This is a genomic window from Paucibacter sp. B51, assembly GCF_027863535.1.
GTDB classification, from domain to species: Bacteria; Pseudomonadota; Gammaproteobacteria; order Burkholderiales; family Burkholderiaceae_C; genus Paucibacter_A; species Paucibacter_A aquatilis.
The window spans coordinates 3,118,117-3,174,283 of sequence record NZ_JAPIVN010000001.1; the positions used below are offsets into that span (position 1 = coordinate 3,118,117).

52 protein-coding genes and 1 tRNA gene (1 of these 53 cut by a window edge) are annotated in these 56,167 nt (G+C 64.5%); 37 read left to right on the top strand and 16 right to left on the bottom strand.

Translation table 11 applies throughout. The annotated features are described in order from the left end of the window. The 3 genes from serS to OOB33_RS13410 all read left to right on the top strand — a co-directional run. Positions 1-468 carry the end of a serine--tRNA ligase gene (serS, locus tag OOB33_RS13400; RefSeq protein WP_271009042.1) on the top strand. The gene continues 828 nt to the left of window position 1, outside the view, so only the last 468 of its 1,296 coding nucleotides appear in the window; its start codon lies off the left edge, out of view; it ends in the stop codon at positions 466-468. An 81-nt stretch (positions 469-549) separates the two neighbouring features. Beyond that, a tRNA-Ser gene (locus tag OOB33_RS13405) sits at positions 550-637 on the top strand. 466 nt (positions 638-1,103) lie between these two features. After that, positions 1,104-1,418, top strand: a complete 315-nt coding sequence (locus OOB33_RS13410; protein ID WP_271009043.1) for a hypothetical protein — start codon at positions 1,104-1,106, stop codon at positions 1,416-1,418. 220 nt (positions 1,419-1,638) lie between these two features. Here the strand turns inward: OOB33_RS13410 and OOB33_RS13415 are convergent, their stop codons facing one another. The 7 genes from OOB33_RS13415 to OOB33_RS13445 all read right to left on the bottom strand — a co-directional run bounded on the left by OOB33_RS13415 (position 1,639) and on the right by OOB33_RS13445 (position 9,502). Continuing rightward, entirely contained in the window at positions 1,639-1,908 is a 270-nt protein-coding gene (locus OOB33_RS13415) for a hypothetical protein (RefSeq protein WP_271009044.1), read from the bottom strand. 469 nt (positions 1,909-2,377) lie between these two features. Then, positions 2,378-3,331 (bottom strand): CysB family HTH-type transcriptional regulator, encoded by a 954-nt coding sequence (locus OOB33_RS13420; RefSeq protein ID WP_271009045.1) that lies wholly within the window; start codon positions 3,329-3,331, stop codon positions 2,378-2,380. A gap of 3 nt (positions 3,332-3,334) precedes the next feature. Continuing rightward, positions 3,335-4,432, bottom strand: a complete 1,098-nt coding sequence (locus OOB33_RS13425; RefSeq protein WP_271009046.1) for a sulfate/molybdate ABC transporter ATP-binding protein — start codon at positions 4,430-4,432, stop codon at positions 3,335-3,337. Next, complete coding sequence (gene cysW, locus OOB33_RS13430; protein ID WP_171828275.1) at positions 4,429-5,325, bottom strand: sulfate ABC transporter permease subunit CysW; 897 nt, start codon at positions 5,323-5,325, stop codon at positions 4,429-4,431. The genes OOB33_RS13425 and cysW overlap by 4 nt, the downstream gene beginning before the upstream one ends. After that, a complete protein-coding gene (cysT, locus tag OOB33_RS13435) occupies positions 5,325-6,230 on the bottom strand; it encodes a sulfate ABC transporter permease subunit CysT (protein ID WP_271009047.1) in 906 nt (301 codons plus the stop codon). Before cysT ends, cysW begins: the two co-directional genes overlap by 1 nt. 69 nt (positions 6,231-6,299) lie before the next feature. Further along, positions 6,300-7,328, bottom strand: a complete 1,029-nt coding sequence (locus tag OOB33_RS13440; protein ID WP_442953011.1) for a sulfate ABC transporter substrate-binding protein — start codon at positions 7,326-7,328, stop codon at positions 6,300-6,302. Between the two features lie 590 nt (positions 7,329-7,918). Then, a complete protein-coding gene (locus OOB33_RS13445) occupies positions 7,919-9,502 on the bottom strand; it encodes an ABC transporter substrate-binding protein (protein ID WP_271009048.1) in 1,584 nt (527 codons plus the stop codon). 298 nt (positions 9,503-9,800) lie between these two features. On the opposite strand from OOB33_RS13445, the gene OOB33_RS13450 reads away from it, so the two are divergent. The 5 genes from OOB33_RS13450 to OOB33_RS13470 all read left to right on the top strand — a co-directional run bounded on the left by OOB33_RS13450 (position 9,801) and on the right by OOB33_RS13470 (position 14,118). After that, positions 9,801-10,688 carry a dienelactone hydrolase family protein gene (locus OOB33_RS13450; RefSeq protein WP_271009049.1) on the top strand — a complete coding sequence of 296 codons (888 nt, stop codon included), beginning with the start codon at positions 9,801-9,803 and terminating at the stop codon, positions 10,686-10,688. 110 nt (positions 10,689-10,798) lie between these two features. Further along, entirely contained in the window at positions 10,799-11,515 is a 717-nt protein-coding gene (locus tag OOB33_RS13455) for a glutathione S-transferase N-terminal domain-containing protein (protein ID WP_102769980.1), read from the top strand. 112 nt (positions 11,516-11,627) lie between these two features. Next, complete coding sequence (locus OOB33_RS13460) at positions 11,628-11,876, top strand: hypothetical protein (RefSeq protein WP_102770411.1); 249 nt, start codon at positions 11,628-11,630, stop codon at positions 11,874-11,876. A gap of 146 nt (positions 11,877-12,022) precedes the next feature. After that, a complete protein-coding gene (locus OOB33_RS13465) occupies positions 12,023-13,168 on the top strand; it encodes a sensor histidine kinase (protein WP_271009050.1) in 1,146 nt (381 codons plus the stop codon). Continuing rightward, entirely contained in the window at positions 13,165-14,118 is a 954-nt protein-coding gene (locus tag OOB33_RS13470) for a LytR/AlgR family response regulator transcription factor (protein WP_271009051.1), read from the top strand. Before OOB33_RS13465 ends, OOB33_RS13470 begins: the two co-directional genes overlap by 4 nt. 26 nt (positions 14,119-14,144) lie before the next feature. Here OOB33_RS13470 and OOB33_RS13475 read toward each other — a convergent pair whose 3' ends face one another. The 7 genes from OOB33_RS13475 to kynB form a co-directional block, all read right to left on the bottom strand. Continuing rightward, positions 14,145-14,327 (bottom strand): hypothetical protein, encoded by a 183-nt coding sequence (locus tag OOB33_RS13475; protein ID WP_102769982.1) that lies wholly within the window; start codon positions 14,325-14,327, stop codon positions 14,145-14,147. A gap of 183 nt (positions 14,328-14,510) precedes the next feature. Beyond that, on the bottom strand, positions 14,511-16,319 hold the full coding sequence (locus OOB33_RS13480) for an aminopeptidase P family protein (RefSeq protein ID WP_102769983.1): 1,809 nt from the start codon (positions 16,317-16,319) through the stop codon (positions 14,511-14,513). A gap of 170 nt (positions 16,320-16,489) precedes the next feature. Beyond that, positions 16,490-19,015: a sensor histidine kinase gene (locus OOB33_RS13485; protein ID WP_271009052.1), complete on the bottom strand. Its 2,526-nt coding sequence runs from the start codon at positions 19,013-19,015 to the stop codon at positions 16,490-16,492. Between the two features lie 27 nt (positions 19,016-19,042). Beyond that, positions 19,043-19,786, bottom strand: a complete 744-nt coding sequence (locus OOB33_RS13490) for an ABC transporter substrate-binding protein (protein ID WP_271009053.1) — start codon at positions 19,784-19,786, stop codon at positions 19,043-19,045. Positions 19,787-20,048: 262 nt separating this feature from the next. Beyond that, the gene (gene kynA / locus OOB33_RS13495; RefSeq protein WP_271009054.1) at positions 20,049-20,993 is read right to left on the bottom strand and encodes a tryptophan 2,3-dioxygenase; all 945 of its coding nucleotides are present in this window, start codon (positions 20,991-20,993) and stop codon (positions 20,049-20,051) included. Further along, positions 20,990-22,288: a kynureninase gene (gene kynU, locus OOB33_RS13500; protein WP_271009055.1), complete on the bottom strand. Its 1,299-nt coding sequence runs from the start codon at positions 22,286-22,288 to the stop codon at positions 20,990-20,992. The genes kynA and kynU overlap by 4 nt, the downstream gene beginning before the upstream one ends. Positions 22,289-22,324: 36 nt before the next feature. After that, complete coding sequence (gene kynB, locus OOB33_RS13505; RefSeq protein ID WP_271009056.1) at positions 22,325-22,954, bottom strand: arylformamidase; 630 nt, start codon at positions 22,952-22,954, stop codon at positions 22,325-22,327. Between the two features lie 286 nt (positions 22,955-23,240). Here kynB and OOB33_RS13510 point away from each other — a divergent pair, with 286 nt between their 5' ends. From OOB33_RS13510 to OOB33_RS13575, 14 genes are all read left to right on the top strand, one after another. After that, positions 23,241-25,592 carry a bifunctional salicylyl-CoA 5-hydroxylase/oxidoreductase gene (locus OOB33_RS13510; protein WP_271009057.1) on the top strand — a complete coding sequence of 784 codons (2,352 nt, stop codon included), beginning with the start codon at positions 23,241-23,243 and terminating at the stop codon, positions 25,590-25,592. 3 nt (positions 25,593-25,595) lie between these two features. Further along, positions 25,596-26,393, top strand: a complete 798-nt coding sequence (locus tag OOB33_RS13515) for an SDR family NAD(P)-dependent oxidoreductase (RefSeq protein WP_102769990.1) — start codon at positions 25,596-25,598, stop codon at positions 26,391-26,393. A gap of 5 nt (positions 26,394-26,398) precedes the next feature. Further along, on the top strand, positions 26,399-26,968 hold the full coding sequence (locus OOB33_RS13520; protein ID WP_271010055.1) for a MarR family winged helix-turn-helix transcriptional regulator: 570 nt from the start codon (positions 26,399-26,401) through the stop codon (positions 26,966-26,968). Beyond that, positions 26,965-27,819 carry an enoyl-CoA hydratase family protein gene (locus tag OOB33_RS13525; protein WP_271009058.1) on the top strand — a complete coding sequence of 285 codons (855 nt, stop codon included), beginning with the start codon at positions 26,965-26,967 and terminating at the stop codon, positions 27,817-27,819. The genes OOB33_RS13520 and OOB33_RS13525 overlap by 4 nt, the downstream gene beginning before the upstream one ends. Before the next feature lie 15 nt (positions 27,820-27,834). Continuing rightward, the gene (locus tag OOB33_RS13530) at positions 27,835-28,995 is read left to right on the top strand and encodes an acyl-CoA dehydrogenase family protein (RefSeq protein WP_271009059.1); all 1,161 of its coding nucleotides are present in this window, start codon (positions 27,835-27,837) and stop codon (positions 28,993-28,995) included. A gap of 23 nt (positions 28,996-29,018) precedes the next feature. Then, the gene (locus OOB33_RS13535; protein WP_271010056.1) at positions 29,019-30,674 is read left to right on the top strand and encodes an AMP-binding protein; all 1,656 of its coding nucleotides are present in this window, start codon (positions 29,019-29,021) and stop codon (positions 30,672-30,674) included. A 61-nt stretch (positions 30,675-30,735) separates the two neighbouring features. Beyond that, on the top strand, positions 30,736-31,938 hold the full coding sequence (locus tag OOB33_RS13540) for an ABC transporter substrate-binding protein (protein ID WP_271009060.1): 1,203 nt from the start codon (positions 30,736-30,738) through the stop codon (positions 31,936-31,938). A 14-nt stretch (positions 31,939-31,952) separates the two neighbouring features. Beyond that, complete coding sequence (locus tag OOB33_RS13545; protein WP_271009061.1) at positions 31,953-32,873, top strand: branched-chain amino acid ABC transporter permease; 921 nt, start codon at positions 31,953-31,955, stop codon at positions 32,871-32,873. 30 nt (positions 32,874-32,903) lie between these two features. Continuing rightward, on the top strand, positions 32,904-33,893 hold the full coding sequence (locus tag OOB33_RS13550; RefSeq protein WP_271009062.1) for a branched-chain amino acid ABC transporter permease: 990 nt from the start codon (positions 32,904-32,906) through the stop codon (positions 33,891-33,893). Continuing rightward, positions 33,890-34,687 (top strand): ABC transporter ATP-binding protein, encoded by a 798-nt coding sequence (locus OOB33_RS13555; RefSeq protein WP_271009063.1) that lies wholly within the window; start codon positions 33,890-33,892, stop codon positions 34,685-34,687. The genes OOB33_RS13550 and OOB33_RS13555 overlap by 4 nt, the downstream gene beginning before the upstream one ends. A 41-nt stretch (positions 34,688-34,728) precedes the next feature. Then, on the top strand, positions 34,729-35,427 hold the full coding sequence (locus OOB33_RS13560) for an ABC transporter ATP-binding protein (RefSeq protein ID WP_409994045.1): 699 nt from the start codon (positions 34,729-34,731) through the stop codon (positions 35,425-35,427). Positions 35,428-35,442: 15 nt separating this feature from the next. Beyond that, positions 35,443-35,973, top strand: coding sequence for an acyl-CoA thioesterase (locus tag OOB33_RS13565; protein ID WP_271009064.1), 531 nt, complete (start codon positions 35,443-35,445; stop codon positions 35,971-35,973). After that, a complete protein-coding gene (locus tag OOB33_RS13570; protein ID WP_271009065.1) occupies positions 35,970-36,398 on the top strand; it encodes a RidA family protein in 429 nt (142 codons plus the stop codon). Before OOB33_RS13565 ends, OOB33_RS13570 begins: the two co-directional genes overlap by 4 nt. A 174-nt stretch (positions 36,399-36,572) precedes the next feature. After that, positions 36,573-37,766: an acyl-CoA dehydrogenase gene (locus OOB33_RS13575; RefSeq protein ID WP_271009066.1), complete on the top strand. Its 1,194-nt coding sequence runs from the start codon at positions 36,573-36,575 to the stop codon at positions 37,764-37,766. A gap of 86 nt (positions 37,767-37,852) precedes the next feature. Here the strand turns inward: OOB33_RS13575 and OOB33_RS13580 are convergent, their stop codons facing one another. Then, on the bottom strand, positions 37,853-38,914 hold the full coding sequence (locus tag OOB33_RS13580) for an integron integrase (RefSeq protein ID WP_442953012.1): 1,062 nt from the start codon (positions 38,912-38,914) through the stop codon (positions 37,853-37,855). A 711-nt stretch (positions 38,915-39,625) separates the two neighbouring features. On the opposite strand from OOB33_RS13580, the gene OOB33_RS13585 reads away from it, so the two are divergent. The 11 genes from OOB33_RS13585 (at position 39,626) to OOB33_RS13635 (ending at position 50,125) form a co-directional block, all read left to right on the top strand. After that, positions 39,626-39,898, top strand: coding sequence for a hypothetical protein (locus OOB33_RS13585; RefSeq protein ID WP_271009067.1), 273 nt, complete (start codon positions 39,626-39,628; stop codon positions 39,896-39,898). A gap of 33 nt (positions 39,899-39,931) precedes the next feature. Continuing rightward, positions 39,932-40,342 carry a hypothetical protein gene (locus OOB33_RS13590; protein WP_271009068.1) on the top strand — a complete coding sequence of 137 codons (411 nt, stop codon included), beginning with the start codon at positions 39,932-39,934 and terminating at the stop codon, positions 40,340-40,342. Positions 40,343-40,790: 448 nt separating this feature from the next. After that, complete coding sequence (locus tag OOB33_RS13595; RefSeq protein ID WP_271009069.1) at positions 40,791-41,144, top strand: hypothetical protein; 354 nt, start codon at positions 40,791-40,793, stop codon at positions 41,142-41,144. A gap of 69 nt (positions 41,145-41,213) precedes the next feature. Next, positions 41,214-41,597 (top strand): pentapeptide repeat-containing protein, encoded by a 384-nt coding sequence (locus OOB33_RS13600; RefSeq protein WP_271009070.1) that lies wholly within the window; start codon positions 41,214-41,216, stop codon positions 41,595-41,597. A 403-nt stretch (positions 41,598-42,000) separates the two neighbouring features. Beyond that, positions 42,001-42,369, top strand: coding sequence for a DUF6984 family protein (locus tag OOB33_RS24560; RefSeq protein WP_442953013.1), 369 nt, complete (start codon positions 42,001-42,003; stop codon positions 42,367-42,369). A gap of 156 nt (positions 42,370-42,525) precedes the next feature. Beyond that, positions 42,526-42,879: a hypothetical protein gene (locus tag OOB33_RS13610; protein ID WP_271009072.1), complete on the top strand. Its 354-nt coding sequence runs from the start codon at positions 42,526-42,528 to the stop codon at positions 42,877-42,879. A 783-nt stretch (positions 42,880-43,662) separates the two neighbouring features. Then, positions 43,663-45,225, top strand: coding sequence for an IS1182 family transposase (locus OOB33_RS13615; protein WP_271009073.1), 1,563 nt, complete (start codon positions 43,663-43,665; stop codon positions 45,223-45,225). Between the two features lie 173 nt (positions 45,226-45,398). Next, positions 45,399-46,043: a hypothetical protein gene (locus OOB33_RS13620; RefSeq protein WP_271009074.1), complete on the top strand. Its 645-nt coding sequence runs from the start codon at positions 45,399-45,401 to the stop codon at positions 46,041-46,043. An 837-nt stretch (positions 46,044-46,880) separates the two neighbouring features. Next, complete coding sequence (locus OOB33_RS13625; protein WP_271009075.1) at positions 46,881-47,348, top strand: hypothetical protein; 468 nt, start codon at positions 46,881-46,883, stop codon at positions 47,346-47,348. Positions 47,349-47,803: 455 nt separating this feature from the next. Beyond that, complete coding sequence (locus OOB33_RS13630) at positions 47,804-48,058, top strand: hypothetical protein (protein ID WP_271009076.1); 255 nt, start codon at positions 47,804-47,806, stop codon at positions 48,056-48,058. 504 nt (positions 48,059-48,562) lie between these two features. Continuing rightward, a complete protein-coding gene (locus tag OOB33_RS13635; protein ID WP_271009073.1) occupies positions 48,563-50,125 on the top strand; it encodes an IS1182 family transposase in 1,563 nt (520 codons plus the stop codon). Between the two features lie 378 nt (positions 50,126-50,503). Here OOB33_RS13635 and OOB33_RS13640 read toward each other — a convergent pair whose 3' ends face one another. Then, positions 50,504-51,058, bottom strand: a complete 555-nt coding sequence (locus OOB33_RS13640) for a hypothetical protein (protein ID WP_271009077.1) — start codon at positions 51,056-51,058, stop codon at positions 50,504-50,506. 861 nt (positions 51,059-51,919) lie between these two features. On the opposite strand from OOB33_RS13640, the gene OOB33_RS13645 reads away from it, so the two are divergent. From OOB33_RS13645 to OOB33_RS13660, 4 genes are all read left to right on the top strand, one after another. Further along, positions 51,920-52,285, top strand: coding sequence for a hypothetical protein (locus OOB33_RS13645; protein ID WP_271009078.1), 366 nt, complete (start codon positions 51,920-51,922; stop codon positions 52,283-52,285). 66 nt (positions 52,286-52,351) lie between these two features. Next, on the top strand, positions 52,352-52,708 hold the full coding sequence (locus OOB33_RS13650; RefSeq protein ID WP_271009079.1) for a hypothetical protein: 357 nt from the start codon (positions 52,352-52,354) through the stop codon (positions 52,706-52,708). Positions 52,709-53,748: 1,040 nt separating this feature from the next. Beyond that, positions 53,749-54,108, top strand: a complete 360-nt coding sequence (locus tag OOB33_RS13655) for a hypothetical protein (RefSeq protein WP_271009080.1) — start codon at positions 53,749-53,751, stop codon at positions 54,106-54,108. A 1,438-nt stretch (positions 54,109-55,546) separates the two neighbouring features. Continuing rightward, entirely contained in the window at positions 55,547-56,074 is a 528-nt protein-coding gene (locus OOB33_RS13660; RefSeq protein WP_271009081.1) for a hypothetical protein, read from the top strand. Positions 56,075-56,167 lie beyond the last annotated feature (93 nt).

The window sequence follows — 56,167 nt, forward strand, 5'->3', positions numbered from 1 at the left end:
CGTGACACGCGCGGCCTGATCCGCCAGCATCAATTCGACAAGGTCGAGATGGTGCGCATCGAGCACCCCGAGCGCAGCATGGCCGCGCTGGAAGAGATGACGCTGCACGCTGAGGCCATCCTGCAGAAGCTGGGCCTGCCCTACCGCACGGTGCTGCTGTGCACCGGCGATATGGGCTTTGGTGCAATCAAGACCTATGACCTGGAAGTGTGGGTGCCGGCGCAGAACACTTACCGCGAGATCAGCTCCTGCTCGAATATGGGTGCCTTCCAGGCCCGCCGCATGCAAGCGCGTTTCAAGAACGAGCAGGGCAAGAACGATCTCGTTCACACCCTGAACGGCTCCGGCCTGGCCGTGGGCCGCACCCTGGTCGCGGTTCTGGAGAACTACCAGAACGCCGACGGCAGCATCACCGTGCCCGAAGCCCTGCGCCCCTACCTGCGTGGCGCAGAAATTTTGCGGGCCTGAGCGAAAAGTGCTGGCAAACTGAGAAAAGCTCGCTATACTAGCGGGCTTACTCGCAGCAACCAACGCGAGCACCAGAATACCGGAGAGGTGGCAGAGTGGTTGAATGTACCTGACTCGAAATCAGGCGGACGGAAACGTCTCGGGGGTTCGAATCCCCCCCTCTCCTCCAAACAGCTTGCTCGGCAAGCACTGCAAAACGGGCCCTTGAGGCCCGTTTTGTTTTTTCGGCTTGTCCTTCGACATTTTCTCTGGCACAGATTTCTTGTGTAGGCGCCGACCAGCGTTTTTGCGCGATCGCTCATCGGTGGCCCTAATTTTCGATTGAAAGTACATGGGCGCCTGAGCTGTCACTTTCGGTTGAGCCGTTTGGCATGTTTGGCTTGCTTGGGTGTTTTTGCCAGCGGTGAACAAGTTCAGTCAAATTCGAACGGGGCGACAAGGGTGTGCGCTATGCGGGAGCATGGCATCGGCAAGCCCCCCGAAAGGCTGAGATGGCAATTTGAGACATATTGCGTCTGATGCTTGTTTTTCGTTTCGAAAGACGTACTTCTTGCGATTTGAGAGGAAAGCTGCAACTTGTGCTCCATATACTCGCGAACCCGGCGTAGACCGGAGTAGTAACGAGGGAGTGATAAATGAAAGCAGTTGCAACTGCTCTGGCCGTGTGCATTGCACCGGGTTTTCTGCTGGGTTGCGCGAGCGGTCCGCGTTCGCATTCGCCGTCGGTCAGTGGCCAAGTCAGGCAAGGGTCTCAATACGAAAGTGACTGGCTTGAGTGCCGCCGCTACGCAATGATCGATAGCTTGCTCTTACCAGATCCAAAAAGTAAGGGCGGCTCTTCGGGCAGTGCAGCAAACACGCCTGGACATCCGAGTGGCGCGGTTTCCGAATCTTCGGATGAAGTTGCCAAACGCTGCATGGAGACCCGCGGCTATCCGATGCAGCAGTGAGCTCTCATCTCAATCGATCTGTCCAGAAGTCAATCGATCATTCAAGCAAGCTTCATGCTTGAGGCTTCAATTGGCGGAATGGGCCACAGGCATGAACTTGATCTGAGCCACCCAAACTTGCATGCGGTTCATCGCCGGGCATAGGCGCGATCTCTTCGGGCTCATTGGTTTGACCTGCGGGTACCGGTGCTGCCTTCTTCTGAGGACCTGAGGTGCCCGCTCAGTCCGGCAAGCCCATCAGCAAGTCGCCACCGGCGTACAGCCAGCTTTCCCAGTCGCAAGATTCATCGTCCTGAAGGGGCACCGCGGTCGCAGCCCGCAACGGTGCCGGCGGCAGCGTGCGGGCTTGCGGGCTTTGACGAAGGGCTTGCAGGCTGCGGCGACGTGCAGGGCGGGTAGCTTGAGCGGCAGGCTTGCGGTTCGCCGCGCGCAGCGAAGCCGGGGTGTCGAGACGCAAGACGTGGCTGTGAGGGCGGTGTGTGGACTGCATGGCTGAAGGGCTCCTGTCGATGGATGCAACTGTCCTCCGATGCAGATTGGCCAGATACCCCCGCCAAGGGGTGCCCTCCAATGGGGGGTGAGGGGTGGCTTGACTGCTGCTCCCGGTTTGGATTGTCGGAGCTGTGGGCGCGGGATGCGCAGGCGGCGTGAATCTCACCGGAAAGAGTGGGCACCTGAGCGGCACTGCTCCGGTGAGCGGGCAAAAAAATGCCCCGGCAGGCATGAAAGCCTGCAGGGGCCGGTTCAATCGCCGAGGGCGGTAAACCAATCGATCGGGCATCCGATCGAGGAGACAAAACTGATTTGAGGGGCCGATTCAGCGCCTTTGGGGCGTCAGATCTGCCGGAGGGCACTCAAACTCCATGAATGCCACTATAAGACCAGTTTGGGTTCTTGGCTTCGAAGGATTCCGGCTTTCTATTGCCGTTTTTCGCAAGAATGAACGAAAGCCTGGGGTTTCAGAGTCCTGCCTGGCTGGCCGATTCATGGGCGGCGGCTTCAACGGCTTCTCGCGTCAGCGGTGCGGCAAAGGTCGACATGAAGGCGTAGACGTAGTCGCGCAGGTAAGCGCCGCGGCGCACGGCGAGCCGGGTCATGTTGTCGGCGAACAGGTGTCGGGCGTCGATGGCGGCCAGGTGCTGGTCGCGATCTTCGTCATAGGCGATGGAGGCCACGATGCCCACGCCCAAGCCCAGTTCCACATAGGTCTTGATCACGTCGGCGTCCATGGCGGCCAGCACGACGTTGAGATCCAGGCCGGCCGTGCGGAAGGCATCGTCGATGTGCGAGCGGCCGGTGTAGCCGAGCTCGTAGGTGATGATGGGGAACTGGGACAGGCGCTCCAGGGTCAAGACCTGACCCTCGGCGGCTTCTTTCGCCAGCGCATGGTCGGGCGGAACGACCACCGAGTGGGTCCAGCGGTAGCAGGGCAGTGCGATCAGCTCATCGAACTGGGCCAGGGCCTCGGTGGCAATGCCGACATCGGCCTCGCCATCGAGCAGCAGGCGTGCCACCTGCTGCGGCGAGCCCTGATGCAGGTGCAGGCTGACATCGGGGTGGGCGGCCCGGAAGTCGCGCACCACCGGCGGCAGGGCATAGCGCGCCTGGCTGTGGGTCGCCGCAATGCGCAGCGTGCCGGTGCCGGCGCGGGCGAAGTCATCGCCGGCGCGGCGCAGATTGTCGGCCTCGTGCAGCATGCGCTCGATGATGGGCAGCACGTGGCGGCCCGGCTCGGTCAGGCCGGTCAGGCGCTTGCCGGCGCGCATGAAGATCTCGATACCGAGCTCATCCTCCAGCTCGCGGATCTGCCGGCTCACGCCGGGCTGCGAGGTGTGCAGGGCATGGGCCACTTCGGTCAGGTTGAAGCCGCGGCGCTGGGCCTCGCGGATGGAGCGCAGTTGCTGGAAGTTCATGCCTCAGGCTGCCTTGGCGGTGCTGGCTGCACGCGGGGTTTCGGTGTTCTGGCCCGCTTCGAACAGGCTCAGGCGGCTGGCGGCCAGGTGCACACGCTGACCGCTGTACAGGCTCAGGGCCTCGGCGCGTTCGCGGCTCAGCTCGGCCTCGAGGTGCTGGCCCTTGGGACCGAGCAGCTCGACGCGGGCACTGGCGCCGAAGCTCAGCACGCGCTCCACCGTGGCGGCCAGGCCTTGTGCGTCGGCCGCGGTCAGGATTTGCAGCTCATGCGGGCGGGCATAGGCCTGCACCGGGCCCGTGGTGTTGAAGGTGGCACCATGCTGCAGCTGGTGCTCGCCGATGTGGACCACGCCGTTCTCGGCATGGCCTTCGAAGCGGTTGACTGCGCCGAGGAAGCCGTAGACAAAGGGCGTGGCCGGCTTCTCGTAGACCTCTTGCGGCGTGCCGATCTGCTCGACGCGGCCGTGGTCCATCAGCACCACACGGTCGGCCACTTCCAGGGCTTCTTCCTGGTCGTGGGTGACGAAGACGCTGGTGATGTGCAGTTCGTCGTGCAGGCGGCGCAGCCAGCGGCGCAGTTCCTTGCGCACCTTGGCGTCGAGGGCGCCGAAAGGCTCGTCCAGCAGCAGCACGCGCGGCTCCACGGCCAGGGCGCGGGCCAGGGCGATGCGCTGGCGCTGGCCGCCGCTGAGTTGGGGCGGGAAGCGATCGGCCAGCCAGTCCAGCTGCACGAGATTGAGCAGCTCATGCACTTTCTTCTTGATGACGGCCTCGCTGGGGCGCTCCTTGCGCGGCTTGACGCGCAGGCCGAAGGCCACGTTCTCGAACACCGTCATGTGGCGGAACAGGGCGTAGTGCTGGAACACAAAACCGACCTGGCGCTCGCGCACATGGGTGTCGGAGGCGTCTTCGCCGTCCAGCAAGACCTGACCCCGATCGGCCGTTTCCAGGCCGGCGATGATGCGCAGCAGCGTGGTCTTGCCGCAGCCCGAGGGGCCCAGCAGGGCCACCAGCTCGCCGGTGGGGAAGTCGAGGCTGACGTCACCCAGGGCGGTGAAGGCGCCGAAGGACTTGTGGATGTTGCGGACTTGGATGCTCATGTCGATGCTTCCTTGAGGGATCGGTGGGCATTCCACTCGACGAATTGCTTGAGAACCAGAGTGACCAGGGCCAGCAGGGCCAGCAGGGAGGCCACAGCAAAGGCGGCCGCGAACTGGTACTCGTTGTAGAGAATTTCCACGTGTAGGGGCAGGGTGTTGGTGTAGCCGCGGATGTGGCCCGAGACCACCGAGACCGCGCCGAACTCACCCATGGCCCGCGCATTGCACAGGATCACGCCGTAAAGCAGGCCCCACTTCACATTGGGCAGGGTGACGCGCCAGAAGGTCTGCCAGCCCGAGGCGCCCAGCACCGTGGCCGCTTCTTCCTCATCGCGGCCTTGGGCCTGCATCAGCGGGATCAGCTCGCGTGCCACAAAGGGGAAGGTCACGAAGATGGTGGCCAGCACGATGCCGGGCACGGCAAAGATGATCTTCAAATCATGCGCTTGCAGCCAGGGGCCGAACCAGCCCTGGGCACCGAAGAGCAGCACATAGACCAGGCCCGCCACCACAGGCGAGACCGAGAAGGGCAGGTCGATGAAGGTGATCAGGAGCTGCTTGCCGCGGAAATCATGCTTGGCGATGGCCCAGGCCGCGCTGACCCCGAAGACCAGGTTCAGCGGCACCGAAATGGCAGCGGCGATCAGGGTCAGCTTGACTGCCGAGACCGCATCGGCCTCGACCAGGGAGGCGATGTAGACCTCCCAGCCCTTGCGCAGCGCTTCGTGGAAGACCGCCACCAGGGGCATGATCAGGAACAGGCCGAAGAAGGCCAGGCCCAGGGTCAGCAGGGTGATGCGCACCCAGGGCGCCTCGCGCGTGGCGGGGTTGCGCTCGTAGCGTCCGGCGCTGCCGCTCTGCGGCACGCCCAGACTTGAAACGATGCCGGCCATTATTTGCGTCCTTCCAGACCGTTGCGGCGCGAGCTCCAGGCTTGCAGGCCATTGATCGCCAGCAGCAGCACGAAGCTGAACACCAGCATCACCGCAGCGATCGAGGTGGCGCCGACATAGTCGTACTGCTCCAGCTTGGAGATGATCATCAGCGGGGTGATTTCGCTGACCATGGGCAGGTTGCCGGCGATGAAAATCACCGAGCCGTATTCACCGACGGCGCGGGCGAAGGCCAGGGCAAAGCCGGTCAGCAGGGCCGGCGTCAGCGTCGGCAAGACCACCAGGCGGAAGGTCTGCCAGCGGTGGGCGCCCAGTGCGGCCGCGGCTTCCTCCAGCTCGGTTTCCATGTCTTCCAGCACCGGTTGCACCGTGCGCACGATGAAAGGCAGACCGATGAAGATCAGCGCCACCAGAATGCCCAGCGGCGTGAACGCCACCTTGATGCCCCAGGGGGCCAGCAGCGAACCCAGCCAGCCATTGCCTGCGTACAGCGCGGTCAGCGCTATGCCGGCCACGGCGGTGGGCAGGGCAAATGGCAGATCGATCAAGGCATCGACCACCTTCTTGCCGAAGAACTCGTAGCGCACCAGGCTCCAGGCCAGGATCAGGCCAAAGACCAGGTTGATGCTGGCGGCCAGCAGCGAGAGGCCAAAGCTCAGCTTGTAGGACGCCACCACCCGCGGCGAGCTGGCCGCGGCCCAGAAGGCCTCAAAGCCATGGCCGGCCGATTTGATGAACACCGCCGACAGCGGGATCAGCACGATCAGCGAGAGGTAGAACAAGGTGAAGCCCATGCTCGGGCCGAAGCCGGGCAGCACCCGGCGTTTGGCCCGGCGCGGGCCGGCATCCGCCGCTGGCAGCGCGTGTGGCGCTGCGGCGGGCGAGGGGATCACATGGCTGGTCATGGCAAGGCGGCGGTGTAGAGCGCGTGCAGATGGGTGGTCAGCGGGGCTGGGTCAGCTTGCAACTCGGGCTCAGCGCTTGATGCCGGCCACGATCTGGTCGTACTGGCCCCCATCGGCGAAATGGGTCTTGCTGACCTTGGCCCAGCCGCCCAGCAGCTGGTCGACGCTGAACAGCTTGATCGGCGCGAAGCGCTTCTCTTCGCGCTTGAACACGGCCGCATCACGCGGGCGGAAGTTGTGGCGGGCGATGATGGCCTGGGCTTCCGGGGTGTAGAGGAAGTCCAGATAGGCCTTGGCGGTGGCGGCGGTGCCCTTTTTGGCGACCACCTTGTCGTTGATGGCCACGGGTGCATCCGCTTCGATGGACACGCTGGGGTTGACCACCTCGAACAAGCCCTTGCCGAACTCGTTCTCGATCAGCTCGGCTTCCGATTCAAAGGTCAGCAGCACATCGCCGATGCCGCGCTGGGTGAAAGTGGTGGTGGCGCCGCGGCCACCGCCGTCCAGCACCGGCACGTTGGCGAAGATCTTGCTGACCAGCTCCTTGGCCTGAGCGTCATTGCCGCCCTTGGCCAGCACGCTGCCCCAGGCAGCCAGATAGCTGTAGCGGCCATTGCCCGTCACCTTGGGGTTGGGAATGATGACTTGCACGCCGGCACGGGCCAGATCGTTCCAGTCCTTGATGCCCTTGGGGTTGCCCTTGCGCACCAGGAACAGGATGGTGGAGCTGTAGGGCGCGGCATTGTTGGGGAAACGGCTGCGCCATTCCGCGGGCGTGAAGCCCTTGTCGGCCAGCACGTCCACATCGGTCGCCTGGTTCATGGTCACCACATCGGCCTCCAGGCCGCCGATCACGGAACCGATCTGTTTGCTGGAGCCGCCGTGCGATTGGTTGATCGTCAAGGCCTTGCCCGTCTTGGCTTGGTGCTGCTTGATGAAGGCCGGGTTGATCTCTTTGTACAGCTCGCGGCTCACGTCGTAAGAGACATTGAGCAGGGTGTCGGCCGGGCTTTGCGCCAGGGCGCTTGCAGGCATCAGGCTCCAGGCCAGCAGGGCAGTGGCGGCCAAGGCGACGGTGCGGCGGGAGGTCTTTTCCATGATGTCAGGCGGGGCAGGGCATGCCCGGTTGGAGAGTCAGGCTCGCACTGTGCCTGCCGCCTCTTATTCATGGAACAACAGTTTTTATATTTGTTTATCTGGGTTTTGAATAAGGAGCCATTCGGCGACGAATGCCGGGTCATCCCAGTCAATGCCAGGGGCACTCTCGCTGAAGAGTCGGTCCGGGCCGTGCGGGCGCTTGCTCACTTTCGCTTTCCCCATGCACCCCATCAGCAAGTGCACACACGGCCCGGCCTATCTCCTGTGCACGCTGTCGACGCGGCGAGCCGGCTGGCAGCCCTCGCGCACGACCCAGTGGCACAGGTCACCGGTCTTTCCTGGCTCTTCCTCTTCGGCCTCTTCCTATTCGTCTTCCTCTTCGTCCCTCGGGCCGCGTCTTTGTCGCGGCCTTTTCCTCGTGACGATGTTTCTTGGTGTTCGCCGCGAACGTTTCGTTTGCCGTCCGTGGCGAAGCTCAGTCTAGGTGGCGGCCCGCGCCGCGCCCAAGAAGTTTTGCGCAGGAATATGTCTGCATAACGAATAAGTCAGGCAGCATGGCGCCCCCCCCGGCTTCGAGATGCCGGGCAGGCTCATTTGGGTCCGACCGTGATCCAGCGCCATTCCAGCCAGTTGTCCGGGCGGTGCACCACCTGGATATGGCTTCGGGCCGTCCAGGGGATGAACTGGCGGTGCAGGGGGATGTAGTGCACCTGCTCGGCCTGGCGCTTGAAGGCCTGCTTGATCAGCTGCTGGCGCTTGGCTTCATCGGGCTCCTTGCTGGAGGCGGCGACCAGGGCATCGAGCTCATCGTCCTTGAAATTGCCGCGGTTGTACTCGCCCACGCCTTTCTCGCCGCGGTTGCGGAAATGCGAGGTGAAGATGCTCTCGGGGTCGGTGATGGAGCCGCCCCAGCCGAAGAGGTAGGCCGAAGTGTCCAGCTGCTCCAGCTTGCTGAAGATCAGGCCCTTGGGCTGGGCGTTCACGCGGGTCTTGATGCCCAGCTTGGCCCATTGCGAGGCCAGGGTCATGCAGATGCGCTCGTCATTGACATAGCGGTTGTTGGGGCAATCCAGCGTGAACTCGAAGCCGTTGGCGTAGCCGGCCTCGGCCAGCAGCTTCTTGGCGGCGGCCAGGTCGTAGGGCAGGCGGGCTTCCAGCGCCGGGTCGTTGAAGCTGCCCAGGGGCGAGGGCACCAGGGCACCGGTGGGCGCAGATTGGCCGTTCATCAGCTTGGTCTTGATCGTTTCGATGTCGATCGCCTGGTAGAGCGCGCGCCGCACCCTCACATCCTTGAAGGGGTTCTTGCCCTTGACATTGCTGTAGAGCAACTCGTCGCGGCCCTGGTCCAGGCCGATGAAGATGATGCGGTTCTCGGGGCCGTTGACGATCTTGACGCCGGGCGTGCGGGCCAGGTTCTCCAGGTCGCGCGGCGACGGGTCGAGCACGAAATCCACCTCGCCCGAGACCAGGGCGGCGGTGCGGGTGGCATCGCTCTTGATCGGGGTGTAGATCACCTCCTGCACATTGCCCTCGATCTGGCCCCAGTACTTGGGGTTGCGCTTGAACACCGTCTTGCTGTCGGGCGCGCGGCTGACCAGCATGAAGGGGCCGGTGCCGTTGGCGTTGAAGGCGGCGTAGGACTCCTCCTTGGCCGAGAAGTCCTGGGTGCGCGTGGCCTTGTGGGCCTCGGCCCAGCCGCGGCTCATGATGTAGATCGTGGTCAGGTGCTGCAGAAAGATCGGGTTCACCTGGGGCAGGCTGAACTCCACCGTCAGATCGTCCACCTTGCGCGGCTCACCCACCGCATTGGCGTACATGGCGATCTGCGAGCTGGGCTGCTTGGCGCGCTGGATGGAAAAGACGACGTCATCGGCCGTGAAGGGCCGGCCGTCGTGGAACTTCACCCCCGGGCGCAGCTTCAGGCGCCAGCTCTGCGGGCCCAGCTGCTTCCACTCGGTGGCCAGCTGGGGCACCAGCTTGAGCTGCGGGTCACGGGTGACCAGGAACTCATAGATCTGGCCGTTGACGGTGTTGGTCAGGGTTTCATTCTGTGCATAGGGGTCCAGCGTCAGCGGATCACCGGCGCTGGCCCAGCGCAGGGTTTGGGCCTGGGCGGAGGGCAATGTCCAGATCAGGGCGGCGCCCAACAGGCAGGCCAGCAGGGGCGATTTCATGGGGCAGACTCCGTACAACAAAGCGGGGCGGCCGGGACGGGCGCAGCGTGAGCCCGTCGCCAGCCAGAAAGGGGCGGCAGTGTACGCAAGCGGCGTCCGCGGCGCCTGCGCCCGGCGCAATGGTCGCAGCTTTGCCATTGCCATTGCGTCTATCGTCTTGCGAAAAGCTTCGTAGCCAAGGAGACTGCCTGCCGGCTTGAATGTGCCGCTGCGCCCGGCGTCGTGGCGCTGTTTTTTTGCACGGACCGCAGGCTGTGTGCCTCGTCACCTTGTCATCCACCTCTATTGGAGCCGCCTCATGACACGTTTGACCGCCCAGGATTTCTCGCCCGAGATCCTTCGGCTCTTCGACCACTATGTGCACGGCGGCCTCAGCCGTCGCGGCTTTCTCGACCAGGCGCAGCGAGCCCTGGGCAGCGCCGCTGCGGCCACGGCCACGCTGGCGGCCCTGTCGCCCCGCTTTGCCGCGGCGCAGCAGGTCAAGCCGGACGATGCGCGCATCAGCACCCGCTGGCTGGAGATCGATTCGCCCCAGGGCAATGGCCGCGTTCGCGGCTACCTGGCGCGGCCTGCCGGCGCCAAGGGCCGCTTGCCCTCGGTCCTGGTGGTGCATGAAAACCGGGGCCTGAACCCGCACATCGAGGACATCACCCGGCGCCTGGCGCTGGACGGCTTTCTCGCCTTCGCGCCTGATGCGCTTTTCAACCTGGGCGGCTACCCCGGCGACGAAGACAAGGCGCGCGAGCTCTTCGGCAAGCTCGATGCGGGCAAGACCCGTGCCGATTTTGTGGCCGCAGCCCGTGCGCTGCAGGCCTTGCCCGAGGGCAACGGCCGTGTCGGTGTGGTGGGGTTCTGCTTCGGTGGTGGCATCGCCAACTACCTGGCCACCCAGCTGCCCGACCTGGCCGCCGCCGTGCCTTTCTACGGCGGCCAGCCGCCGGTTGAAGAGGTGGCCAAGATCAAGGCCCCGCTCCTGATCCACTATGCCGCCCAGGACGAACGCATCAACGCCGGCTGGCCCAAGTACGAGGCCGCGCTCAAGGCCGCCGGCGTGCCCTTCGAGGCGCACATCTACGCCGGCACCCAGCATGGTTTCAACAACGACACCACGCCGCGATTCGATGCCGAGGCGGCCAAGCTGGCCTGGCAGCGCACCGTGGATTTCTTCAAGGCCAAGCTGGCTTGAGGGTTGGAGGCCCGCCGTGCCCCGGGCAAGAGCCCGGGCCGGCAAGGGCAATCCGGGGCGGCGATGATGTGTGCTCTTGAATCTTGAACGCCTTCTTGCCCACATTGCCCATGTCCGATCTGAGCTCCTTCGCCATCACCCGCAAATGGCCGGCCCGCCACCCCGAGCGTCTGCAGCTCTACTCCCTGCCCACGCCCAATGGCGTCAAGGTGTCGATCGCGCTGGAGGAGCTGGGCCTGCCTTACGAGGCGCATCGCGTCAGCTTTGACAGCCAGGACCAGTTCTCGCCCGAGTTCCTGTCCCTGAACCCCAACAACAAGATTCCGGCCATCCTCGACCCGCAGGGCCCGGGCGGCGTGCCTTTGGCGCTGTGGGAATCGGGCGCCATCCTGGTCTACCTGGCTGAGAAGCCGCAGGCGCAAGCGCTTCAGTTGCTGCCTGCCGATGCGGCTCTGCGTTACGAGACCCTGCAGTGGCTGATGTTCCAGATGGGCGGCGTCGGGCCGATGATGGGTCAGCTGGGTTTCTTCCACAAGTTTGCGGGCAAGGACTACGAGGACAAACGCCCGCGCGACCGCTACGCCGCCGAGACACGCCGCCTGCTGGGCGTGTTGAACCAGCGACTGAGCGGCCGCCGCTGGCTGATGGGCGACGCGTACACGATCGCAGACATCGCCGTCTTCCCCTGGATCAACAACCTCCTGAACTTCTACGGCGCCGGCGAGTTGGTCGGCATCGCCGAGTTCCCCGAAGTGGCGCGGGTGCTGCAGGCCTTTCTCGACCGCCCGGCGGTGCAGCGCGGATTGCAACAACCGGGCCTCGCCTGAGCGCCACCCCCTCCAAAGAGGGCCCTCTTTCGGGTTAGAGCGATTTCCTGTCTGGGCGCGCACAGTGCGCAGCAGCTCGCGGGCTTTTCCGCCGCCACAGCAGGAGATCCACATGCATTTCGAAGAAGTTGACGCCGGGGACTACCGTATCTACGCCGGCGCCATGAATCGCTTGCACAGCTATGGCTATGTGGCCGCCGTCGTGGTGATGCGGGTGCGAGGCGAACTGCCGCGCCAGGAAGCCTACCGGGATGAAGCCCTGGCCGGCGGTTTTGGCTGGTCCTCGCCGGCCGAGGCCCTGCGCTTTGCCATCAATGCCGGGCGCGATTTCGTCATGTGTCGCATCGGCGCCCCGGCCTGAGGCAGCCCTACCGTATGGGGCTTTGTGGCTGAAAAACGCCGCTGCGGGCCTGTTGGGGCAGCCGCCCGAGGTCGATAAACCGCTGTTCGTCGCGCGGCTTGCTTCAAAGCCTTGGAGTCGGGCTTGCCTGCGGCTACGCTGCCGGCATGTCGAAAGTTCCCCCATTGCTGGACGGTCAGGCCGCCAGCACCGGCCGCATGCCGTTTGCGCGGCAAGAGGCTGCAACCGTGTTGAGCCAGGCGGAAGCCTGGCAGGCCTTTCTGGTCTACCTGAATCCCAGCCGGGTGCTGTCCACCCTGGGCCTGGCGGCTTTCGCCGCCGTTCTGCTCTCGCCCATCTTCGCTGTCAGCTTTCCGGTTCTGCTGGGGCGCACCTTGTTTGTCGGCCTGCTGGGCCTGCTGGGCTTTGCCGTGGCCGGCCACTGGCCCCGGCTCCTGCCGCGTTGGCTGGCGCGCTGGTTGCTGCAGGTGCTGGCCGTGGTGGTGATGGTGCCGACGGCCACCCTGGTTGTGTACCTGGTGGCGGTGGGCGGAGATCTCTACCGCCTGCTCAACAGCGAAGGGCGTATGTTCGGCTTTCTCTGGATCGCCGGCTCGGGCCTGCTGGTGGCGCCGCTGCTGGCCATGGGCGCGCTGTACCGGCAGCGCGATGCCGAGGCGCGCAGCCAGGCCTTGCGCTTCGAACTGGAGCGCAGCGAGCTGGAGCGCCAAGCCCTCGATGTGCGCCTGCGCCTGCTGCAAGCCCAGGTCGAGCCCCATTTCCTCTTCAACACCCTGGCCAATGTGCGCGCCCTGGTGGAAACCGGCAGCCCGCAAGCGGCACCGGTGCTGCGCAGCCTGATTGCCTATCTGCGCGCCGCCATGCCGCGCCTGCAGAGCGAGGTGGCAACCCTGGGCGACGAGCTGACCCTTGTGCGCGCCTATCTCGAGCTGATGCACCTGCGCATGCCGGACCGGCTCAGCTTTAGCATCCACATTCCGGCCGAGCTGGAGAACCTGCGCTTTCCGCCCATGGCCTTGCTGACCCTGGTGGAGAACGCGGTGCGCCATGGCATCGATCCCAGCGAGGAGGGTGGCCACATCGAGCTCGGTGCCGAGCGCAGCACAGCCGAGGGTGGGGTTCGCCTCTGGGTCAGCGACAGCGGCATGGGCCTGAGCCAGAGCGCGGGCTCGGGCACCGGCCTGCGCAATCTGCGCGAGCGGCTCAAGGTCTTCTACCCCGGCGGGGCCAGCCTGGCCCTGAGTGAGAATCAGCCGCACGGCCTGCGCGCCGAGATCCAGTTTCAGCCATGAGTTCAGACCTGCCCCAAACCGTCGCCCCAACCGCTGTTCCTGCCGCTGCGCCCACCGCCCTGGTTGCCGACGATGAACCTCTGTTGCGCGACAGCCTGGTGCGCGCGCTCGCGCAGGCCTGGCCGGAGCTGCAGGTGCTGGGCCAGGCGCGCAATGGCCGCGAGGCGGTCGAGAAGTTTGAGCAGCTGCGCCCGGACATCGTGTTTCTCGATGTGCACATGCCGGGCCTGAACGGGGTCGAGGCGGCGCGGCAGTTGGCGCGTCGTGCGCACATCGTCTTTGTCACGGCCTACGAGCAGTACGCCGTCCAGGCCTTTGAGCAGGGCGCCTTGGATTACCTGGTCAAGCCGATCGATGAGGCCCGCTTGGCGGACACGGTTGCGCGGCTGAAGCAGCGCCTGGTGGAGCAGCGCTCCGTGCAGGGGCACGCACCGGTGCTGGATGCTGCAGAGCTTGCGGCGAAGGATGCCTCGCCAGTGCTGCCGCCGGCCGCACTGGAGGCCGTGATTCAGCAGCTGTTGACGCGCCTGCAGCAATCGCCCCGAGCCGAGCCCACCGTGGTGACCGCCGCGCCGGGCGCTTCGACTTTGCCGGCGAGATCAGCGGCCAGCGCCGCTCAACCGGCCTATCTGCAGTGGATCCGTGCCTCGGTGGGCGCCAGCTTGAAGCTGATTCCGGTGGACGAGATCATCTACCTGCGTTCGGACGAGAAGTACACCCTGGTGGTCTGGCCCGAGGGTGAGGCCTTGATCCGCACGCCCATCCGTGAGCTGATGGAGCAGATCGACCCACAGCGCTTTGCCCAGGTTCACCGCTCGGTGGTGGTCAATCTGCATGCCATCAGCCACGTCACCCGGGGCCCGAACGAGACCGCCGATGTGCACCTGAAGGACCGGCCCGAGGTGCTGCCGGTCAGCCGCAGTTACCTGCACCTGTTCCGGCAGATGTAAGCCAAGCCCGGGGCGGGCTCATCGGCTCAGCGGCTTGGCGCGGGCCCGCTGACCACCACCGGGTCCAGGCGCCACAGCACCGGCGTCTTGCCCTCGGGCGTGAAGAACCAGCTGTCGACCAGGCCAACGACGATCAGCAGCAGCAAGGCCGCGAGCAGGGCGCCATGCAAGCCACTTTCCGAAAACACATGGATGCTTTTGCGGGCCATGATGGACTCCTTCCTGGCTCATGAAAACAGCGGGGCGGTCCGAACAACTCTAGGCCGCCTTCGCAGGGAGTTCCAGTGTCGCGAGCCGGTGACAGGCATGAAAAAAGGCGGCCGAAGCCGCCTTGTTCTGGGTGGTCCGGAGACTGCTCAGGCGTTCACTCAAACCATCGCTCAAATATTTGCTCAGATGGCCTCGGTGCGGGCCATCAGCCAGGCCAGGCCGGCGCCGCTGAGCAGAGGGGCCAGGCGGCGGCGCACCTCGGCGTGGTACTGGTTCAGCCAGGCGATCTCGTCCGCGCGCATCAGGCTCAGGTCGATGCAGCGGGTTTCGATCGGGCACAGGGTCAGGGTCTCGAAGCGCAGCATCTCGCCGAACTGGCCGCGCTCGGGCGTGTCCAGGCCGGTGTTGAGCACCAGGTTCTCGATGCGCACGCCCCATTGCCCCGGGCGGTAGAGACCCGGTTCGATCGAGGTGATCATGCCGTGCTCCATGGCCATGGTCGCGTCGGGCACGGCCTTGGAGATGCTTTGCGGGCCTTCATGGACGTTCATGAAGTAGCCGACGCCGTGGCCGGTGCCGTGGCTGTAGTCCAGGCCATGCTCCCACAGCGGGCTGCGTGCCAGGGCGTCGAGCATGGGGCTGAGCGTGCCGCGCGGGAAGCAGGCGCGTGAGAGGTTGATCGTGCCCTTGAGCACCAGGGTGTAGTCGCGCTTTTGCGCGGCGCTGACCTCGCCGATGCCCCAGACGCGGGTGATGTCGGTGGTGCCGCCCAGGTACTGGCCGCCCGAGTCGATCAGCAGCAGGCCGTTGCCCTCGATCACGCTGTGCGAAGCCGGCGTGGCGCGGTAGTGCGGCATGGCGCCGTTGGCATTGAAGCCGGCGATGGTGGGGAAGCTCAGGCCCTTGAAGCCGGGGCGGCGCGCGCGTGCGGCCGTCAGCTCCTCGTCGATGGTCAGCTCGGTGATGCGCTGCTGGCCCAGGGCGCTCTCCAGCCAGGCGTAGAACTCGCACATGGCGGCGCCGTCCTGCTCCATGGCCTCGCGCACGAAGGCGGCTTCGGCGGCGGTCTTGCGGCTCTTGGCCAGGGTGCTGGGGTTGATCGCTTCACGGATGCTGGCGCTGGCCGGCACGGCCTGGCGCAGGCCGAAGGTGACGCGCTTGGGGTCCATCAGAACGCGCGCATCGGCCGGTAGGGCGGCCAGGGCGGTGGCGGCCTCAGCGTAGGGGCGCAGGCTCACGCCGTCGGCGGCCAGGCGGGCCTGCAGGGCCGCGTCGATCTTGCCTTCGGCCACAAACAGGGTGGCCGCTTGCGCGTCCAGCAGCACATGGGCCATGAAGACCGGGTTGTAGTCCACGTCCGAGCCGCGCAGGTTCAGCAGCCAGGCCACATCGTCGACGCTGCTGATGAAATGGTGGCTGCAGCCCTGGGTGGCCACGGCGGCGCGGATGGCGGCCAGCTTGTCGGCGCGGCTGACCGTGGCCTGCGGAGCGGTGTGTTCCCAGACGGCGCTGTCGGGCAGACCCGGGCGCTCGGCCCAGACTTCGTCGACCAGGTCGATGTCGGTGCGCAGGGTGATGCGAGCTTCGGCCATGGCCGTGCTCAGCAGGCGGGCCAGGGCCAGGCCCAGCACCTGGCCGTCCACGGCCAGGGTCTGGCCGGCTTGCAGCTGGGCGGCGATCCAGGCGATGTAGTCGGTGGCCGCTCCGCTCATGACCTTGACCAGCTCGATGCCGGTGCCGGCCAGCTCGGTCTCGGCCTGGGTCCAGTAGCGGCTGTCGGCAAAGATGGCGGCGCGCTCGCGCGTCACCACCAGGGTGCCGACCGAGCCGGTGAAGCCCGACAGCCACTGGCGCGCCTGCCAGCGCTCGGGCAGGTATTCGGACAGATGCGGGTCGGCCGAGGGCACCAGCACGGCGTGGACGTCGTTGCGCTTCAGGGCATCGCGCATTTTCTCGATGCGCAGGGTCAGGGTGGATGTGCGAGCGTCCATGGCGGGGTCTCCGGGTCTGTGGTGCGTCTGCGCGGGTCGCGCGTGGGGCGCGGGTGTGCGCCTGAATCGTCTGAAACCGGGCGGAATTGTAGGTGGCTGTGGCCTGGCAGGTCGGCGCGCTGCGCTCGAAGCTGGCGCTTTGCGCCCGAATTTGGCGCGAGAGGTGAGCTTCAAGCCGGCGGCAGCCAGAACTCGAACAGGCAGCCGCCCTGGGCGTGGTTGTGGGCGTTCAGCGTGCCGCCATGGGCATGCATGATCTTGCGCGCGATGGTCAGGCCCAGGCCTGTGCCTCCGCTGCCGGGCTTGTGATTGCTGCCCTGTACAAAAGGCTGGAACACCGATTCCAGTTCGGCCTCCGGAATGCCCGGGCCTTGGTCATGGACAGAGATGCATAGACCGGCAGGCTCTCGTCGCACCTGCACGTCCACCGTGCTGCCGCTGGGGGCGAAGCGCAGGGCGTTGTCCAGCACATTGCGCAGCGCCTGTTGCAGGCGTGGCGGATTGATGGCAGCCATCAGCGGCTGCTCGGGCGGCAGTTGCAAAGCCAGCAGGACTTCGCGCGGCTGGGCCCGGCCCTGCATCTCCTTGTGCAGCTCCAGCAGCAGGGGCCGCAGGTCCTGGATTTCAAGCTTGAGCTGGCCCTGTGTGCTTTCGACATGGGACAGATCCAGCAGCGGATCCACCAGATCCTGCATGCGCTGGCCGGCGGTGTGGATGCGGGCAAACATGTCCTGCAGCTTGGGGTGCTCGCCGCTGCGATTCAGGCCCAGCTCGGAGAAGCCGATGATGCTTTGCAGCGGCGTGCGCAGTTCGTGGCTCATATTGGCGACGAATTCGCTCTTCATCTTGTTGGTGCGCTCGGCCGCGTCGCGCGCCTCGCGGATCTGGCGCTCGGCCTCGACAAAGCGGCTCACATCAATCGCGCTGCCCAGCACACCGGCCGTGCGGCCCTGGGCATCGGTGAACACGGTACGGTGGGTCAGGTAGTCACGGCCGCGCTCGTGGATCTCCAGCTGTTCGCTGCCGCCCTCGCGAAGCAGGCGCGCGTCCAGCTCCTCGGGCTTTCGTGCGACGCCGGCTGGGCGCAGCTCGCTGAGCTTGCGGCCCAGGGCCAGGTTCTTGTCCACGCCCGACATCTCGCTCCAGGCCTGGTTGACCATGACGAAGCGCAGTTGCTGGTCCTTGGCAAAGATGGGGATGGGGCAGACGTCGATCAGGCGGGCCGTGAAGTCGAGCTGGGCCTGCAGGCGTTGGCGGGCGTCCTCGCGTTCGGTCACGTCGATGGCAAAACCGACGAAGCCGTGAATCTGGCCGTTGTCCTGACGCACCGGCGTGACGGTCACCTCGAGCACCCGCTGCCGCCCCTGCTGGGGCAGCAGGCGCAGGGCGATGGGCAGGTTGAGAAAGCCGCTGCCGGTGTGAAAGAGGCTGCGCGCCCGGGCTTGGTCACGCGGGTCGATCAACTCGGAGAAGCGGCGTCCCAGCATCGGGGCTTGGTCCTTGCTGCTGAGGAAATCGGCATGGTTGACGAACTGCAGCAGGCCCTCCGGGTCGGTGCGGAACATCAGCTCCTGAACGTTGTGAATGAGCAGGCTTTGCTCGCGTTCCTTGGTCGCCAGGTGGCGGTGGGCGGTCTGCAGCTCACGCCGAGCGAGGTCGTAAGCGCCCAGGGCGCGCCAGGCCATGGCGCCCAGAGCCGCCATCACGGCCAGGCCGGCCGCCAGGCTCAGGCCGACGACCCGGGCGCTCTGAAACAGCTGGTTCATTAACAGGCCGCTGGGCAGCTCCACCACCACCACCCAGGGGTGGTCGCGGGCCAGTTCGAATGCACCCAGGGCAGGCGACGGGTCCAGCCCTTGCTCGCTCTCGTAGCTGGCGCGTTCACGCCCGGGCAGGTGATCGCGGAACACGGTGTGGCCGGCCAGCATGCTGCCGGGCTCGCGCACAGGCTGGACACGACTGGCGATCAGCTGGCCGCTCAGGCTCAACAGCGCGGCCTGGTGCTGGCCGCTGCCCAACTGGCGTTCAAATAGATTGGCGAAATAGTCCGGGTTCAGCGCTGCCACCAGATGCAGGGGCGCCCGATTGCCGACCAGACTCAGAGTCATGGGCACAAAGTAGCTTGAAGCTCTCGTGGCTGCCGTGATCCCGGGCTTGCCATCGGCCTGGCCGGCAGTCGGATGAGCGGGCAGCTCGTTCAGATCGCGGCCTTGCTGCACATCGCCGAGCCTGGCGCTGCCACTGATGATCTCGGGCTTGTGACTCAGGCGCAGCAGATCCAGTTGCAGGTCCAGATTGGTCGGATTGCTGCTGGCAATCACGCGGCCGTTCTCGTCCAGCAGCGAGAAGCTACGCACAAAGGGCAGGCCAGGCAAGGTCTGGCTCAGCAAGCGGCTGCTGGCCGCGCCCTCGGGGCTGGGCGAATCACTGGCGCCGAGGCTGCGGGCCAGGCCTTGCAGGGCCAAGTTGGCAGTTCCCAGGGTCTGGTTGGTCTGGGCCTCCAGCGTGCGGGCGTAGAGGGCGCAGTGTTCGATTTCGGTATGCCGGTTCTGGCGGTACTCCAGCCACAAGAAACCGCCGGCCAGTGCAAGCAGGGCCAGGCTCAGCAGGGCCGTGCCCCAAATCGCCATGCCGCCGTTGACCCAGGCCGGCAACTGGGCAGGGGGCGGCTGGAAGCCTGGGGCTTGATCGCTCATGGGTCGATCGATCGGCTCGCGGGCCGGTCAGCGCGGCAGCAGAATTTCACTCAGGCCGTGCTTCTTGGCCGCCGCCACCAGGCGGCCGTCTTTCTTGATCGCGGCCACAAAGGTGTTGAGCCGGCCCAGCCACTCCTCATCGCCGGGTTTGACGGCGTAGGCATAGGGCAGAACGGAAAACGGCGTCGGTGAGGACACCAGACGTGCCCAGTCGGCGTTGTCCAGCAGGCGGCGGCTGTAGGGGTAGTCGGTCATGAAGATGTCCACTCGGCCGGCTTCCAGCTCCTGCTCGCGGGTCTGCGGTGGGCGGATCACCACCACCTGGGCCTGTTTGAGCCAGGCGCTGACCACCGGCTCCATGAAGGTGCCGGCCTGCACGGCGACCTTGATGCCGGGCTTGTCGATGTCTGACCAGGCGCGGATGCTGCGGCTGCTGCGCGTGGTGATGCCGTAAATGTCGCTCTGCAGGTAGGGGCTGCTGAAACGCAGCTGCTGCTGGCGCTCCGCCGTCACGCCGATGGCGAACATGGCCACATCGCAGCGATCACGGCTCAGGTCCTCGATCAGCTTGGGAAAGGACGACTCGACATGCTGCAGTTTGACGCCCAGATCCTGGGCCAGGGCCGCGGACAGATCGATGTCGATGCCCTGCAGTTCGCCGGTGCGCGGGCTGCGGAAGGTGACGCCGTAGTAGCCGGGCCAGATGCAGACCTTGAGCTGCTGCTCGCGCTGCACGCGCTTGAGCACGTCGCCGGCCTGGGCCGGGGCCATGCCGGCCGCCAACAAGGTGAAAAGGGCAACACATCCCAGACGGGTCGCGGCAAGCGTCGACCGGCCCGGAATCCACATCAAACTGCGCATGACAAGGACCCCTGTGTGCGGCACGCTTCCTGGCACGATCAGGGGTCCGATCTGGACCCGGTGCTCCCATGGGCGGCCGTCGCAGCCGACTGTATAGCAAAGCCACGGGGCTCAAACCGCAGGAATTGGCCGTTTGTACCGCCTTGTCCTGCAGTTTGAGGCTGGGGCGGGCTCAGAGCTCGGTGCGCAGCGCCCACAGCTCGGGGAAGAGCACCGTGTCCAGCATCTTGCGCAGGTAGGACACGCCCGAGGTGCCGCCGGTGCCGCGCTTGAAGCCGATCACCCGCTCGACCGTGGTGACATGGCGGAAGCGCCAGAGCCGGAAAGCATCCTCCAGGTCGACCAGTTCCTCGCCCATCTGATAAAGATCCCAGTGCTGCTCGGGGCTGCGGTAGACCTCCAGCCAGGCGGCCTTGACGCCTTCGCTGGCGGCATAAGGCTGGGTCCAGTCGCGCTCCAGGGCCTCGGCAGGCACGGCAATGCCACGTCGCTGCATCAGGCGGATCGCTTCGTCGTAGAGCGAGGGCGCACGCCAGGCCGCCTCCACCTCGGCCAGCAGATCGGGTCGGTGGGCGTGCGGCTTGAGCATGGCCGCGTTCTTGTTGCCCAACATGAACTCGATGCGGCGGTATTGCGCGCTCTGGAAGCCGCTGCTGTTCGAGAGGTAAGGCCGGATGGCCGTGTACTCGGGCGGCGTCATGGTGGCCAGCACGTCCCAGGCATGGACCAGCTGTTCCATGATCTTGGACACCCGGGCCAGCATCTTGAAAGCCTCGGGCAGGCGGTCGGCCGCCACACAGGCCACGGCCGCCTGCATCTCATGCAGCATCAGCTTCATCCACAGCTCCGAGGTCTGGTGCTGGACGATGAAGAGCATCTCGTTGTGCTCGGGCGAGAGCGGATGCTGGGCGCTGAGGATCTGGTCGAGATGCAGGTAGTCCCCGTAGCTCATGTCTTTCGAGAAATCGAGCTGCGCCCCGTGGAATGAAGCCCCCACGTCGCTGCGCTCCTGCCCCCCGAGGGGGCGCCCGCTGCCTTGGGGCGGCCCGGCGTCAGCGGCTTTCACAATCTGCTCGGTCCGACCCGCCTGGCCTTCGTGATGGTGCGGGCAGCTCATGTCACCGCTCCCTGGCGTGCGAACTCGGGGCGCTGCCACTCTTCGGTCTTGAGCACCTGGTAGAGGTGTTCCACGGCGGCATAGACGTCGGCAAAGCCTATGTAGAGCGGCGTGAAGCCGAAGCGCAGGATGTGGGGCACTTCGTCGAGTCGGGCCGGGTCACCGGCGCGGAAGTCGCCGATCACGCCGCGTGCGATCAGGGCCTGGATCACCGCATAGCCGGCATGCTGCAGCGGTGCGGCCAGGCTCAGGCAGACCTGGCTGCCGCGCCGCTCAGGATTGCGGGGCGAGGCCAGGCGCACGCCCAGGGCGCCGCAACGTTCCTCGGCCAGCTCGATGAAGAGCTCCGTCAGCGCGATGCTCTTTTTGCGCAGCGCGGCCATGCCGCCCAGGCCCTCGGCCGCCAGCACCGTGTCGACCCCGCATTCCAGCGCCGCGGTGGACAGCATGGCCGGCGTGCCGCAGATATAGCGCTTGATGCCGGGGGCGGGTTGGTAGTCCGGCGTGAACTGGAAGGGTGCGGCATGGCCCAGCCAGCCCGAGAGCGGCTGCCAGAAGCGGTCGGCATGGCGCGGGTGGGCCCAGACAAAAGCCGGGGCGCCGGGGCCGCCGTTCAGGTATTTGTAGCCGCAGCCGACGGCGAAGTCGGCATCCGCGCCTTTCAAGTCCACCGGCACGGCGCCGGCCGAGTGGGCCAGGTCCCAGATCACCAGGGCGCCGGCCGCGTGGGCGGCGGCGGTCAAGGCCTTCATATCGTGCTTGTAGCCGGTGCGGTAGTTGACCTCGGTGATCATCAGCACGGCCAGATCGGCGTTCAGCGTGCCCGCGATCTCGTCCACGCTGTCCACCAGGTGCAGGCGCGCGCCATGCTGGCGGGCCAGGCTTTCGGCGATGTAGAGATCGGTCGGGAAGTTGCTGCGCTCGGAGACGATGAGCTTGCGCGCCGGGGCATCCGCCTGGGCAATGCGCAGGCCGGCGGACAGCACTTTGTAGAGGTTCAGTGAGGTCGAGTCCGCCACCACCAGCTCGCCCGGGCCGGCGCCCACCAGGCGGGCGATCTTGTCGCCGATCTTGCCGGGCAGGTCCATCCAGCCGGCCGTGTTCCAGCTCTTGATCAGGTCCTCGCCCCATTCGCGCTGGATCACCTCCTGCACGCGGCCCAGGGTGGCGCGCGGCAGCACGCCCAGAGAATTGCCGTCCAGGTAGATGACGCCGGGCGGCAGGTCGAACTGCTGGCGCAGCTCGCGCAAGGGGTCCTCTTGGTCGAGGACGTCGCAGTCTTGCAAGGTGGTCATGGTCGTGTCTCCAGGGGAAAGTCGAAATCGGTTCGGTCAGAGCGCGCGCAGCACCGCGCGCACCGGCGAGGCGCAGGCGCCGGCCAGCTTCAGGGGCAGGGCGATCAGCTCGTAGTCGCCCTCGGGCACCTCGTCCAGCACCAGGTTCTCCAGCACGCGCAGGTCCAGGCGCAGCAGCTGCTGGTGGCTGTCCAGGCTCTTGCTGCTGGCCGGGTCCACCGAGGGCGTGTCCAGGCCGATCAGGCGCACGCCGCGCGCGGCCAGCCAGGCCACGGTCTCGGGCGCGAAGGCGCTGAAATCAGGGTTCCAGACCGTGTCGGCGCGCTCGCAGCAGCGCACCAGCACGCGCGGCGGCAGGCCTTCGGCCGCATGCTGCACATGTTCGATGCGGATCAGCGGCCCGCAGCCGATGGCGTGGATCACGCGGCAGGGGCCTAGATAGGCGTCGAGCGCCACGCTGGCCGCGTCGGCGGCATCGCTCGCGTAGTGCAAGGGCGCATCGGCATGGGCGCCGACATGGGGCGACATGGTCAGCGCGCTCAGATTGACCGGGCAGTCGGGCGAGAGCCGTGCCGTCCAGTTCAGGCGGTAGGGCTCGTCGCCGGGAAAGATCGGGGCCTCGGGCGAGACCGTGGGCGAGATGTCCCAGAGTGTCTTGGGCGGCATGTGTGGGGTGCTCTCAGTGATTCATCAACAGCTCAAACACTGCGGCCAGTCCCCGGGGGAGGGGGCCAAGCTCACAGCGGGCGAGACCTTAACAAGGCCTGAAAGCGCGTGGTGTCGGTTAATTCCAACATCTGCGCACGCACGTTCGGCCCCGGGTGTGAAACGAAATCGGAAGCCAAATTGAACAGGGTATGTCCCGATCCGGCAAGCTCAGAATAATTGTTGACGCTTAAACTATCAAGGCCTAAAGTGCGCCGCAACACCACGGTTTCAGCGAGAGCCCAGCATGCGCATCACCTGTATCGGCGGCGGCCCGGCCGGCCTGTATTTCGCCCTGCTGATGAAGCAGCAAGACCCCAGCCACGAGATCACCGTGCTGGAGCGCAACCGCCCCGGCGACACCTTCGGCTGGGGCGTGGTCTTCTCCGACCAGACCCTGGGCGCCATGCGTGAAGCCGATGCGCCCACGGCCGAGGCCATCCTGACCGCCTTCAACCACTGGGACGATATCGATGTGCACATCGCCGGCCGCAGCATGCGCTCGGGCGGCCATGGTTTTTGCGGCATCGGCCGCATGAAGCTGCTGAACATCCTGCAGGCGCGCTGCGCCGAGCTGGGTGTGAAGCTGGTCTACGAACATGAGGTGCAAGACGATGAGGGTGTGGACGCCGACCTCATCATCGCCTGCGACGGCCTGAACAGCCGCATCCGCCAGAAGTACAGCGCCATTTATCAGCCCGACATTGATCTGCGCCAATGCCGCTTTGTCTGGCTGGGCACGACCAAGCTCTTTGACGCCTTCACGTTTGACTTTCAGAAGACCGAGCATGGCTGGTTCCAGGCCCATGCTTACAAGTTCGACGAGACGCATTCGACCTTCATCGTCGAGACGCCCGAGTCGGTCTGGCAGGCCGCCGGCCTGGAGGCCATGAGCAAGGAAGAGGGCATTGCCTTCTGCGAGCGCCTGTTCGCCAAGGTGCTGGACGGCCACACGCTAATCAGCAACGCCTCGCACCTGCGCGGCTCGGCGCAGTGGATCCGCTTCCCGCGCGTGGTCTGCAAGAACTGGGTGCACCACAACGGCCGCGCGCCCGTGGTGCTGATGGGCGATGCCGCCCACACCGCGCACTTCTCCATCGGCTCGGGCACCAAGCTGGCGCTGGAAGACGCGATCGCCTTGGCACGCGATATCGGCGACGCCGGTGGTGATCTGACGCGCGCCCTGGAGGTCTACCAGGCCAGTCGCAGCATCGAGGTGCTGCGCATCCAGAATGCCGCGCGCAACTCCACCGAATGGTTTGAGAACGTCGAGCGCCACGCCCACTTGGCGCCCGAGCAGTTTGCCTATTCCCTGCTGACCCGCTCGCAGCGCATCTCGCACGAGAACCTGCGCCAGCGAGACGCCGGCTATGTGGGTCGCTTCGAGGCCTGGCTGGCGGCGCAGAGTGGCTTGCCCGAGCAGGCCGTGCCGCCCATGTTCACGCCCTTCCGCCTGCGCGGGCTGACGCTGAAGAACCGCGTCGTGGTCTCGCCCATGGCGCAGTACTCCTGTGTCGACGGCGTCGTCGGCGACTACCACCTGATGCACCTGGGCGCCCGTGCCACCGGCGGCGCCGGCCTGGTGTTCGCCGAGATGACCTGCCCCTCGGCCGATGGCCGCATCACGCCGGGTTGCCCCGGCCTCTACACCGATCTGCAGGGCCTGGCCTGGCAGCGCATCGTGGACTTCGTGCACACGCACAGCAGCGCCAAGATCGCCATGCAGCTGGGCCACGCCGGCGCCAAGGGCTCGACCCGGCGCGGCTGGGAGGGCATCGACCAGCCGCTGGAAACCGGCAACTGGCCGCTGATCTCGGCTTCACCGCAGCAGTACCTGGCAGGCGTGAGCCAGACCTCGCGCGCCATGGACCGGGCCGATATGGACCGGGTGCGCGATGACTTTGTCGCCGCCGCCCGCCGCGCGGCCGCGGCAGGATTCGACTGGCTGGAGCTGCACTGCGCTCACGGCTATCTGCTCTCCAGCTTCCTCTCGCCGCTGACCAACCACCGCGAGGACGAATACGGCGGTTCGCTGGAGAACCGCCTGCGCTACCCGCTCGAGGTCTTCCGCGCCCTGCGTGCGGTCTGGCCGGAAGAGCGGCCGATGTCGGTGCGCATCTCGGCCCATGACTGGGTGCCCGGCGGCAACACGCCGGAAGACGCGGTGCTGATCGCGGCGGCTTTCAAGGCGGCCGGTGCCGACCTGATCGATGTGTCCTCGGGCCAGGTCAGCAAGCAGGAAAAGCCCACCTACGGCCGCATGTGGCAAACCCCGTTCTCGGAAAGCATCCGCAACCGCGTCGGCATCGCCACCATGGCCGTGGGTGCCATCTCCGAGGCCGACCATGTCAACAGCATCATCGCGGCCGGCCGGGCTGACCTCTGCGCCATCGCCCGCCCGCATCTGGCCAACCCGGCCTGGACGCTCAGCGAAGCGGCGCGCATCGGCTACCAAGCCGGGCCGGGCCTCGACTGGCCGCGCGCCTATCTCTCGGCCAAGCCGCAGCTGGAAAAAGAGTTCGAGCGCCAGCGCGCGCAGGCCTCGGCCAGCGCGGGCCTGAGCGCACAAGAGCAGGCCAACAAGGCCTTGGGGGTTTGAGCCATGGCCGGCAACTTTCCGCCTCTGGTTCAGCAACCTTTGCAAGGCCTGCACGCCGTGGTCACCGGCGGTGGCAGCGGCATTGGCGCGGCCATCGCGCAAAGCCTGCTGCAGGCCGGCGCCCGCGTCACCTTGATGGGCCGCAACCACGAGCGCCTGCAGGTGCAGCAGCTGGCCCTGGCGGCCTTGGGTGAGGTGGGGTTTCAGATCGTCGATGTCGGGGATGAGGTCAGTGTGCAGCGCGGCTTCGCCGCCGCCACGGCGCTGGCGCCGGTGGACATCCTGGTCAACAACGCCGGCCAGGTGGAAACTGCGCCGATTTCGCGCACCTCGCTGGAGCTCTGGCAGCGCATGCTGCAGGTCAATCTGACCGGCACCTTTTTGTGCAGTCGCGAAGTCTTGCCGGTGATGACGGCGCGTGGCTTCGGCCGCATCATCAATGTGGCCAGCACCGCCGCGCTGACGGGTTATGCCTATGTGGCGGCCTACTGCGCCGCCAAGCATGGCGTGCTGGGCTTGACCCGCGCCATGGCGCAGGAAACAGCCAAGAAAGGCGTCACCGTCAACGCCGTCTGCCCCGGCTACACCGAGACCGACATCGTCGACCGGGCGGTGCAAACCATCATGCAAAAGACCGGCCGCAGCGCCGATGAAGCCCGTGCCGAGCTGGCCGCTGGCAACCCGCTGGGCCGCCTGATCCAGCCGCAGGAAGTGGCGGCCACCGTACTTTGGTTGGCGCGGCGCGACAGCGCGGCCATCAACGGCCAGGCGATCTCGGTCTGCGGGGGCGAGCTGCCATGACAAGCATGACAAGCGCCCTCGGTCCCGCCGAGCTGGACCCGGGCCTGGACCTGGGGCCGGACCTGGAATCGCGGGTGATCGACGACCACCACCAGGCGCTCAAGCTCTGGCTGCGCCTGCTGGCCTGCACCAACCGGGTGGAGGGGGTGATCCGCAAGCGCCTGAGCCAGGATTTCGCCACCACCTTGCCGCGCTTCGACCTGCTGGCCCAGCTGGAGCGCCACCCCGAAGGCCTGGCCATGCGCGAGCTCTCGCAGCGCCTGATGGTGACCGGCGGCAACATCACCGGCATCACCGACCAGCTCGAATCTGAAGGCTTGGTGGTGCGCGAGGCCCACCCCAGCGACCGTCGCTCCTTCACCGTCAAGCTCACGCCGCAAGGCCGGCGCCAGTTCAAGCGCATGGCGGCCACGCATGAGCAATGGGTGGTGGAGCTGCTGGGCGGCTGGTCGGCCGAGCAGAAGACGGAGCTCTACGGCCTGATGGCCGTGCTGAAAAATCATCTGGGGGCGCTGGACGCCGCGGCAGCTATCGCGGCGACCCCGAGCCCTGCGAGCAAGGAGAAAAAGAAATGACGGAACGCGCCATGAGCGAACACCTGCGCGAGGGCAATCGCCAGAGCCTGCAGGGCTACACGCCCCAGCACTTTGGCTGGGCCCAGCACGGCGATGTGGGCGTGATCACCCTGAACCGGCCCGAGCGCAAGAACCCGCTGACTTTTGAGAGCTATGCCGAGCTGCGCGATCTGTTCCGCCGTCTGAGCTATGTCGATGAAGTGCGCGCCATCGTCGTGCAGGGCGCGGGCGACAACTTCTGCAGCGGCGGCGATGTGCACGAGATCATCGGCCCGCTGACCACGATGAGCATGCCCGACCTGCTGGCCTTCACCCGCATGACGGGCGATCTGGTCAAGGCCATGCGCGCCTGCCCGCAGCCTGTGATCGCCGCCATTGACGGCGTCTGCGCCGGTGCCGGCGCCATCATGGCCATGGCCTCGGACCTGCGCGTCGGCACGGCGCGCAGCAAGACCGCGTTCCTGTTCACCCGCGTCGGCCTGGCCGGCTGCGATATGGGCGCCTGCTCCATCCTGCCGCGCATCGTCGGCCAGGGCCGCGCCTCGGACCTGCTCTACAGCGGCCGCAGCCTCGGTGGCGAGGAGGGCTTGAGCTGGGGCTTCATGAACCGCCTGGTCGCGCCCGAGCGCCTCTTGCCCGAGGCGCTGGAATGGGCGCAGCAGATCGCCGGCGGCCCGGCCTTTGCCCACGCCATGACCAAGAAGATGCTGCACCAGGAATGGGCCATGGGCGTGGACGAGGCCATCGAATCCGAAGCCCAGGCCCAGGCCATCTGCATGATGACGCAAGACTTCCACCGCGCGTATCACGCCTTCGTGGCCAAGCAGCGGCCCGAGTTTCAGGGAGACTGAGCGATGAGTGAGTCGATGGCGAACCCCGCCCTCAAGCACTTGGAGTGGCCGTTTTTCGAGCCGCGCCACCGCGAGTTGGCGGCACATCTGGACGCCTGGTGCGCCGAATTTCTGCACAGCGGCCATGGTGCCGATGTGGATGCTGAGTGCATCAGCCTGGTGCGCGCACTGGGGCAGGGTGGCTGGCTGCGCCATGCGGTGGCCGGCACGGCGCTTGGCGGCGCGGCCGAGGTGATCGACACCCGCGCCATCTGCCTGCTGCGTGAAACCTTGGCTCGCTACAACGGGCTGGCCGATTTCGCCTTTGCGATGCAGGGCCTGGGTTCGGGTGCGATCTCGCTGGCGGGCACGCCCGAGCAAAGAGAGCGTTATCTGCCGGCCGTGGCGCGCGGCGAGAAGCTGGCGGCCTTTGCCCTGTCCGAGCCGCAAGCCGGCTCCGATGTGGCGGCCCTGCAGTGCAGCGCTCGGTTAGACGGTGACAGCTATGTCTTGAACGGTGAGAAGACCTGGATCTCCAACGGGGGCATTGCCGACTTCTACGTGGTGTTTGCTCGGACTGGGGAAGCGGCCGGTTCGCGCGGCATCAGCGCCTTCATCGTCGATGCCGGCACGCCTGGCTTCGAGATTGCCGAGCGCATCGAGGTGATCGCGCCGCACCCGCTGGCGCGGCTGAAATTCAGCGACTGCCGCATCCCGGCCAGCCAGCGCATCGGCGCGCCGGCTGAAGGCTTCAAGATCGCCATGCGCACCCTCGACGTCTTCCGCACCTCGGTGGCCGCCGCCGCCTTGGGCTTTGCGCGGCGCGGCCTGCAAGAGGGCCTGGCCCAGGCCAAGAGCCGGGCCATGTTCGGCGCCCATCTGGCCGATCTGCCCCTGGCCCAGGCCAAGCTGGCCGAGATGGCCTGCACGGTGGACAGCTCGGCCCTGCTGGTCTACCGCGCCGCCTGGCAGCGCGACCAGGGCCAGACGGTCACGCGCGAGGCGGCGATGGCCAAGCTCATGGCCACCGAGGGCGCGCAGCAGGTGATTGACGCCGCCTTGCAACTGCATGGTGGCCGCGGCGTGCGCAGCGGCGAAATCGTGGAATCGCTGTACCGGGAAATCCGCGCCCTGCGCATTTACGAGGGCGCGAGCGAGGTGCAGCAGCTGATCATCGGACGGGACTTGCTGAAATGAACGCTTCTGCCTCCAGTACTGCCATGACCTACACCTCGCATCAGGACCGCTTTGCCTTCGAGCACCTGCCGCCGCGCGAGCAGTGGCCCGAGCTGATCTTCGAGCTGCCCGAGCTGCAGTTCCCCGAACGCCTGAACTGCGCGCATGAGCTGCTGGACGCCTGGGTCGAGCGCGGGCAGGGCGATCGCCTCTGTGTGCAAGGCTTTGGCGTTGACGGCCAGCCGCTGCGCTGGAGCTATGCCCAGCTACAAGCCGAGGCCAACCGCATCGCCCATGTGCTGGTCGATGAGCTGGGTGTGGTTCCGGGCAACCGCGTGCTGCTGCGCGGTGCCAACACGCCGGCCATGGCAGCCTGCTGGTTCGCGGTGATGAAGGTGGGCGCCATCGCCGTGGCCACCATGCCCCTGCTGCGCGCGGTGGAGCTGGAACAGATCATCCAGAAAGCCGAGATCCGCCACGCCCTGTGCGACGAGCGCCTGGCCGAGGAGCTGAGCCTGGCCCGCGAGCGCTGCCCGGGTCTGACACAGGCCCTGCTCTTCCACAGCGCGGCGCCTGAAGGCTTGGAGGCGCGCGCCGCGGCCAAGCCGGCGCAGTTCAGCACCGTGGACACCGCCGCTGAGGACTGCTGCATCATCGCCTTCACTTCGGGCACCACCGGGCAGCCCAAAGGCACCATGCATTTCCACCGCGATGTGATGGCCATCTGTCGCTGCTGGCCGCCGCATCTGCTGCGCCCGCAGGCCGACGATGTCTTCATCGGCAGCCCGCCGCTGGCCTTCACCTTTGGCCTGGGCGGCCTGCTGCTGTTCCCGATGACGGTGGGCGCCTCGACCGTGCTGCTGGAAAAAGCCTCGCCCGAGGCCTTGCTGCCGGCCGTGGCCCGCTACGGCGCCAGCGTCATGTTCACCGCGCCCACCTCCTACCGGGTGATGGCCCCGCTGCTGGATCAGCATGATCTGAGCAGCCTGCGCAAATGCGTCAGCGCCGGCGAGGCCTTGCCCGCTGCCACGCGCCAGCTCTGGAAAGAAGCGACCCGTGGCCGCACGGCGGCGGGCGAGGGCGGTATCGAGCTGATCGACGGCATCGGCGCCACCGAGCTGCTGCATATTTTTATCTCGCACGACGAGGCCACGGCCCGGCCGGGTGCCACCGGTCGGCCGGTGCCGGGTTACCGCGCCTGCGTGCTGGGCGAGGAGGGTCAGGTCTTGCCACCCGGCCAGGTGGGCCGCCTGGCCGTCAAGGGCCCGACCGGCTGCCGCTACCTGGCCGACGAGCGCCAGAAGAACTATGTGCTGAACGGCTGGAACCTGACCGGCGATGCCTACCTTGTCGACGAGCAGGGTTTCTTCGTCTACCAGGCGCGCACCGACGACATGATCATCTCCGGCGGCTACAACATTGCCGGCCCCGAAGTGGAAGCGGCCCTGCTGCTGCATCCGGCCGTGGCCGAGTGCGGAGTGGTGGGGCAGGCTGATGAGGAGCGCGGCCAGATCGTCAAGGCCGTGGTGGTGCTGCGCCCCGGCTTCGAGGCCGGGCCCGAGCTGTGCAAGACCTTGCAGGATTTCGTCAAGGCCACCATCGCCCCCTACAAATACCCGCGCGCCATCGAGTTCCGCGAGCGCCTGCCGCGCACCGAAACCGGCAAGCTGCAACGCTTCCGCCTTCGTCACCCTGCTTGAGTTGTCCGTTCCTGTCGCTGATCGTTTGTTCACCCCAACCTGTCCCTTGGAGAGCTTTGTCATGAACTTGCCCCAGAAGAAGAGCGTCTCGTCCCTTCGCTTGGCAGCCCTTGCCGCTGCACTCTTGTGCAGCCAGGCTGCGGTGCAGGCGGCCGACAAGGTCAAGGTGGGCCTGCTCAGCACCTTGTCTGGCCCCGGTGCTGGCCTGGGCGTGGACATCCGTGATGGCTTCCAGCTGGGGCTCAAGCATGCGGGCGGCAAGTTCGGTGGCCTGCCGGTCGAGCTGATCACCGCGGACGACCAGCAGAACCCCGAGGTCGCCAAGCAGACCTCGGACCGCCTGATCAAGCGCGACAAGGTCGACTTCATGACCGGCATCGTGTTTTCCAACCTGATGCTGGCCGTGGGCCCCAGCGTGTTCGAGAGCAAGACGCCCTACATCAGCGCCAATGCCGGCCCCTCGCAATACGCGGGTGAGCAGTGCAACCCCTATTTCTTCAACGTGGCCTGGCAGAACGACAACCTGCACGAGGCCGTGGGCAAGACGGTGATGGACAAGGGTTTCAAGAAGCTGGTGCTGCTGGCGCCCAACTACCCGGCCGGCAAGGATGCGCTGACCGGCTTCAAGCGCTTTTACAAAGGTGCGGTGGTCGAGGAGATCTACACCAAGCTCGGCCAGCTGGACTACGCCGCCGAGCTGGCGCAGGCGCGCGCCGCCAAGCCCGATGCCATGTACATCTTCCTGCCCGGCGGCATGGGCATCAACTTCATCAAGCAGTTTGTCGGCGCCGGCCTGTCCAAGGACGTGACCCTGTTCGGCCCCGGCTTCTCGGCCGACGAGGATGTGATCAAGGCCGTGGGCGAGCCCATGCTGGGCATGTTCAACAGCTCGCACTGGGCGCATGACATGGACAACGCCGCCAATAAGAAGTTCGTGGCGGACTTCCAGAAAGACTACGGCCGCCTGCCTTCGCTCTACGCCAGCCAGGGCTATGACGCGGCCTTGCTGATGAACGCCGCGGTGCGCGATGTGAAGGGCAAGATCGAAGACAAGGACGCGCTGCTCAAGGCCATCAAGGCCGCCAAGTTCGAGTCCGTGCGTGGTGCTTTCAAGTTCAACAACAACCAATACCCGATCCAGGACTACTACCTGCGCGTGATCGGCAAAGACGCCCAGGGCCGCGTCACCAACAAGACCCTGGGTAAGATCTTCAGCAACCATGCGGATGCCTACGCGGCGTCGTGCAAGATGGCGGCCAAGTGAGCTGAGGCCCAGCGATGGATTGGGTGCTCGTCGCCGAGCAGGCCTTGAACGGCCTGCAGTTCGGACTCATGCTGTTTTTGCTGGCCGCCGGGCTGACCCTGGTGTTCGGCATCATGGACATGATCAATTTGGCCCATGGCTCGCTGTACATGGTGGGCGCCTACTTGGCAGCCGCCGTGGCGCAGGCGACGGGTTCCTTCGGCCTGGCGGTGCTGGGCTCGCTCTTGGGCACGGCGGTGTTCGGCATGTTGCTCGAGATGAGCGTGCTGCGCCGGCTTTATGCGCGCGACCACCTGTCCCAGGTGCTGGCGACCTTTGCCCTGATCCTGATCTGCAATGAGGGCGTGCGCATGATCTGGGGCGAGCAGCCGGTGATGCTGAACACGCCGGCAGCGCTGTCCGGGCCGGTGGAACTGCTGCCGGGCCTTTATTACCCGGCCTACCGCCTGCTCATCATCGGCGTCGGTCTGGCCGTGGCTCTGCTGCTCTACCTGCTGGTGACGCGCAGCCGCATCGGCATGTGGGTGCGGGCCGGCGCCTCGAACCGACCGATGGCCACGGCCTTGGGCGTGAACATCCGCTGGTTGTTCACGGCGGTGTTCGGCTTCGGCGCGGCGCTGTGCGCGCTGGCCGGTTCGCTGCTGGGCCCGTTGCTGGCAGTGCAGGTGGGCATGGGCGAGAGCATCCTGATCCTGGCCTTTGTGGTGGTCGTGATCGGTGGCATCGGCTCCATCCGCGGCGCCTTGGTCGGCGCGCTCTTGGTGGGCGTGGTGGACACCTGCAGCCGCAGCCTGCTGCCCGCCGCCTTGCGCCAACTGGCCTCGCCCGAACTGGCCGCCAATCTGGGCCCGGCGCTGGCCTCCATCCTGATTTACGTCTTGATGGCGGCCGTGCTGTTCTGGAAACCGCAGGGCCTGTTCCCGGCGCGTGGTTGAGATGCGATGCGGACCCACGAACACACATCCATGAAGCACAACAGCACCGACACCGCAGCGCCCGCGCTCAGCCGGCTTGACCATCGTGGCCTCGGGCTTTGGGCCTGGCCGCTGCTGGCGGCCCTGGCCGCCTTGCCGCCCCTGCTCACAGCCCTGGGCCTGGAGTTCTACACCGGCGTGGCCAGCCGGGCGCTGATCTTTGTGATTGCAGCGTCCAGCCTGAACCTGATCCTCGGTTTCGGCGGCATGGTCAGCTTTGGCCATGCGGCCTTTGTCGGCCTGGGTGCGTACACCGTGGGCATCTTGATGGACGCAGGCATCAGCTCGGCCTGGATCGCCTGGCCCGTGGCCATGTTGGTCAGCGGCCTGGCGGCGGGCTTGATTGGCGCCATCAGCCTGCGCACACGCGGGGTCTACTTCATCATGATCACGCTGGCCTTTGCGCAGATGTTCTATTACCTGGCCGTGTCCTTGAAGGCCTACGGCGGCGAGGACGGCCTGCCGCTGGTCCAGCGCTCGCAGCTCAGCGGCCTGGTCAATTTGCAGAACGATGCGCAGATGTACTGGCTGCTGCTGGTCTTGGCGGCGGCGGTGATGTGGGGCTTGCAGCGCCTGATCAACTCGCCCTTTGGCCACCTGCTGCAGGGCATCAAGGAGAACGAGGCACGCATGCATGCCCTGGGCGCGCGGGTGTTCGCCCTGCAGTGGCAGGCCTTTGTGCTGGCCGGTGCGATCGCCGGCCTTGCCGGTGCGCTGCTGGCGAACCTGAGCGGCCTGGTCACGCCGCACACCTTGCACTGGTCGCAGTCGGGCCAGCTGATGATTATGGTCATCATCGGCGGCGCCGGCTCGCTCTGGGGCGGGCCTCTGGGTGCTGTGGTGCTCTTGCTGCTGGAGGAACTGCTCAGCGGCTACACCTTGCATTGGCAGATGGCCCTGGGCCTGCTGCTGCTGGCCGTGGTGATGCTGGCGCCGCAAGGCCTGGCCGGCCTGGCCGCACGCTGGAGGACACGGGCATGAGCGCGGCACTTCAGAACACCGGGCCCATGCTGCAGGTCGAGCGCCTGTGCAAGCGCTTCGGCGCCCTGGCCGCCACGGACGAGGCCAGCTTTGCCCTGCACCGCGGCGAGATCCATGCCTTGATCGGCCCCAATGGCGCCGGCAAGACCACGCTGATCCACCAGCTCTCGGGCGCGCTGCGGCCGGACAGTGGCCGCGTGCTGCTCGACGGGCAAGACCTGACCCCCCTGGGCATGGCCGGCCGCGTCGCCGCCGGCCTGGTGCGCTCCTTCCAGATCACCAGCATCTTCAAACGCCTGAGCGTGCGCGACAACATCGCCCTGGGCTTGCAGGCGCGCCGGCCTGGCTTGCCCAGTTTGTGGCGCCGCGCTTCGGCCGAGCGGGCCTTGCAGGAGCAGGCTGAAGCTTTGCTGGAGCTGTGCGGCCTGGCGGCGCGGGCCGACGAGCTGGCGGGCAGCCTGGCCCATGGCGAACAGCGGCAGCTGGAGGTGGGCCTGGCCCTGGCGGCGCAGCCGCGCTTGCTGTTGCTGGACGAGCCCATGGCCGGCATGGGCCCCGACGAATCCGAGCGCATGGTGCTGCTGCTGCAGCGCCTGCGCGCCGAGCAAGGCCTGACCCTGCTGCTGGTGGAGCATGACATGGACGCGGTGTTCCGCCTGGCCGACCGCATCTCCACCCTGGTGTTTGGCCGCATCATCGCCAGCGGCACGCCGCGGGAGATTCGCGAGCACCCCGAGGTGCGCCGCGCCTATCTGGGCGACGAGGCCACTGACGAAATGGAGGCCGCGCTGTGAGCACAGGAACTGGCGTGCAAGGCTCGGGCGGCGAAGCCCTTTTGGAAGTGAGCGGTCTGCAGGCCGCTTACGGCAGCAGCCAGGTGCTGTTCGGGCTCGATTTGCGTTTGCAGGCCGGCGAGGTACTGACCCTGCTGGGCCGCAATGGCATGGGCAAGAGCACCACACTGCGCTGCCTGTGCGGCTGGATGGCGCCCACTGCTGGGCGCATTCGCTTCTGTGGCGAGGACGTGACCGGCTGGTCGGCCGACCGCATCGCCCGCCTGGGCCTGGGCCTGGTGCCGGAAGGGCGGCAGATCTTCCCCAACCTCAGCGTGCGCGAGAACCTCACGGCTTTTGCCGCCAACCGCTGCGCCGCGCGCGAGCCCTGGACCGAGGAGCGCGTGTTTCATCTGTTCCCGCGCCTGCAGGAGCGCGCCGCCAATATGGGCAATCAGCTCTCGGGCGGCGAGCAGCAGATGCTGGCGATTGCGCGCGCCCTGATGGGCAACCCGCGGCTGCTGGTGCTGGACGAGGCCAGCGAGGGCCTGGCGCCCCTGGTGCGCGAGGAGATCTGGCGCTGCCTGGATCACCTGCGCGCAGCGGGGCAGACGATTCTGGTGGTGGACAAATACGTGCGGCGCCTGATCCGCCTGGCCGACCGGCACCACATCCTGGAGCGTGGCCGCATGGTCTGGTCGGGCGACTCGGCCGAGCTGGCCGCGCAGCCCGAGCTCTGGCAGCGCTATCTGGGGGTGTGATTGGTGAGCACGAACATGAACACGAACACGGAAACGAAGCTCGGCGAGCCCGCGCCCCGCTGGGTGTTCGAGCGCCGCGAGCGGGTGCGTTTCGGCCATTGCGACCCGGCCGGCATCGTCTTCTACCCGCGTTATTTCGAGATGCTCAACGCCTTGATCGAAGACTGGGTCAGCGAGGGCCTGGGCGTGGATTTTTCGCAGCTGCTGGGCCCGCGCCGCGTGGGCCTGCCGACCGTGCACCTGGAAACCGATTTCCGGCGCATCAGCCGCATGGGCGACACTCTGATCCAGCGCATCGCCATCACCCGCCTGGGCCGCAGCTCGCTGGGGCTGACGGTGCGTTTTGAGGGGGAGGGCGATGATGAGGGCAGGGCGCCCGAGTCGAGCGAGCCCCATCCCGGCGCTCGCGTGGTGTTTCAGCAGGTGCTGGTCTGCACCTCGCTGGACACCCACCGCCCCCAAGCCTTTCCCGACGATTTGCGCGCAGCCTTGCAAGCAGCGCTTGACCGGCCTGCCCCGCAGGCCCGAGGAGTGAGTTCCCCATGAGCAGTACCCCCCAAGGCTCGATTGCCGATCACAAACAAATCCTGCAACCGGCCGGCTGGGCCGCGCCACGCGGCTATGCCAATGGCGTGGCGGCCACGGGTCGCCAGGTCTTTGTGGCCGGCCAGATCGGCTGGAACGCGCAGTGCCAGTTCGAGAGCGATGACTTCATCGCCCAGGTGCGCCAGTCGCTGATCAACATCAAGGCCGTGCTGGCCGAAGCCGGCGCCACCCCTGCCCACATCACCCGCATGACCTGGTACCTGCTGGACAAGCGCGAATACCTGGCCCGTGGCCGCGAGGTGGGCCAGGCCTACCGCGAGGTGCTGGGGCATGAGTACCAGATCGCCATGTCGGCGGTGCAGGTGGCGGGCCTGATGGAAGAACGGGCCAAAGTCGAGATCGAGGTCACCGCCGTCATACCTTGAACGCCAACCCGGACTTTGCGCTGCCTCAGCCGGGCTGAGGTTCCTGCTGGTTACAGTGGCCTTACTTCCAATGGCCTGGGCCACAAGCCGCGATGAGATCCACAGGCGCTGTCGATGCCAACCGATAGCACTTTCAGAGACCACGAACGAAGAAAACAGATCGAGAGACACACCATGAGCAAGAGCAACAAGGCACCTTCTCCTTCATTCCACTGGGACGACCCCCTGCTGCTGAACGAGCAGCTCAGCGACGACGAGCGCATGGTGCGCGACGCGGCGGCGGCTTACTGCCAGGAACGCTTGGCGCCGCGCGTGCTCGAGGCCTTCCGTCATGAGCGCACCGATCTGGCCATTTTCCGCGAGATGGGTGAGATCGGCCTCTTGGGCCCCACCATCGCGCCCGAGTACGGCGGCCCGGGCCTCAACTACGTGGCCTACGGCTTGATCGCCCGCGAGGTGGAGCGCGTGGATTCGGGCTACCGCTCCATGATGAGCGTGCAGAGCTCGCTGGTCATGGTGCCGATCAATGAGTTCGGCAACGAAGCCACCAAGCAGAAATACCTGCCCAAGCTGGCCACCGGCGAATGGATCGGCTGCTTCGGCCTGACCGAACCCAACCACGGCTCCGACCCGGGCTCCATGGTCACCCGCGCCAAGAAGGTGGACGGCGGCTACAGCCTGACGGGTTCCAAGATGTGGATCACCAACAGCCCGGTGGCCGATGTCTTCGTGGTCTGGGCCAAGGACGACGAAGGCGCCATCCGCGGCTTTGTGCTGGAGAAGGGCTGGAAGGGCCTGAGCGCCCCGGCCATCCATGGCAAGGTGGGCCTGCGTGCCTCCATCACGGGCGAAATCGTTATGGACGGCGTGTTCTGCCCGGAAGAAAACGCATTCCCCGAAGTGCGCGGCCTGAAAGGCCCGTTTACCTGCCTGAACAGTGCGCGCTACGGCATCGCCTGGGGCGCGCTGGGCGCGGCCGAAGACTGCTGGCACACCGCCCGCCAGTACGTGCTGGACCGCCAGCAGTTCGGCAAGCCCCTGGCCGCCAACCAGCTGATCCAGAAAAAGCTGGCCGATATGCAGACCGAGATCACCCTGGGCCTGCAAGGCTGCTTGCGCCTGGGCCGCATGAAGGACGAAGGTACGGCGGCGGTGGAGATCACCTCCATCATGAAGCGCAACAGCTGCGGCAAGAGCCTGGACATCGCCCGCATGGCCCGCGACATGCTGGGCGGCAACGGCATCAGCGATGAATTCGGCATCGCCCGCCACCTGGTGAACCTGGAGGTGGTCAACACCTACGAAGGCACCCACGACATCCATGCCCTGATCCTGGGACGGGCGCAGACGGGGATTGCGGCGTTCTGAAGCCAGCACCTGCGCGGCTTGCGATCTGGCTGGGCTGCGCGATCACACGGCTTGTCGAGCTGCGCCCGCTGCGGCTCGCGGCTGTTTCAGTGCAGCAGGGCAAACCGGTCGTGTCCGAAGCCCCTGTGTAGGTCGGGCCGCGGTACCACTCTGTAGAGTGCCTGCGGCTCCCGCAGCTGGCGTGGCAGGCAGTCCATCGGGCTGCGCACGGCGCCCCCACCCAGCTTGAGCACATGGGTGTAGATCATGGTGGTGGCCACGTCCGCGTGCCCCAGCAACTCTTGCACCGTGCGGATGTCGTAGCCGGTTTGCAGCAAATGCGTTGCGAAGCAATGGCGCAGGGTGTGCGGTGTGGCCGGCTTGCTGATTCGGGCGGCTTTGATCGCTCGCTTGAAGGCGCGCTGAAAGGTCTCGGCATACAGGTGGTGGCGCCGGATTACCCCGCTGCGGGGATCGGTGGACAGTTGCGCTTGCGGAAAGACCCAGAACCAGGCCCAGCTGCTGCCGGCGCGGGGGTACTTGCGCTCCAGGGCGTAGGGCAAATCCACGCCGGCCTGCCCGGCTTCCACATCGCCCCACCAGATGGGCCGGACGCGGGCCAGTTGATCCCGCAAAGGCTTGGCCAATGAGGCCGGCAGCATGACCACCCGGTCCTTGGCACCTTTGCCCTGACGCACGTAGATCGCGCCTTGGGCGAAATCCAGATCCTTGACCCGCAAGCCCAGCGCCTCGGAAATGCGCATGCCCGTGCCATACAAAAGCTGGGCCAGGAGTTGATGTTCGCCCTCCATGGCCTGCAGCACCGAGGAGACTTCACCCATGCTCAGCACCACCGGCAAGCGCCGTTTGGGCACGGGCCGGCCAATGTCTTTCATCCAGGGCAGTTGCAGGCCCAAGACCTGCCCATAGAGAAAGAGCAGGGCAGACAGCGCCTGCCGGTGGCTGGAGGGTGCCAAACCGCGATCTGAAGCCAGATGCGTCAGGTAGGCCTCCACCTCCGCCCCACCCATCTCGCGGGGATGTCGCATCCCATGGAAGCGGATGAAGGCGCGCGACCAGTACACATATGCCTGTTCGGTGCTGCGGCTGTAATGGAGAAAACGCACCCGTTCGCGCAACTGATCGAGCAGTTTGATGGGGCGAGGCATTGGCGTAGCCGGAGGCTCCGCCGCTGCGGGTTGTTGTGGCTGCGGCCTCAGTTCGGGCGCCTGGGACGACAACGGTAAACCAGGTCCTGCGAGGGCGTCTGAATGCTCGGCGTCGGACCATGGAGGCGGACGCAACAACCCGCGATTTGATGGCAACATGCTGACCTGCCTCACTCCTGACGGCACCGCGCGAACCGGTCAGGCACTTTGTAAGCAGCGCGGCTTTTGTCATGAAATTTAATACTGTATGAAAAAACAGTCAATCGATGAAAAAAGTCAGCGCCGACAAGCCCTTGCGCGGCCGTTCTGCCCTACGGTTATTGCGACACCAGCCGTGATAAGCGGCGGGTGGGTGCGATATACAACACGTTAGCCATCTAGTCCATTGCGGAGAAAAGATGCCAACAGCCGAGAGATTTGCGTTCGTCCAGACGCGTAGTGCGAGTCTCGGTGAGAGCTTGTTGATCCTGCTGCTTTGGCTGGCAGCTGGCGTTTGGTTCTACAACCAGCAGGAAAATCTAGTCGCTTCCCGCAAGCTGCGCGACGCAGTGTCAACGGACGTCGTATTTCTTACAGCCGCGTGTCATAGGAATACGTATCGCAGTGGCCCCCGAGCCTTCCTTACAAAGATATATGTTTATGTTCCAAAGCCCTCCGGCGACCCAAAGACATCGTACGAAGTAGAAGATCCGATTCCATATCGATCTTTGGATGAATGCGAAGCAGAGTTGGCGTTGGCAGGTTCAAAGTTCAGGCGATTGCATGTTTGGTACGACCGAAATTTCCCGTGGAAGGCAAGTTGGTCCCTTGATGAGCCGTCATCAAATCCAATTCTTTGGTTCTTCGGAGCGGGCGCCGTCGTCATACTTTGGCCTGCACTGGCTGCAAATCGCAGAAGACGTGCCGCACAAGCTGATGGCTAATGCGATGGCTAACCACTCATTCGAGCCGACGCCCTTCGGCGCGGCTCAATTCAAACGTTAGACGGTGCAATCCAAACCTTGCATCCTCCGAATCATGTGTCTCGCTGTTTACCTTGGAAGTGACCATCCGGTCGAAGAGATCTCGTGGAACAAGGAGAGTCCGGCGTTCTACGTTGAGGAGGTCAACGCGTCAGAACCTGTGCGCAAGCAGTTCTCGGGAAAGTATGTCTACTACGCTGGTTCCCATGAAGGTTGTGGGTGCGGCTTCTCCAAGGATGGCGAGCCGCCAGAGGAACTTGCAATTTGTCAGGCCAACTACGACGCACTAGGCGCAGTAATCAGGACGGCGACGCAGTACGGGGCAAAAGTCCAGATCTTCACCTGCTGGGACGGTGATCAAGCCGACGAACCTGAGTCGGTTCAGGCCATCACGTTAAAAGCACTAACCGAACCATCCTATGAGCTCCAGCAGCTTGAACTGCTCAACGTTGCCAGCGACGTCTAACCCCTCGCTCGAGGGGACCTCCGCCAGCTGGCCGCGCTACGCTGCCTGTACATTTTCAGCTCCGCGCGGCCAGCTGGCTGCGGCCCCTCAGCTCGAACGTTGTGCAGCAAGCTAAGCAACGCATGAAGATCCGCCTTCGGTCTGTCGCTCGCCACGGCCTCGCAGGGCAATGCCCATCGCGCATGTTCGAGTCGGGCGCAGTTCAAGCGCTGTCAGTCCCTGGCCGCCGTGATCTTGCCTGGCTGAGCAAGACCGCTTGTTCTCCGTTTCGTCTTGCGCCGCTACCTGGCAGGCGGACAAGGCGCTTGGCGCCTCGGGCGTTCGCCGCGTGGGTACCGCTTCGGTATGCTGTGGGCCAGTTCCACGGCAGTGCCTCCGAGGTGGCTCTGCACAACCTGTCATTGGAGCGGACCGCCTTCGGCGTCCGCTCACTTTCACGTTAAAGCGCATGCAACTCCTCGCACAGCAGATCGCAGCAAGCCCCGCCGATACCGAGCGGGAGGACCTTGCTTATGTGCACATCCATGCGACAGATGGCTATGTCCTGTCGCTGGCGCGTGCTGCGGAGTCTGATCTTGTCGAAGTGATGGTCGTAGATCAGCTTAACCACAAGACGAATCTCGTCCATGCCCGGCTCACACGACAACAATTACAAATCAGCGTGCCAGCGTCAGTAGCCAGCCAACTCGACGGACATTGCGCGTACGAAGTCTTGCTAAACGAACGCGGCGACGTATCGGAACTGCATCAGGCGCTAAGTGCAATATTTGCGGGCGTGGGTACCTATGAGCATTCGCTTTAACCTTTCATTGCAGCGGACCTGCGCCAGCTACGCTGGCTGGTCCGCTGAATTCAAACGTTAGAGCGCAGAATGCAAATCGACAGCACTGACTTTCGAGCGGCCCTTGAGAAGGGCGTCAAGTGGGAGGAAAACGTCTTCCGTTACTGCACCTTTGAGAAGCTGAGTGAGGAGGGTGCGCATGTCACGTCGGAGTTTATTGACTGCAGGTTCGAAGGCTGCGACTGGTATTGGGGGTTGTTCAATTCGGCCACCTTTGTCGGAGTCACCTTCAAGAACTGCAGCTTTCGCGGCAGCTCGTTCTCGGGGTGCCGATTTGTCGAGTGCCACTTTGATGCTTGCATCTTCACGGCTGACAACCTGGGCGGAGGCTGCTCTTTCGAAGGTAGCCGCTGGTACGCCTGCCGTCAAAGCAACTGCAATGGTCTGGCCGGAGTCTTCGAAGATGCGCTCTAACCAGTCGCTCGAGCCGACTCGCGTCGGCAAGCCGCCGCTCGCGGCTCAGCTTCAACGCTATGCAGCAGGCTAAGCAAATCTCGAAGATCCATTTTCGGTTGGGCGCTCGCGGCGATCGCGCGACGCAACGGGCCGAGGCTTTCTCGGGTTCGGGCTGGCCGCAAACAGCTCCCGCTTTCGGTCGCCGTGATCTCGCCGGCTCTAGCCAAGCTGGCCTTTCGCTTTCCTCAGTTCGCCGCCCGCCGCATGGTGAGGAGGCAGCCTGTCGCCTCGGGCGCCTGCGGCGTTGGTACCGCTTCGGTATGCTCTCGGCCACTTCCACCGCAGTGCCTCCGAAGATGGCTCTGCATAGCCGGTCGTTGCAGCGGACCGCCTGCGGCGTCCGCTGACCTTTACGTTAGCCATGGCAGACGCTCAAGCATTGTTCCCCTTCTTCGTGTCGTCGGTTCCTCGTCCACTGAGCGCCCAGGAGCGGGCTATTGTTGAGCGTCTGCTTCGCGAACAATCACCCCAGTATTCAGAGCAAGCGGGCGCACTAAAGGTTGTCGGAAGATGTGGCTGCGGTGCTTGCCCAACGGTCTTCTTTCAGTCTCACAAAGATGGCGACTGCGAAGTAGACTTGGTGACCATGGCTGGCAAAGATGAAGCCGGCGGCCTGGTTGCGGCGGTTCTTGTCGCGAAGGAAGGTGCTCTTTCGCAACTCGAGTTCTACTCAGTCGACGGTCATGATCCTTGGGGGATTCCGAATGTCGAGACCTTGGCGCCGTGGTGATTTCATGGCTAACCAGTTATTCCAGCGGACCGCCTGTGGCGCCCGCTGAATGCCAACGTTAGAAGGCTAAGTCCCGTGTCAGACACTTTTGCGCCGCCTACGGTCACCGTCGTGCAGACAGCGTTTGCGTCGGATAGGACGACGCGGGTTGAGTCCGTGACCTTGGATTCCAACGGGCTCTCAATCTCAGTGTCTTCAAAGCTCTGGGACGCAAGGGTTGGGTTTGAACAGACCTATGGATTTCGAGTTCTGGACGAGTTGGACCTAACGGAGTTCTGGTCGCGTTGCACATTGGAAGATGGCTGGCTCTTTGAAGTGACCAGCGGCGGCTGGAAAGAACTTGAACTGACACGTCCGTACTTCTATTCCGGGCGCCAAGCCTGGGTCCGCGAGTACCTTGTCGTCGGTCTGAATGAATGTGTTTCCGTGCTTACCAAAGAAGAGCCTTCAGTGTTGGCTGCCGCGCCTTCTAACCCCTCGCTCCAACCGACCGCCTTCGGCGGCGGCTGAGCTCAAACGTTGTGCAGCAAGCTAGGCCGCGCATGAAGATCCGTCTTCGGTTCGTCGTTCGCAGCGATCTCGCGGGGGAATCCGCATCGGGCTTGTTCGAGTCGGGCGCTGTTCAGACGTCTTCAACTACTGGCTGCCGTGATCTTGCCTGGCTGAGCAAGGCCGCTTGTTCTCCGTTTCGTGTTTCGCCACCAGAGGGCAGGCGGACAAGGCGCTTGGCGCCTCGGGCGTACGCCCCGTGGGTACCGCTTCGGTATGCTCTCGGGCAGTTCCACGGCAGTGCCTCCGAAGTGGCTCTGCACAACCTGTCATTCGAGCGGACCGCCTTCGGCGTCCGCTCACTTTCACGTTATGCAGCAGGCTAAGCAACGCTCGAAGATCCGTTTTCGGTCGGGCTTTCGCCTCGATCACGTGGAGCAATCAGCTGTGATTTCCTCGGATTCGGGCTGCATCCGCCCCGGACCAGCTTTCGGCCGCAGTGATCTTGCCGGTCTTGGCCAAGCTGCTTGTTCTCTCTTCTTGGTTCGCCGCCGCCTGCGCAGTGAGAACCGCGCCTGCCGCCTCAGCCGATCGCCTCATGGGTACAGCTCCAGTATGCTGCCTGCCACTTCCACCGCAGTGCCTTCGATTTGGCTCTGCATAACCGGTCGCTCGAGCCGATCGCCTGCGGCGTCGGCTCAGCTTCAACGTTGAGGCTGTAAAAAAACCACCCCATCGGGTCCGTCCCGATTCACTGCGAAGCCCCTGACGCATCAAATACACAGACCCGTCCAGGAGGCCGCCATGCCGCGCTACAAGCCCAGTGATTGCCACGCGCTGATGCTGCCCGTGGTGCTGTCGGAACAGATCGTGCCGGGCAGTTTTGCCTTTGCGCTGAGCTACCTGGTCGATCACGAGCTGGATCTGAGCGCCCTGGATGCGCGCTTCAAGAACGACATCACGGGCGCCAGCGCCTACGACCCGCGCGTGATGCTGAAGATCGTCTTGCTGGCCTACAGCCAGGGCATCATCTCCAGCCGTGGCATCGCGGCCGCCTGCTCACGCAACGTGCAGTTCATCGCCATCAGCGGCGACAGCCAGCCCAGCCACGCGCACATTGCCAAGTTCGTGGTCTCGCTGAGCGATCAGATCCAGCCTCTCTTTGCCCAGGTGCTGATGACTTGTGACGCCCAGGGGCTGATCGGCCGCGAGATGTTCGCCATCGACGGCGTCAAGCTGCCCAGCAACGCCAGCAAGGAGCGCAGCGGCACGCAGGAGGAACTGCGCCACCGGGCCGAGCGCCTGGACAAGGCGGCCGACAAGATCCTGGCGCTGCACCAGGCGCAGGACAAGGCGGGAGCACAGGAGCCCTTGGAAGCCAAACGGCAAGCCCGCGTGGAAGCCTTGCGCGAGGAGGCCGCACGCACCCGGGCCTTCGTCGCCCAGAACCCCAAGCGACTGAATGCCAAGGGCCAGGAGCTCAAGTCCAACATCACCGACCCCGACAGCGCCAAGATGGCCACCAACAAAGGCGTGATCCAGGGCTACGCAGCGCAAGCAGCCGTGGACAGCGCCAACCAAGTCATCATCGCTGCCGACGTGGTGGGCTCAGGCTCGGAGCAGGCCATGCTCGCGCCCATGATCGAGCAGGCCAAGCCGTGGAGCGACGAGAGTACCCTGGTCACCGCGGATGCGGGCTATCACAGCGAAGCCAATGTGCAGCAACTGCATGACAGCAACACCCCAGCGCTGATCGCCGACGGACAGATGCGCAAGCGCGACGAGCGCTTCGCGGAGCAGGCCAAGCACAAGGCAAAGCCTGACCCTTTGCACGACAAGAAGGCAGCGGCCGAGAAGCCCGAGGAAGGCAAGCACTTCCGACCCAAGGACTTCAGCTTCAACGACGCAGCCCACACCGCCACGTGCCCGGCGGGCCAGGTCTTGAGCAGCAGCGGCCGCCTCCATATCACCGCGAGTGGCCAGCCCTATCAGACCTACACGGCCAAGGCGACGGACTGCGGCAGCTGCGCGCTGCGCACCAAATGCATCAAGACCCGTCAGGCTGATGAGAAGAGCCCACCGGCACGAGGCCGCCAGGTCAGCCGCTTTCTGCCCAGCGCACCCGACCCCGAACACCCGAGCGAGCGCATGCGCCAGGCGATCGATTCACCGCGAGGCCGGCAGCTCTACAGTCAACGCATTGGAACGGTGGAGCCGGTGTTTGCGAACCTGCGGCACAACAAGCGCCTGAGCCGCCTCAACCACCGCGGGCAGGCCAAGGTGCGGACGCAGTGGAGCTTGTATTGCATGGTGCACAACATTGAGAAGCTGTCGGGCGCGGGGCTCGGACAAGCGAGGGCGCAATAACGCGGCCGACAGGCGGCACAATCCGATTCAAACGCTGAAGAACTGGCCGAGAGACTGGCCGAAAGACTCAAAGTTACCCATGAATCCAGATCCAAGAACTCGCAAACATTCCGTCATGCCGTGCGGTGCGCGTGGGTGCGAGATTTGGGTTTTTGGACAACCTCGTTAGACCCATGAGAACCCGCCGCACCTTACTCATCGCGCTTATGTCAATCCTTGGTTTCTTCGCTGGTCGTGCTCAGGCTTCACCTGAAGCCGATTTCTGGAAGTGGTTCCAAAAAAATGAAGCAGCTCTTTTCGAGTTCGAGCGAGATCAAGAAAAAACATTTGATCGACTGGCAACTGAAATGCACAAGGTCCACCCAAGTCTGACGTTCGAGTTTGGCCCCAAGCAGGGCAACCAACGCGAGTTCGTCATAAGCGCAGACGGGATTCGCGATGCCTTCCCCAAGGTAGAAAGTCTCTACGCTTCCGCGCCACCTTTACCGAAGTGGAAGCTCATCAAGTTCCGCCCTCGGCGTGAGCCTATGGACCTTCAGTATGGTGGTGTCTCAGTCAAGGTCAGCTCCGTGTCAGTGCTCATTCAACCCGATGGTCAGAAAGTTGGTCTCACGGTCATCATCCCTGGCTATACAAAGGAGAATCACAAAACATATGCAGGCTTTGCCTTTCTCTTTCTCGATCAAGCGCTCGGCGAGTTCGATGTCGAAACACGAGTTGGCTTCATTGAGGTACAGGCACCGTCATCTGCCAGCTCGGGGGCGCACCCATTGCATGAGTTCCCCAAGGCCTTTGATATGTTCTTCGCTAAAAAATGAATGGGTCTAACCCTGCGTTCGAGCAGACTCGCAACGGCTGGTCTCTACAGGCCCTCATTTCATTCTGGGCCTTCCGCGCCCAGCCGTCACTCGCGGCTCAACTTCGACGTTATGCAGCAAGCTAAGAAACGCTTGAAGAGCGGTTTTCGGTGTGGCGACCGCCACGACTGCTCTGCGCATTACGCCGTGACTTCCTCGGAGTCGGGGGCGTCCTGCACAGTGCCAGCCTCCGGCCGCCGTGATCTCGCCGTTCTTGGCCAGGCTGCTCGTACTCTCTTCTTGGTTCGCTGGCGGCCCGCAGAAGAACAACGCGCTTGCCGCCTCAGCCGAGCGCCTCATGGGTACAGCTTCGGTATGCTTTCGGCCACCTCCACCGCAGTGCCTTCGACCTGGCTCTGCATAACTGGTCGCTCGAGCCGATCGCCTGCGGCTCCGGCTCAGCTTCAACGTTGTGCAGCAAGCTAGGCCGCGCATGAAGATCCGTTTTCGGTTCGGCGATCGCCGCGATCTCGAGGATCAAACTTCGTTGCGCGTGTTCGAGCCGCGCTGCCGGCGAACGAAGCCAGCTTCCGGCCGCGGTGATCTGGCCTGCTTTGCCTCCGCAGCTTGTTCGCCGTTTCTTGGTTCGCCGCCAGAGGGCAGGCGGACAAAGCGCTTGGCGCCTCGGGCGTTCGCCGCGCGGGTACAGCTTCGATATGCTGTTGGGCAATTCCACCGCAGTGCCTCCGAAGTGGCTCTGCACAACCTGTCATTCGAGCGGACCGCCTTCGGCGTCCGCTCACTTTCACGTTAGGCGTCACCAAGTTGCACATCGTTCCAAGGAGCATTTTCTTATGCGTGGCTATTGTCATTGCCAAGTCCGCCAATGCTGTTGACGCTCCGAGCGTATGTGGCCTGAAGCTTGGTGCTTCGGCAGTGGAGGCAAGATCCAAATTCAATTTGGCTAGGGTTGGTCAACAGCAGTATGTCGAAGGAGGGAAGACGTTTGTAGAAGATCGCTTGGAAGGCAAGCCGAAGAGCACGGAATGCCTGGAGGTGAGAACTCCGGAAAGCAATGAGCCAAGCGTGGTTGTTTCCGTAACCCTCGGTCCATCTGGCGCCGTGAGGTCAATAGCTCATCGGACGCGGCAGCCCGATTGCAATCTCGCCGAAAACGAGATCACGGAACGACTGGGTGCACCGAAGACGGTGGAAGACGAGTTCGTAGAGTGGCGCCCAGGCCGGAACTTTTTTGTGGTGTTGCGCCGCTATACAGGCGAGGACTGTTGGCTCTCTTATGTCTCGGTTCGTGGAGCTCAGCGGTGACGCCTAACCCATCGCTCAACCGGACCCGCAACGGCATGCCGCCTTCGGGCCTCATTTCATTCTGGCCCTGCGGCGTCCTGCCGTCGCGGGCCGGTTAGCTCAAACGTTGTGCAGCAAGCTAGGCAACGCATGAAGATCCGCCTTCGGCCCGTCGCTCGCCACGGTCTCGCTGGCCAGTCCGCATCGCGCTTGCTCGAGTCGGGCGCAGTTCAAGCACTGTCAGTCCCTGGTCGCCGTGATCTTGCCTGCTTTGCCTCCGCCGCTTGTTCGTCGTTTTTTGGTTCTCCGCCAGAGGGCAGGCGGACAAGGCGCTTGGCGCCTCGGGCGTTCGCCGCATGGGTACCGCTTCGGTATGCTGTGGGCCTGTTCCAAGGCAGTGCCTCCGAAGTGGCTCTGCACAACCTGTCATTCGAGCGGACCGCCTTCGGCGTCCGCTCACTTTCACGTTGAACAGCATGCCGGACCACGCTGAATTCGCCGCGAAGCTTTGCCCAGAATTGCAGGCGATCCTCCGTGCCGAGCTGCAGGCGGGAAACGTCATCGCTGAGAGCTGGTCCGATTGGGGTCTTGGCGTCCTTCTTCGCGACCCATTTCATCAAGCGCACGATCACTCTGGGCGTATCGTTTATCGCGACCTGAACGACCCCCACTACTGGAAGGCTGAGTATTCGTGTCCGGACCTGCAACAGATCATCGGCTGTCGGTTCTGACGTGCTGTTCAACCTTTTGCTCCAACCGACCCTTGCCAGCTACGCTGGCGCGGGCGGCTGAGCGCTGACGTTATGCAGCAAGCTAATAAACGCTTGAAGGGCGGTTTTCGGTCTCGCGACCGCAACGATTGCTCTGTACATTGCGCCGTGATTTCCTCGGGGTCGGCGGCTTCCCGCACATTGCCAGCCTCCGGCCGCCGTGATTTCGCCGGTCTTGGCCAGGCTGCTCGTACTCTCTTCTTGGTCCGCCGGCGGCCCGCAGAAGAACAACGCGCTTGCCGCCTCAGCCGAACGCCTCATGCGTACAGCTTCGGTATGCTGTCGGCCACCTCCACCGCAGTGCCTTCGACCTGGCTCTGCATAACCGGTCGCTCGAGCCGATCGCCTGCGGCTCCGGCTCAGCTTCAACGTTGAGGCTGTAAAAAAACCACCCCATCGGGTCCGTCCCGATTCACTGCGAAGCCCCTGACGCATCAAATACACAGACCCGTCCAGGAGGCCGCCATGCCGCGCTACAAGCCCAGTGATTGCCACGCGCTGATGCTGCCCGTGGTGCTGTCGGAACAGATCGTGCCGGGCAGTTTTGCCTTTGCGCTGAGCTACCTGGTCGATCACGAGCTGGATCTGAGCGCCCTGGATGCGCGCTTCAAGAACGACATCACGGGCGCCAGCGCCTACGACCCGCGCGTGATGCTGAAGATCGTCTTGCTGGCCTACAGCCAGGGCATCATCTCCAGCCGTGGCATCGCGGCCGCCTGCTCACGCAACGTGCAGTTCATCGCCATCAGCGGCGACAGCCAGCCCAGCCACGCGCACATTGCCAAGTTCGTGGTCTCGCTGAGCGATCAGATCCAGCCTCTCTTTGCCCAGGTGCTGATGACTTGTGACGCCCAGGGGCTGATCGGCCGCGAGATGTTCGCCATCGACGGCGTCAAGCTGCCCAGCAACGCCAGCAAGGAGCGCAGCGGCACGCAGGAGGAACTGCGCCACCGGGCCGAGCGCCTGGACAAGGCGGCCGACAAGATCCTGGCGCTGCACCAGGCGCAGGACAAGGCGGGAGCACAGGAGCCCTTGGAAGCCAAACGGCAAGCCCGCGTGGAAGCCTTGCGCGAGGAGGCCGCACGCACCCGGGCCTTCGTCGCCCAGAACCCCAAGCGACTGAATGCCAAGGGCCAGGAGCTCAAGTCCAACATCACCGACCCCGACAGCGCCAAGATGGCCACCAACAAAGGCGTGATCCAGGGCTACGCAGCGCAAGCAGCCGTGGACAGCGCCAACCAAGTCATCATCGCTGCCGACGTGGTGGGCTCAGGCTCGGAGCAGGCCATGCTCGCGCCCATGATCGAGCAGGCCAAGCCGTGGAGCGACGAGAGTACCCTGGTCACCGCGGATGCGGGCTATCACAGCGAAGCCAATGTGCAGCAACTGCATGACAGCAACACCCCAGCGCTGATCGCCGACGGACAGATGCGCAAGCGCGACGAGCGCTTCGCGGAGCAGGCCAAGCACAAGGCAAAGCCTGACCCTTTGCACGACAAGAAGGCAGCGGCCGAGAAGCCCGAGGAAGGCAAGCACTTCCGACCCAAGGACTTCAGCTTCAACGACGCAGCCCACACCGCCACGTGCCCGGCGGGCCAGGTCTTGAGCAGCAGCGGCCGCCTCCATATCACCGCGAGTGGCCAGCCCTATCAGACCTACACGGCCAAGGCGACGGACTGCGGCAGCTGCGCGCTGCGCACCAAATGCATCAAGACCCGTCAGGCTGATGAGAAGAGCCCACCGGCACGAGGCCGCCAGGTCAGCCGCTTTCTGCCCAGCGCACCCGACCCCGAACACCCGAGCGAGCGCATGCGCCAGGCGATCGATTCACCGCGAGGCCGGCAGCTCTACAGTCAACGCATTGGAACGGTGGAGCCGGTGTTTGCGAACCTGCGGCACAACAAGCGCCTGAGCCGCCTCAACCACCGCGGGCAGGCCAAGGTGCGGACGCAGTGGAGCTTGTATTGCATGGTGCACAACATTGAGAAGCTGTCGGGCGCGGGGCTCGGACAAGCGAGGGCGCAATAACGCGGCCGACAGGCGGCACAATCCGATTCAAACGCTGAAGAACTGGCCGAGAGACTGGCCGAAAGACTCAAAGTTACCCATGAATCCAGATCCAAGAACTCGCAAACATTCCGTCATGCCGTGCGGTGCGCGTGGGTGCGAGATTTGGGTTTTTGGACAACCTCGTTATGCAGCAAGCTAATAAACGCTTGAAGGGCGGTTTTCGGTCTCGCGACCGCAACGATTGCTCTGTACATTGCGCCGTGATTTCCTCGGGGTCGGCGGCTTCCCGCACATTGCCAGCCTCCGGCCGCCGTGATTTCGCCGGTCTTGGCCAGGCTGCTCGTACTCTCTTCTTGGTCCGCCGGCGGCCCGCAGAAGAACAACGCGCTTGCCGCCTCAGCCGAACGCCTCATGGGTACAGCTTCGGTATGCTGTCGGCCACCTCCACCGCAGTGCCTTCGACCTGGCTCTGCATAACCGGTCGCTCGAGCCGATCGCCTGCGGCTCCGGCTCAGCTTCAACGTTGGGCGTCAACAGATGCACATCACTGAACTCGAACCGCTGCGGAAGAAGGTCATAGTCCTTCGCGGGAATACTTCCACCCGCGACATCGCTGCCTTCGTCGAGGAACTCGTTGAGCGGGCCAATACGCCAGCAATGGCTCAAAGTGCCTGCGACAGAGTCATCAGCATGTGTAACCCAAAGGCTTGGGGCGACAGGCTTGTCGAAGGGTTTGGTGATGATTTCCTTGCTTGGCAATCGTTCTTGGGCGAACTCAGTGATCTTGCCAAGCAGTGCGGGCAAGCCATCTACGACAACAGGCATAGGGCATAGCGATGTTGATGCCCAACCTTTTGCTGCAGCGGACGGCTTCGCCGCCCGCTGAGCGCGAACGTTATGCAGCAAGCTAAAAAACGCTTGAAGAGCGGTTTTCGGTGTGGCGACCGCCACGACTGCTCTGCGCATTTCGCCGTGAATTCCTCGGAGTCGGGGGCGTCCCGCACAGTGCCAGCCTCCGGCCGCCGTGATCTCGCCGGTCTTGGCCACGCTACTCGTACTCTCTTCTTGGTTCGCTGGCGGCCCGCAGAAGAACAACGCGCTTGCCGCCTCAGCCGAGCGCCTCATGGGTACAGCTTCGGTATGCTGTCGGCCACCTCCACCGCAGTGCCTTCGACCTGGCTCTGCATAACTGGTCGCTCGAGCCGATCGCCTGCGGCTCCGGCTCAGCTTCAACGTTAGCCATCTAGTACGTCTATGCGACTTCTCTATGCAATTACTGCGCTGTTCATCTGCACGGAAGCCGGCGCCGCGGAGCTACCATGCGGGATCAAGTCGGTCCAGCTTCGCTATCAATCGATAGAGGTGGAGTTTTCGGAGAAGGCTGACTGGACTGTCGTCAGCCGAGGATTGTCGGGCGACTACTTGATTCGGTCTGGCAAAGTCCTCTATATCGACGATGCAAACTTGATGCACGAGCAGCCCCCATATCGTCTCACCGCTGGGGAGCAATTGAACCTCCATATTCCTCACATTTCCTGCACACTGATTGCCGTGGTTGGAGATGTTTCGCGTGGACTCATTGTTCGTTCTTCATCTTCGTTGCCAGGCATACGGCGTACGCAGCGCTACGATTTCGTGCCGGCAGATGAAGGTCGGTCAGCTAAGTAGGCGAGGCAGGCCTAAGCATTCGTGGCAAGGAGCAGATGGCTAACTATTCCATCGAGGGGACAGCCAACGGCGAGCATGGTTTGTGTTGGTTGCCAAAGCTTGTGCCGCCGTCGTCTGCTCCTCATGTCAAACGTTAGGGCGCATATGGGCCGCGACATTTTTGTCCAAGATTTGCCTCCCGGAATCGAATCGATCGCCGATATTGCGGATGACTTTGCTCCAGGTGCAATTGGCCATCGCGCTCACTTCATTGCCGCCATTAAAGAAATTGCGCCTCACGCTGATTTCTCCGATCCGAGTTGGGGCGTAATCGCCAAGCAGAACAGCTACCACATTGAAGTAAATTTCGGCCGCGACGAAGACCTGGAAAGCTTTGCCTTCCATGTGGCAGGTGGAGCCGAAGCAGATGCGCTTATTGCGAAGATTTTGAAGACTCTTGGCCTCCGGGCGCTTGATACGGCATCCGAGTCCGGGTTGTTTGAACTGCCTACGCCAAATCATGCGCCCTAACCCGTCATTGCAGCCGACCCTGGCCGGCTGCGCCGTCCGGTCGGCTGAACTCCAACGTTGAACAGCATGAACACCAGTGAGCCAACTTGGACGCAGATTCTTCAGCGCTCAGTGCATTGGTGGGTGATTGGCGGAGCCCTCTGCCTCATTGGCATGGCCGGAGCATCTCGTCTTCTCGAATTAGCGGCAGGCGATGATCCTGAATCCTGGGTTAACTTGCCCGCAGCGGTTCTCCACTACAGCTTGTTCCCAACGATTTTGGTCGTGGCGCATTTGTTCTTCGTCATTTCAATCCTTGGGCTGGCTGTTCTGCCGAGGAAGACAATTTCAAACAAAACACGAACTCTTGGACTGTGCTTTTTTGGTCTTGTTGCTTCACTAGTGGTTTTGGTGCCCTTGTACTTCGGCTTGGGTGTCAAATGACTGGCGGCTCCATGCTGTTCAACCTTGCGCTGCAGCCGACCCGCGCCAGCTTCGCTGGCGTGGTCGGCTGAGCTCAAACGTTGTGCAGCAAGCTAAGCAACGCATGAAGATTCGCCTTCGGTCCGTCGTTCGCCGCGGTCTCGCGGGGGAATCCTCATCGCGCTTGTTCGAGTCGGTCGCAGTTCAAGCTCTGTCAGTCCCTGGCCGCCGTGATGTTGCCTGGCTGAGCAAGGCCGCTTGTGTTCCGTTTCGTCCTGCGCCGCCAGCGGACAGGCGAACAAGGCGCTTGGCGCCTCGGGCGTTCGCCGCGTGGGTACCGCTTCGATATGCTGTGGGCCAGTTCCACGGCAGTGCCTCCGAGGTGGCTCTGCACAACCTGTCATTGGAGCGGACCGCCTTCGGCGTCCGCTCACTTTCACGTTATGCAGCAAGCTAAGAAACGCTTGAAGGGCGGTTTTCGGTCTCGCGACCGCCACGATTTCTCTGTACATTGCGCCGTGATTTCCTCGGGGTCGGCGGCTTCCCGCACATTGCCAGCCTGCGGCCGCCGTGATTTCGCCGGTCTTGGCCAGGCTGCTCGTGCTCTCTTCTTGGTCCGCCCGCGGCCCGCAGAAGAACAACGCGCTTGCCGCCTCAGCCGAGCGCCACATGGGTACAGCTTCGGTATGCTGTCGGCCACCTCCACCGCAGTGCCTTCGACCTGGCTCTGCATAACTGGTCGCTCGAGCCGATCGCCTGCGGCTCCGGCTCAGCTTCAACGTTATGCAGCAAGCTAAGAAACGCTTGAAGGGCGGTTTTCGGTCTCGCGACCGCCACGATTTCTCTGTACATTGCGCCGTGATTTCCTCGGGGTCGGCGGCTTCCCGCACATTGCCAGCCTGCGGCCGCCGTGATTTCGCCGGTCTTGGCCAGGCTGCTCGTACTCTCTTCTTGGTCCGCCCGCGGCCCGCAGAAGAACAACGCGCTTGCCGCCTCAGCCGATCGCCACATGGGTACAGCCTCGGTATGCTGTCGGCCACTTCCACTGCAGTGCCTTCGAAATGGCTCTGCATAACTGGTCGCTCGAGCCGATCGCCTGCGGCTCCGGCTCAGCTTCAACGTTAGGCCTCATGGAGTACCTCGAAAAGATGTCGGTTCTTCGCGATGGACTGTGGCTATACGCTTCGGAGGTTCCGGTGCGAGTTCGCATTCTTGAAAGCCAAGAGACGTGGGGTACAGGTGACTACGAGGATGAAAGTTGCATTGCTGAGAACCAGCCAACGCCGTGCTACTTTCTTGCCTACGAGGCGGCCGGATCTCCAGAAAGCTTCTGCAACCTTGTGCCGAACCTGCCGTCCTTTGAGGAGGCCGTAGCTCATGCAGAGAAGAAATTCCCAAACATCACATGGCAGGCGCCGTGAGGCCTAACCTGGCGCTCGAGCCGACTCGCGTCGGCAAGCCGCCGCTCGCGGCTCAGCTTCAACGTTGTGCAGCAAGCTAGGCCGCGCATGAAGATCCGTCTTCGGTTCGTCGTTCGCAGCGATCTCGCGGGGGAATCCGCATCGGGCTTGTTCGAGTCGGGCGCTGTTCAGACGTCTTCAACTACTGGCTGCCGTGATCTTGCCTGGCTGAGCAAGGCCGCTTGTTCTCCGTTTCGTGTTTCGCCACCAGAGGGCAGGCGGACAAGGCGCTTGGCGCCTCGGGCGTACGCCCCGTGGGTACCGCTTCGGTATGCTCTCGGGCAGTTCCACGGCAGTGCCTCCGAAGTGGCTCTGCACAACCTGTCATTCGAGCGGACCGCCTTCGGCGTCCGCTCACTTTCACGTTATGCAGCAAGCTAAGAAACGCTTGAAGAGCGGTTTTCGGTGTGGCGACCGCCACGACTGCTCTGCGCATTTCGCCGTGACTTCCTCGGAGTCGGGGGCGTCCCGCACAGTTCCAGCCTCCGGCCGCCGTGATCTCGCCGCTCTTGGCCACGCTGCGCGTACTCTCTTCTTGGTTCGCTGGCGGCCCGCAGAAGAACAACGCGCTTGCCGCCTCAGCCGAGCGCCACATGGGTACAGCTTCGGTATGCTGTCGGCCACCTCCACCGCAGTGCCTTCGACCTGGCTCTGCATAACTGGTCGCTCGAGCCGATCGCCTGCGGCTCCGGCTCAGCTTCAACGTTGTGCAGCAAGCTAGGCCACGCATGAAGATCCGCTTTCGGTCTGTCGCTCGCCGCGATCTCGCGGGGCAGTTCGCATCGCGCTTGTTCGAGTCGGGCGTACTTCAAGCTCGGTCGACCTCCGACTGCCGTGATCTTGCCGGGTTGGGCAATGGCGCTTGTTCTCCTTTTGTTGTTTCGCCGCCAGCGGGCAGGCGGACAAGACGCTTGCCGCCTCAGCCGTTCGCCGCATGGGTACAGCTTCGTTATGCTTTCGGCCACTTCCACCGCAGTGCCTTCGAATTGGCTCTGCACAACCTGTCGTTCGAGCGGACCGCCTTCGGCGTCCGCTCACCTTCACGCTATGCAGCAGGCTAAGAATTCTTCGACGAGCCGTTCTGGGTTGCGCGTTCGCGGCAATTACGCGGCTCTACGGGCCGAGGTGTTCTCGCATTCGGGCTCAGCGCAAACAGCCCCCGCTTCCGGTCGTCGTGATCTTGCCGGGTCAAGCCAAACTGGCCGTCCGCTTTCCTTGGTTCGCCGCCTGCCGCATGGTGAGGAGGCAGCCTGGCGCCTCAGCCGCCTGCGGCGTGGGTACCGCTTCGGTATGCTCTCGGCTACTTCCTCCGCAGTGCCTCCGAAGGTGGCTCTGCATAGCCGGTCGTTGCAGCGGACCGCCTGCGGCGTCCGCTGACCTTTACGTTAGGCGTCATCACATGATGCGTGCATGGCCAGCGGCTCTGCTTGTGTTTTCGGTGTTCGGACTTGCGCTGCACGCGATGAATACTCCCATCACGCTGCGGTTCGCATACGCGCCGGCAAACTATTGGTTCGTCGCCGTAGCGACCTTGGCGCTGCCGGTCAGCCTTGGATTGCTGGCGCTTCAGCTTCGTCGCAGTGCATTGCGTGTTGCGTTCATCGTGGCGTGTCTCCTTGTGGCGCTTCCTAGCATTGCTTATGCGGTGCTCGCCATTGGCTCAGCGCGCAACGGTTTGGACGGTTCGTTCCAGCTCTTGTCCGAAGCGCCTCTCAATGGTGTCACCTTCCGCTTGTACCTCTCCAACTGCGGTGCCACGTGTGCCTACGGGCTGGTGCTGCGACGCGAGCAAGATGTTGCTGCTGTGCGCCTTATCTCTGAAGTCTGGGAGGCCGATCGGGAAGAGCCTGCTAGCCTGCGAGTCTCGCCAAGTGGCACAGTCGAGGTTCATCGTGGTGAGTACGTTCTGACGAGCATCAAGCCATGACGCCTAACCCATTGCTCAACTGGACCAGCGACGGCCTGCCGCCTGCGGGCCTCATTTCATTCTGGCCCTTCGGCGTCCTGCCGTCGCGGGCCA

What these genes read in the sequence shown, in the direction of transcription:
- OOB33_RS13660 (WP_271009081.1), top strand. Translation starts at nt 55,547, where the DNA reads ATGATGCGTGCATGGCCAGCGGCTCTGCTTGTGTTTTCGGTGTTCGGA.
- OOB33_RS13510 (WP_271009057.1), top strand. Translation starts at nt 23,241, where the DNA reads ATGCGCATCACCTGTATCGGCGGCGGCCCGGCCGGCCTGTATTTCGCC.
- OOB33_RS13480 (WP_102769983.1), bottom strand. Translation starts at nt 16,319, where the DNA reads ATGGACGCTCGCACATCCACCCTGACCCTGCGCATCGAGAAAATGCGC.
- OOB33_RS13575 (WP_271009066.1), top strand. Translation starts at nt 36,573, where the DNA reads ATGAGCAAGAGCAACAAGGCACCTTCTCCTTCATTCCACTGGGACGAC.
- OOB33_RS13620 (WP_271009074.1), top strand. Translation starts at nt 45,399, where the DNA reads ATGAGAACCCGCCGCACCTTACTCATCGCGCTTATGTCAATCCTTGGT.
- OOB33_RS13600 (WP_271009070.1), top strand. Translation starts at nt 41,214, where the DNA reads ATGCAAATCGACAGCACTGACTTTCGAGCGGCCCTTGAGAAGGGCGTC.
- OOB33_RS13450 (WP_271009049.1), top strand. Translation starts at nt 9,801, where the DNA reads ATGACACGTTTGACCGCCCAGGATTTCTCGCCCGAGATCCTTCGGCTC.
- OOB33_RS13530 (WP_271009059.1), top strand. Translation starts at nt 27,835, where the DNA reads ATGGCGAACCCCGCCCTCAAGCACTTGGAGTGGCCGTTTTTCGAGCCG.
- OOB33_RS13425 (WP_271009046.1), bottom strand. Translation starts at nt 4,432, where the DNA reads ATGAGCATCCAAGTCCGCAACATCCACAAGTCCTTCGGCGCCTTCACC.
- OOB33_RS13595 (WP_271009069.1), top strand. Translation starts at nt 40,791, where the DNA reads ATGCAACTCCTCGCACAGCAGATCGCAGCAAGCCCCGCCGATACCGAG.
- kynA (WP_271009054.1), bottom strand. Translation starts at nt 20,993, where the DNA reads ATGAGCTGCCCGCACCATCACGAAGGCCAGGCGGGTCGGACCGAGCAG.
- OOB33_RS13590 (WP_271009068.1), top strand. Translation starts at nt 39,932, where the DNA reads ATGTGTCTCGCTGTTTACCTTGGAAGTGACCATCCGGTCGAAGAGATC.
- OOB33_RS13555 (WP_271009063.1), top strand. Translation starts at nt 33,890, where the DNA reads ATGAGCGCGGCACTTCAGAACACCGGGCCCATGCTGCAGGTCGAGCGC.
- OOB33_RS13475 (WP_102769982.1), bottom strand. Translation starts at nt 14,327, where the DNA reads ATGGCCCGCAAAAGCATCCATGTGTTTTCGGAAAGTGGCTTGCATGGC.
- kynU (WP_271009055.1), bottom strand. Translation starts at nt 22,288, where the DNA reads ATGACCACCTTGCAAGACTGCGACGTCCTCGACCAAGAGGACCCCTTG.
- OOB33_RS13580 (WP_442953012.1), bottom strand. Translation starts at nt 38,914, where the DNA reads ATGCCTCGCCCCATCAAACTGCTCGATCAGTTGCGCGAACGGGTGCGT.
- OOB33_RS13615 (WP_271009073.1), top strand. Translation starts at nt 43,663, where the DNA reads ATGCCGCGCTACAAGCCCAGTGATTGCCACGCGCTGATGCTGCCCGTG.
- OOB33_RS13540 (WP_271009060.1), top strand. Translation starts at nt 30,736, where the DNA reads ATGAACTTGCCCCAGAAGAAGAGCGTCTCGTCCCTTCGCTTGGCAGCC.
- OOB33_RS13525 (WP_271009058.1), top strand. Translation starts at nt 26,965, where the DNA reads ATGACGGAACGCGCCATGAGCGAACACCTGCGCGAGGGCAATCGCCAG.
- OOB33_RS13570 (WP_271009065.1), top strand. Translation starts at nt 35,970, where the DNA reads ATGAGCAGTACCCCCCAAGGCTCGATTGCCGATCACAAACAAATCCTG.
- OOB33_RS13635 (WP_271009073.1), top strand. Translation starts at nt 48,563, where the DNA reads ATGCCGCGCTACAAGCCCAGTGATTGCCACGCGCTGATGCTGCCCGTG.
- OOB33_RS24560 (WP_442953013.1), top strand. Translation starts at nt 42,001, where the DNA reads ATGGCAGACGCTCAAGCATTGTTCCCCTTCTTCGTGTCGTCGGTTCCT.
- OOB33_RS13655 (WP_271009080.1), top strand. Translation starts at nt 53,749, where the DNA reads ATGGCTCTGCATAACTGGTCGCTCGAGCCGATCGCCTGCGGCTCCGGC.
- OOB33_RS13585 (WP_271009067.1), top strand. Translation starts at nt 39,626, where the DNA reads ATGAATGCGAAGCAGAGTTGGCGTTGGCAGGTTCAAAGTTCAGGCGAT.
- OOB33_RS13410 (WP_271009043.1), top strand. Translation starts at nt 1,104, where the DNA reads ATGAAAGCAGTTGCAACTGCTCTGGCCGTGTGCATTGCACCGGGTTTT.
- OOB33_RS13550 (WP_271009062.1), top strand. Translation starts at nt 32,904, where the DNA reads ATGAAGCACAACAGCACCGACACCGCAGCGCCCGCGCTCAGCCGGCTT.
- OOB33_RS13445 (WP_271009048.1), bottom strand. Translation starts at nt 9,502, where the DNA reads ATGAAATCGCCCCTGCTGGCCTGCCTGTTGGGCGCCGCCCTGATCTGG.
- OOB33_RS13490 (WP_271009053.1), bottom strand. Translation starts at nt 19,786, where the DNA reads ATGGCCCCGGCCCAGGCCGGCGACGTGCTCAAGCGCGTGCAGCGCGAG.
- cysW (WP_171828275.1), bottom strand. Translation starts at nt 5,325, where the DNA reads ATGGCCGGCATCGTTTCAAGTCTGGGCGTGCCGCAGAGCGGCAGCGCC.
- cysT (WP_271009047.1), bottom strand. Translation starts at nt 6,230, where the DNA reads ATGACCAGCCATGTGATCCCCTCGCCCGCCGCAGCGCCACACGCGCTG.
- OOB33_RS13485 (WP_271009052.1), bottom strand. Translation starts at nt 19,015, where the DNA reads ATGAGCGATCAAGCCCCAGGCTTCCAGCCGCCCCCTGCCCAGTTGCCG.
- OOB33_RS13440 (WP_442953011.1), bottom strand. Translation starts at nt 7,328, where the DNA reads ATGGAAAAGACCTCCCGCCGCACCGTCGCCTTGGCCGCCACTGCCCTG.
- OOB33_RS13645 (WP_271009078.1), top strand. Translation starts at nt 51,920, where the DNA reads ATGGGCCGCGACATTTTTGTCCAAGATTTGCCTCCCGGAATCGAATCG.
- kynB (WP_271009056.1), bottom strand. Translation starts at nt 22,954, where the DNA reads ATGCCGCCCAAGACACTCTGGGACATCTCGCCCACGGTCTCGCCCGAG.
- OOB33_RS13420 (WP_271009045.1), bottom strand. Translation starts at nt 3,331, where the DNA reads ATGAACTTCCAGCAACTGCGCTCCATCCGCGAGGCCCAGCGCCGCGGC.
- OOB33_RS13460 (WP_102770411.1), top strand. Translation starts at nt 11,628, where the DNA reads ATGCATTTCGAAGAAGTTGACGCCGGGGACTACCGTATCTACGCCGGC.
- OOB33_RS13455 (WP_102769980.1), top strand. Translation starts at nt 10,799, where the DNA reads ATGTCCGATCTGAGCTCCTTCGCCATCACCCGCAAATGGCCGGCCCGC.
- OOB33_RS13520 (WP_271010055.1), top strand. Translation starts at nt 26,399, where the DNA reads ATGACAAGCGCCCTCGGTCCCGCCGAGCTGGACCCGGGCCTGGACCTG.
- OOB33_RS13535 (WP_271010056.1), top strand. Translation starts at nt 29,019, where the DNA reads ATGACCTACACCTCGCATCAGGACCGCTTTGCCTTCGAGCACCTGCCG.
- OOB33_RS13415 (WP_271009044.1), bottom strand. Translation starts at nt 1,908, where the DNA reads ATGCAGTCCACACACCGCCCTCACAGCCACGTCTTGCGTCTCGACACC.
- OOB33_RS13630 (WP_271009076.1), top strand. Translation starts at nt 47,804, where the DNA reads ATGCCGGACCACGCTGAATTCGCCGCGAAGCTTTGCCCAGAATTGCAG.
- OOB33_RS13650 (WP_271009079.1), top strand. Translation starts at nt 52,352, where the DNA reads ATGAACACCAGTGAGCCAACTTGGACGCAGATTCTTCAGCGCTCAGTG.
- OOB33_RS13565 (WP_271009064.1), top strand. Translation starts at nt 35,443, where the DNA reads ATGAACACGAACACGGAAACGAAGCTCGGCGAGCCCGCGCCCCGCTGG.
- OOB33_RS13465 (WP_271009050.1), top strand. Translation starts at nt 12,023, where the DNA reads ATGTCGAAAGTTCCCCCATTGCTGGACGGTCAGGCCGCCAGCACCGGC.
- OOB33_RS13515 (WP_102769990.1), top strand. Translation starts at nt 25,596, where the DNA reads ATGGCCGGCAACTTTCCGCCTCTGGTTCAGCAACCTTTGCAAGGCCTG.
- OOB33_RS13545 (WP_271009061.1), top strand. Translation starts at nt 31,953, where the DNA reads ATGGATTGGGTGCTCGTCGCCGAGCAGGCCTTGAACGGCCTGCAGTTC.
- OOB33_RS13470 (WP_271009051.1), top strand. Translation starts at nt 13,165, where the DNA reads ATGAGTTCAGACCTGCCCCAAACCGTCGCCCCAACCGCTGTTCCTGCC.